The sequence below is a fragment of the Candidimonas sp. SYP-B2681 genome, from assembly GCF_003971065.1.
GTDB lineage: Bacteria > Pseudomonadota > Gammaproteobacteria > Burkholderiales > Burkholderiaceae_B > Pollutimonas.
Genome location: NZ_RYDV01000001.1, coordinates 741,463 through 799,133 on the forward strand (window position 1 = coordinate 741,463; position 57,671 = coordinate 799,133).

General features: G+C 54.7%; 53 protein-coding genes, 5 pseudogenes and 1 riboswitch (2 of these 59 only partly in view). Of the genes and pseudogenes, 31 read left to right on the forward strand and 27 right to left on the reverse strand.

Annotation, left to right across the window (positions count from 1 at the left end; genetic code table 11):
- On the reverse strand, nt 1-164 hold the 5' portion of the coding sequence (locus EKL30_RS03535) for an RraA family protein (protein ID WP_126705771.1). 466 nt of this gene lie to the left of the window's left edge; only the first 164 of its 630 coding nucleotides appear in the window; it begins with the start codon at nt 162-164; its stop codon lies off the left edge, out of view.
- Between the two features lie 2 nt (nt 165-166).
- Nucleotides 167-880: a PIG-L deacetylase family protein gene (locus EKL30_RS03540; protein WP_126705772.1), complete on the reverse strand. Its 714-nt coding sequence runs from the start codon at nt 878-880 to the stop codon at nt 167-169.
- A gap of 91 nt (nt 881-971) precedes the next feature.
- Between EKL30_RS03540 and EKL30_RS03545 the strand changes: the two genes are divergently transcribed.
- The 5 genes from EKL30_RS03545 to EKL30_RS03565 all read left to right on the forward strand — a co-directional run bounded on the left by EKL30_RS03545 (nt 972) and on the right by EKL30_RS03565 (nt 4,761).
- Entirely contained in the window at nt 972-1,679 is a 708-nt protein-coding gene (locus EKL30_RS03545; protein WP_126705773.1) for an IclR family transcriptional regulator, read from the forward strand.
- 508 nt (nt 1,680-2,187) lie between these two features.
- The gene (locus EKL30_RS03550; RefSeq protein WP_233582700.1) at nt 2,188-2,988 is read left to right on the forward strand and encodes an HNH endonuclease; all 801 of its coding nucleotides are present in this window, start codon (nt 2,188-2,190) and stop codon (nt 2,986-2,988) included.
- Nucleotides 2,989-3,009: 21 nt separating this feature from the next.
- Nucleotides 3,010-3,618 carry a uracil-DNA glycosylase gene (locus EKL30_RS03555; protein WP_126705774.1) on the forward strand — a complete coding sequence of 203 codons (609 nt, stop codon included), beginning with the start codon at nt 3,010-3,012 and terminating at the stop codon, nt 3,616-3,618.
- Nucleotides 3,619-3,621: 3 nt separating this feature from the next.
- Nucleotides 3,622-4,125 (forward strand): hypothetical protein, encoded by a 504-nt coding sequence (locus tag EKL30_RS03560; protein ID WP_126705775.1) that lies wholly within the window; start codon nt 3,622-3,624, stop codon nt 4,123-4,125.
- A 57-nt stretch (nt 4,126-4,182) separates the two neighbouring features.
- Nucleotides 4,183-4,761: a hypothetical protein gene (locus tag EKL30_RS03565; RefSeq protein WP_126705776.1), complete on the forward strand. Its 579-nt coding sequence runs from the start codon at nt 4,183-4,185 to the stop codon at nt 4,759-4,761.
- Here EKL30_RS03565 and EKL30_RS03570 read toward each other — a convergent pair.
- On the reverse strand, nt 4,758-5,654 hold the full coding sequence (locus EKL30_RS03570) for a LysR family transcriptional regulator (protein WP_126705777.1): 897 nt from the start codon (nt 5,652-5,654) through the stop codon (nt 4,758-4,760). The genes EKL30_RS03565 and EKL30_RS03570 overlap by 4 nt on opposite strands.
- Before the next feature lie 121 nt (nt 5,655-5,775).
- Here EKL30_RS03570 and EKL30_RS03575 point away from each other — a divergent pair, with 121 nt between their 5' ends.
- The 6 genes and pseudogenes from EKL30_RS03575 (at nt 5,776) to EKL30_RS03605 (ending at nt 12,114) form a co-directional block, all read left to right on the forward strand.
- Nucleotides 5,776-7,569, forward strand: a complete 1,794-nt coding sequence (locus EKL30_RS03575) for an acetolactate synthase catalytic subunit (RefSeq protein ID WP_126705778.1) — start codon at nt 5,776-5,778, stop codon at nt 7,567-7,569.
- Between the two features lie 43 nt (nt 7,570-7,612).
- Nucleotides 7,613-8,377, forward strand: coding sequence for an SDR family NAD(P)-dependent oxidoreductase (locus EKL30_RS03580; RefSeq protein ID WP_233582702.1), 765 nt, complete (start codon nt 7,613-7,615; stop codon nt 8,375-8,377).
- Between the two features lie 25 nt (nt 8,378-8,402).
- Nucleotides 8,403-9,377, forward strand: a complete 975-nt coding sequence (locus EKL30_RS03585) for a tripartite tricarboxylate transporter substrate binding protein (protein ID WP_126705780.1) — start codon at nt 8,403-8,405, stop codon at nt 9,375-9,377.
- Between the two features lie 349 nt (nt 9,378-9,726).
- Nucleotides 9,727-10,131, forward strand: a complete 405-nt coding sequence (locus tag EKL30_RS03590; RefSeq protein WP_158618383.1) for a transposase — start codon at nt 9,727-9,729, stop codon at nt 10,129-10,131.
- Nucleotides 10,128-10,460: pseudogene (gene tnpB, locus EKL30_RS19310) on the forward strand (IS66 family insertion sequence element accessory protein TnpB). Before EKL30_RS03590 ends, tnpB begins: the two are co-directional and overlap by 4 nt.
- Nucleotides 10,461-10,587: 127 nt before the next feature.
- On the forward strand, nt 10,588-12,114 hold the full coding sequence (locus EKL30_RS03605) for an IS66 family transposase (RefSeq protein WP_233582783.1): 1,527 nt from the start codon (nt 10,588-10,590) through the stop codon (nt 12,112-12,114).
- 134 nt (nt 12,115-12,248) lie between these two features.
- Here the strand turns inward: EKL30_RS03605 and EKL30_RS03610 are convergent, their stop codons facing one another.
- The 3 genes and pseudogenes from EKL30_RS03610 to EKL30_RS03615 form a co-directional block, all read right to left on the reverse strand.
- Nucleotides 12,249-13,394 (reverse strand): IS4 family transposase, encoded by a 1,146-nt coding sequence (locus tag EKL30_RS03610; protein WP_255414656.1) that lies wholly within the window; start codon nt 13,392-13,394, stop codon nt 12,249-12,251.
- Nucleotides 13,364-13,681 (reverse strand): transposase DNA-binding-containing protein, encoded by a 318-nt coding sequence (locus EKL30_RS19415; protein ID WP_199748468.1) that lies wholly within the window; start codon nt 13,679-13,681, stop codon nt 13,364-13,366. Before EKL30_RS19415 ends, EKL30_RS03610 begins: the two co-directional genes overlap by 31 nt.
- 90 nt (nt 13,682-13,771) lie before the next feature.
- A pseudogene (locus EKL30_RS03615) lies at nt 13,772-14,011 on the reverse strand (transposase domain-containing protein); the annotation flags it as partial.
- Between the two features lie 335 nt (nt 14,012-14,346).
- Between EKL30_RS03615 and EKL30_RS03620 the strand changes: the two are divergent.
- The 6 genes from EKL30_RS03620 to EKL30_RS03645 all read left to right on the forward strand — a co-directional run bounded on the left by EKL30_RS03620 (nt 14,347) and on the right by EKL30_RS03645 (nt 20,250).
- Complete coding sequence (locus tag EKL30_RS03620) at nt 14,347-15,303, forward strand: TRAP transporter substrate-binding protein (protein WP_158618384.1); 957 nt, start codon at nt 14,347-14,349, stop codon at nt 15,301-15,303.
- Nucleotides 15,300-15,854 carry a TRAP transporter small permease gene (locus tag EKL30_RS03625; RefSeq protein WP_126705784.1) on the forward strand — a complete coding sequence of 185 codons (555 nt, stop codon included), beginning with the start codon at nt 15,300-15,302 and terminating at the stop codon, nt 15,852-15,854. Before EKL30_RS03620 ends, EKL30_RS03625 begins: the two co-directional genes overlap by 4 nt.
- Before the next feature lie 45 nt (nt 15,855-15,899).
- Nucleotides 15,900-17,207, forward strand: coding sequence for a TRAP transporter large permease (locus EKL30_RS03630; RefSeq protein ID WP_126705785.1), 1,308 nt, complete (start codon nt 15,900-15,902; stop codon nt 17,205-17,207).
- A 119-nt stretch (nt 17,208-17,326) separates the two neighbouring features.
- Nucleotides 17,327-18,091: a peptidylglycine monooxygenase gene (locus tag EKL30_RS03635; protein WP_126705786.1), complete on the forward strand. Its 765-nt coding sequence runs from the start codon at nt 17,327-17,329 to the stop codon at nt 18,089-18,091.
- 50 nt (nt 18,092-18,141) lie between these two features.
- The gene (locus EKL30_RS03640; RefSeq protein WP_126705787.1) at nt 18,142-18,816 is read left to right on the forward strand and encodes a DUF4286 family protein; all 675 of its coding nucleotides are present in this window, start codon (nt 18,142-18,144) and stop codon (nt 18,814-18,816) included.
- An 18-nt stretch (nt 18,817-18,834) separates the two neighbouring features.
- Nucleotides 18,835-20,250, forward strand: coding sequence for an amidase (locus EKL30_RS03645; protein ID WP_126705788.1), 1,416 nt, complete (start codon nt 18,835-18,837; stop codon nt 20,248-20,250).
- 224 nt (nt 20,251-20,474) lie between these two features.
- Here the strand turns inward: EKL30_RS03645 and EKL30_RS03650 are convergent, their stop codons facing one another.
- Nucleotides 20,475-20,765, reverse strand: coding sequence for a hypothetical protein (locus tag EKL30_RS03650; RefSeq protein ID WP_126705789.1), 291 nt, complete (start codon nt 20,763-20,765; stop codon nt 20,475-20,477).
- A 418-nt stretch (nt 20,766-21,183) separates the two neighbouring features.
- Nucleotides 21,184-22,317, reverse strand: coding sequence for an ABC transporter substrate-binding protein (locus EKL30_RS03655; RefSeq protein ID WP_126705790.1), 1,134 nt, complete (start codon nt 22,315-22,317; stop codon nt 21,184-21,186).
- A gap of 598 nt (nt 22,318-22,915) precedes the next feature.
- Here EKL30_RS03655 and EKL30_RS03660 point away from each other — a divergent pair.
- Nucleotides 22,916-23,740, forward strand: a complete 825-nt coding sequence (locus EKL30_RS03660) for a TauD/TfdA family dioxygenase (protein ID WP_126705791.1) — start codon at nt 22,916-22,918, stop codon at nt 23,738-23,740.
- Between the two features lie 82 nt (nt 23,741-23,822).
- A pseudogene (locus EKL30_RS03665) lies at nt 23,823-24,604 on the forward strand (acyclic terpene utilization AtuA family protein); the annotation flags it as partial.
- A gap of 217 nt (nt 24,605-24,821) precedes the next feature.
- Here EKL30_RS03665 and EKL30_RS19085 read toward each other — a convergent pair.
- Nucleotides 24,822-25,088 (reverse strand): annotated as a pseudogene (locus EKL30_RS19085) (flavin reductase family protein); the annotation flags it as partial.
- Nucleotides 25,089-25,263: 175 nt separating this feature from the next.
- Here EKL30_RS19085 and EKL30_RS03675 point away from each other — a divergent pair.
- Genes EKL30_RS03675 through EKL30_RS03695 form a run of 5 tightly spaced genes read left to right on the forward strand, consistent with a single transcriptional unit; the run spans nt 25,264 to nt 29,735 of the window.
- Nucleotides 25,264-26,442 carry an amino acid ABC transporter substrate-binding protein gene (locus EKL30_RS03675; protein ID WP_126706028.1) on the forward strand — a complete coding sequence of 393 codons (1,179 nt, stop codon included), beginning with the start codon at nt 25,264-25,266 and terminating at the stop codon, nt 26,440-26,442.
- 29 nt (nt 26,443-26,471) lie between these two features.
- The gene (locus tag EKL30_RS03680; protein ID WP_126705792.1) at nt 26,472-27,335 is read left to right on the forward strand and encodes a branched-chain amino acid ABC transporter permease; all 864 of its coding nucleotides are present in this window, start codon (nt 26,472-26,474) and stop codon (nt 27,333-27,335) included.
- Nucleotides 27,332-28,279, forward strand: a complete 948-nt coding sequence (locus EKL30_RS03685; RefSeq protein WP_126705793.1) for a branched-chain amino acid ABC transporter permease — start codon at nt 27,332-27,334, stop codon at nt 28,277-28,279. The genes EKL30_RS03680 and EKL30_RS03685 overlap by 4 nt, the downstream gene beginning before the upstream one ends.
- Nucleotides 28,276-29,010: an ABC transporter ATP-binding protein gene (locus EKL30_RS03690; protein WP_126705794.1), complete on the forward strand. Its 735-nt coding sequence runs from the start codon at nt 28,276-28,278 to the stop codon at nt 29,008-29,010. The genes EKL30_RS03685 and EKL30_RS03690 overlap by 4 nt, the downstream gene beginning before the upstream one ends.
- Nucleotides 29,007-29,735: an ABC transporter ATP-binding protein gene (locus EKL30_RS03695; RefSeq protein ID WP_126705795.1), complete on the forward strand. Its 729-nt coding sequence runs from the start codon at nt 29,007-29,009 to the stop codon at nt 29,733-29,735. The genes EKL30_RS03690 and EKL30_RS03695 overlap by 4 nt, the downstream gene beginning before the upstream one ends.
- Before the next feature lie 631 nt (nt 29,736-30,366).
- Here EKL30_RS03695 and EKL30_RS03700 read toward each other — a convergent pair.
- Together EKL30_RS03700 and EKL30_RS03705 are read right to left on the reverse strand one after the other, a co-directional pair.
- Nucleotides 30,367-31,350: a D-2-hydroxyacid dehydrogenase gene (locus EKL30_RS03700; RefSeq protein WP_126705796.1), complete on the reverse strand. Its 984-nt coding sequence runs from the start codon at nt 31,348-31,350 to the stop codon at nt 30,367-30,369.
- A gap of 74 nt (nt 31,351-31,424) precedes the next feature.
- Nucleotides 31,425-32,417, reverse strand: a complete 993-nt coding sequence (locus EKL30_RS03705) for a tripartite tricarboxylate transporter substrate binding protein (protein ID WP_158618385.1) — start codon at nt 32,415-32,417, stop codon at nt 31,425-31,427.
- Nucleotides 32,418-33,244: 827 nt separating this feature from the next.
- Between EKL30_RS03705 and EKL30_RS03715 the strand changes: the two genes are divergently transcribed.
- Complete coding sequence (locus tag EKL30_RS03715) at nt 33,245-33,598, forward strand: hypothetical protein (RefSeq protein WP_126705799.1); 354 nt, start codon at nt 33,245-33,247, stop codon at nt 33,596-33,598.
- A gap of 331 nt (nt 33,599-33,929) precedes the next feature.
- Complete coding sequence (locus EKL30_RS03720; RefSeq protein ID WP_126705800.1) at nt 33,930-36,278, forward strand: heavy metal translocating P-type ATPase; 2,349 nt, start codon at nt 33,930-33,932, stop codon at nt 36,276-36,278.
- A 160-nt stretch (nt 36,279-36,438) separates the two neighbouring features.
- On the opposite strand, the gene EKL30_RS03725 is transcribed toward EKL30_RS03720, so the two are convergent.
- The 3 genes from EKL30_RS03725 to EKL30_RS03735 are packed head-to-tail and all read right to left on the reverse strand — an operon-like array spanning nt 36,439 to nt 38,939.
- Nucleotides 36,439-37,209 carry an SDR family oxidoreductase gene (locus EKL30_RS03725; protein ID WP_126705801.1) on the reverse strand — a complete coding sequence of 257 codons (771 nt, stop codon included), beginning with the start codon at nt 37,207-37,209 and terminating at the stop codon, nt 36,439-36,441.
- A 9-nt stretch (nt 37,210-37,218) separates the two neighbouring features.
- Nucleotides 37,219-37,965 carry a class II aldolase/adducin family protein gene (locus tag EKL30_RS03730; protein ID WP_126705802.1) on the reverse strand — a complete coding sequence of 249 codons (747 nt, stop codon included), beginning with the start codon at nt 37,963-37,965 and terminating at the stop codon, nt 37,219-37,221.
- A complete protein-coding gene (locus tag EKL30_RS03735; protein ID WP_126705803.1) occupies nt 37,962-38,939 on the reverse strand; it encodes a tripartite tricarboxylate transporter substrate binding protein in 978 nt (325 codons plus the stop codon). Before EKL30_RS03735 ends, EKL30_RS03730 begins: the two co-directional genes overlap by 4 nt.
- 426 nt (nt 38,940-39,365) lie before the next feature.
- Between EKL30_RS03735 and EKL30_RS03740 the strand changes: the two genes are divergently transcribed.
- The 3 genes from EKL30_RS03740 (at nt 39,366) to mntP (ending at nt 41,955) form a co-directional block, all read left to right on the forward strand.
- A complete protein-coding gene (locus EKL30_RS03740; protein WP_126705804.1) occupies nt 39,366-40,391 on the forward strand; it encodes a tripartite tricarboxylate transporter substrate binding protein in 1,026 nt (341 codons plus the stop codon).
- 238 nt (nt 40,392-40,629) lie between these two features.
- Nucleotides 40,630-41,073 (forward strand): CHRD domain-containing protein, encoded by a 444-nt coding sequence (locus EKL30_RS03745; RefSeq protein ID WP_126705805.1) that lies wholly within the window; start codon nt 40,630-40,632, stop codon nt 41,071-41,073.
- 142 nt (nt 41,074-41,215) lie between these two features.
- Nucleotides 41,216-41,383, forward strand: a riboswitch (yybP-ykoY riboswitch).
- 8 nt (nt 41,384-41,391) lie between these two features.
- Complete coding sequence (mntP, locus tag EKL30_RS03750) at nt 41,392-41,955, forward strand: manganese efflux pump MntP (RefSeq protein WP_126705806.1); 564 nt, start codon at nt 41,392-41,394, stop codon at nt 41,953-41,955.
- 123 nt (nt 41,956-42,078) lie between these two features.
- On the opposite strand, the gene EKL30_RS03755 is transcribed toward mntP, so the two are convergent.
- From EKL30_RS03755 to arsC, 13 genes and pseudogenes are all read right to left on the reverse strand, one after another.
- A complete protein-coding gene (locus EKL30_RS03755) occupies nt 42,079-43,101 on the reverse strand; it encodes a diguanylate cyclase domain-containing protein (RefSeq protein WP_126705807.1) in 1,023 nt (340 codons plus the stop codon).
- A 21-nt stretch (nt 43,102-43,122) separates the two neighbouring features.
- Entirely contained in the window at nt 43,123-44,133 is a 1,011-nt protein-coding gene (locus EKL30_RS03760) for a chemotaxis response regulator protein-glutamate methylesterase (RefSeq protein WP_126705808.1), read from the reverse strand.
- Nucleotides 44,130-46,442: a hybrid sensor histidine kinase/response regulator gene (locus EKL30_RS03765; RefSeq protein WP_126705809.1), complete on the reverse strand. Its 2,313-nt coding sequence runs from the start codon at nt 46,440-46,442 to the stop codon at nt 44,130-44,132. The genes EKL30_RS03760 and EKL30_RS03765 overlap by 4 nt, the downstream gene beginning before the upstream one ends.
- Complete coding sequence (locus tag EKL30_RS03770) at nt 46,439-47,101, reverse strand: chemotaxis protein CheW (protein WP_158618386.1); 663 nt, start codon at nt 47,099-47,101, stop codon at nt 46,439-46,441. Before EKL30_RS03770 ends, EKL30_RS03765 begins: the two co-directional genes overlap by 4 nt.
- Before the next feature lie 37 nt (nt 47,102-47,138).
- The gene (locus EKL30_RS03775; protein WP_126705811.1) at nt 47,139-48,470 is read right to left on the reverse strand and encodes a protein-glutamate O-methyltransferase CheR; all 1,332 of its coding nucleotides are present in this window, start codon (nt 48,468-48,470) and stop codon (nt 47,139-47,141) included.
- The gene (locus EKL30_RS03780) at nt 48,467-48,928 is read right to left on the reverse strand and encodes a chemotaxis protein CheW (protein ID WP_199748469.1); all 462 of its coding nucleotides are present in this window, start codon (nt 48,926-48,928) and stop codon (nt 48,467-48,469) included. The genes EKL30_RS03775 and EKL30_RS03780 overlap by 4 nt, the downstream gene beginning before the upstream one ends.
- Nucleotides 48,929-48,983: 55 nt before the next feature.
- Nucleotides 48,984-50,624, reverse strand: coding sequence for a methyl-accepting chemotaxis protein (locus EKL30_RS03785; protein WP_126705813.1), 1,641 nt, complete (start codon nt 50,622-50,624; stop codon nt 48,984-48,986).
- A gap of 618 nt (nt 50,625-51,242) precedes the next feature.
- A complete protein-coding gene (locus EKL30_RS03790; protein ID WP_126705814.1) occupies nt 51,243-51,908 on the reverse strand; it encodes a hypothetical protein in 666 nt (221 codons plus the stop codon).
- A 641-nt stretch (nt 51,909-52,549) separates the two neighbouring features.
- A complete protein-coding gene (locus EKL30_RS03795) occupies nt 52,550-53,122 on the reverse strand; it encodes a c-type cytochrome (RefSeq protein WP_126705815.1) in 573 nt (190 codons plus the stop codon).
- Complete coding sequence (soxC, locus tag EKL30_RS03800) at nt 53,109-54,362, reverse strand: sulfite dehydrogenase (protein ID WP_126706029.1); 1,254 nt, start codon at nt 54,360-54,362, stop codon at nt 53,109-53,111. The genes EKL30_RS03795 and soxC overlap by 14 nt, the downstream gene beginning before the upstream one ends.
- Before the next feature lie 321 nt (nt 54,363-54,683).
- On the reverse strand, nt 54,684-55,751 hold the full coding sequence (locus EKL30_RS03805; RefSeq protein ID WP_126705816.1) for an aromatic acid exporter family protein: 1,068 nt from the start codon (nt 55,749-55,751) through the stop codon (nt 54,684-54,686).
- A 256-nt stretch (nt 55,752-56,007) separates the two neighbouring features.
- A pseudogene (locus EKL30_RS03810) lies at nt 56,008-56,337 on the reverse strand (NAD(P)H-dependent oxidoreductase); the annotation flags it as partial.
- A gap of 96 nt (nt 56,338-56,433) precedes the next feature.
- Nucleotides 56,434-56,859, reverse strand: a complete 426-nt coding sequence (gene arsC / locus EKL30_RS03815) for an arsenate reductase (glutaredoxin) (protein WP_126705817.1) — start codon at nt 56,857-56,859, stop codon at nt 56,434-56,436.
- Nucleotides 56,860-56,955: 96 nt separating this feature from the next.
- On the opposite strand from arsC, the gene EKL30_RS03820 reads away from it, so the two are divergent.
- Nucleotides 56,956-57,297: a helix-turn-helix transcriptional regulator gene (locus tag EKL30_RS03820; protein ID WP_126705818.1), complete on the forward strand. Its 342-nt coding sequence runs from the start codon at nt 56,956-56,958 to the stop codon at nt 57,295-57,297.
- 155 nt (nt 57,298-57,452) lie between these two features.
- On the forward strand, nt 57,453-57,671 hold the 5' portion of the coding sequence (locus EKL30_RS03825) for an arsenic transporter (RefSeq protein WP_126705819.1). It continues 1,065 nt past the right edge of the window; 219 of the gene's 1,284 nt are visible here — the first part of the coding sequence; it begins with the start codon at nt 57,453-57,455; the stop codon falls past the right edge of the window.

Here is a 57,671-nt window from a genome sequence, read left to right on the forward strand (position 1 = left end):
GCAGCATGAATAGCCAGGTTGTCGCCAGGAGGCACTGATACCGTCAGCGCACGTGCAAATATGCGCCAGCCGGCCTGCAGTGGCTTGATGCGGCAGGCCAGAACCCGCGCACCTCGATCCGCGAGAAGCGTGGAGCTAAGCCAATCTAGATTTTCGTGTTCCATACTTACCCAACCAAGGAGGAGTGAACCGACGGGAAGATGCTCTGATACGCTTCCCCATAAAGGGTAGCGGTATTTGCCCGCCGCCCTGCCTGCGCGCCTCGCTGAAGCGCAACACGCTCGTAATAATCCCAAAGATTGCTTTGCGTGGGCATGGTCTGCATTGCCTGCTTTTTCTGTTCCCAGACGCTCGTGATATCGAGCAACATGTTCGGCTTGAACCCACATAGCTCTGTCTGATGCGGTTCAAAGCAAAGCACCTGGGGCGGACTGATGAAGTTTCCGCCATGGCCAGGGGCTATGGCTTTCATACGCGCCGAGAGCACGGCCTCGAATGTCAGGCAATGATCCAAATTTGAAGGATCTTTTTCTGGATGGGTAATCACAAGGCTGGGGGCATATTCGCGGAACGCTTCGGAGAGCCGGCCCACGATATCTCCAGTTACCGTCATGGGGTAATCGCCTACGTCATAGAATTCCACAGATCGAGCACCAAGCAACTCAGCAGCAGCCTCGGCTTCGGCATGGCGAATACGTTTCACACGTTCCTGATCGGCCGACGGATCCTTCCAGGCGATATTGGATTCGCCATTCTCACCGTAGCTAAGACAAACCAGATGCACCGGAACGCCCTTGGCGGCATGAAGTGCGATCGCGCCACCGCAACGCCAGACGAAATCCCCAACATGCGCCGTGACGACGACTATGGACCCTGCCATATATTTCTCCTAGTCATGAATGCCGCCATTGTATTGTAATAAAACGCTGTTGTACTATATACAACGATTTCATTTAACTATAGGAAGAGAGATGAGTAACGATGGCGTTGCCGCTGTAGAACGTGCGCTGACCGTGTTGGATTGCTTCAAGCCAGGATCAGAAAAACTGACCCTGGCTGAGCTAAGCAAAAGGCTGACGCTACACAAAACCACGATATTCCGGCTACTGAATTCGCTTATCCGATGCGGGTATGCCGTGCGCGATGCCGATGGCCGCTATTCACTTGGGCCTCGTGTTCTATACCTGGGACGCGTTTACGAGAGTGGATTCCGCCTTTCTGATGTCGTTATGCCTGTATTGGAAAAGCTATCTGGCCTGACAGGGGAAAGCGCCGCATACTATGTTGAGGGTGATCAACAGGGGGCCCGACTATGCCTTTTCCGCCACCAGCCTCATGAAGGACTACACAGCCAAGTGCTAGCAGGAAGCGTTATGCCTCCGGACGACTCCTCCACAGGAAGGGTCTTCAAGACATGGGCGCAGATTCTTGGCATACATGATGAACGCCTACCTTTTTTCTCCTGTGGTGTGCGCGATCCGTACACATCATCCTGGTCCGTGCCTGTCATTGGCGATGAAGACCGATTTGTTGGCGCGATCACAGTCGCGGGGCCTTCGGAGCGACTGCGGAATGTGGACGTGCCTTGCTTCGAACGGGCAATTATGCAGGCCGCAGCTGATCTTGCTGCGGGGTTGGGAGCGTCTACGAAGGTGCGGGAATTAATCTACGAGTGCTGAAACCGGTATGGATTTCAAGACAGGGCAGCACAGCCTTACCCTTTATCTTTATATAGGCTTTATATAAGTGCGGTATGGATGGCGTTCCAATGCCATCGCGCGCGTTACTAGCCAAAACGCCCAAAAGTCCTAATCCACGCCCTTCCACGTATTTCCTACCCGTCCTGTTCTGAGAACCATTTCAACCTCAGCCCCCTACTCCACCACCAGCATTCAAATCGCAACCTTAATCGGTTGGGATTTTTTTGGCCGGAGGGCCTGTGTTCGCGGGGGCTAGCGGGGGCTAGCGGTTCTGCCTCTTGAACGTCGCACACCGCATTTCCCGCTTTTCCCCGAATTCCTGCCAGTCTTCGCTCTCTGTTCTTTGTTGGTCTCTTGAGCGTTCAACACGCCGGCTCTCGGCTTTATGTGGGTTTCGGGATGTCGGGTTCAGTTTTTGGACTGATGTAGAGATAGCGACCGGATTAAAACTGCGGTGATATGATCGCTGCGTGCATTGATCCGGGGTTTGCAGTGGCAGTTAACAAAAAACCGATGGCGCTCAATTTGTAAGTTGGTTCCACCAACAAACGCCCATAGTTCGGGCGACACTTCAACAGAAAACATGAAATTCGACGACTGGATGCAGCTTCGCAATCTTTCGCACTCCTCCATTAAAAAATATGCGGGGGCCGTCAACGGTGCACTTTCGGACTGGGCCATGAGGGCTAGCTTGCTCGATGGGCCATTAACGGCCATCACCGATGTTTCCCATTTGGACGAGCTAACTAATCAAATTCGTAAATTACCCGTTTTCATCGAACGTAATAAAACTGGGAATAGCATGTATAGCGCAGCCCTGGCACAGTTCAGGGCATATACAGCTCAAGGGTATGGTGGAGGGCTTGAAAGCGATGTCGAGAATGTTCTAAACGACGCTTCCGTTGGGGAAACTGAACGCTTGAACCTTCTTAAAGCTCGCCTTGGTCAAGGCAAATTCCGCCAGCGCGTAATCGCTTACTGGACGTATTGTGCCGTTACGCGATATTCTGACCCGAATTTTTTGGTTGCATCGCATATCAAGCCCTGGCGAGCCGCGAGCAACACGGAGCGCCTATGTCAATTTAACGGCTTGCTACTCGTTCCCAGTCTCGATGCGGCTTTCGACAAAGGCTTTATAACCTTCGATACATCCGGCCTTATAGCCATTTCACCTCAGTTTTCAGAACCTGAAAAACTGGGAATTTGCGATGAGATGCGGGTCAACTTAACCGCCAGCCACCAGCCTTATATGGATTTCCACAGGGCCGAGGTATTTCGCGATGCCTAGAGGCACTATTGAATCAGTCTTATGAAAGCTGACACCGCTGATTGCGCTCGGTCCTTTCGTTTACCCGAGGTCGTCATGGCTCGTCGGCGAATGGTCCAAGACCCTCATATCGCCCCGCTCACGGCTTTTGTTGAGAACCTAAGGGCAAAACGTCCAACTTGGGAGTTTCCTGATTTCGATCCCCTTGACGGCGGCGTCGATGCCGATATCCTCTTCCTACTCGAAAAACCCGGCCCGATGACATCGTCGGGAGGAAAAGGGTCTGGCTTTATTTCACGAAACAACGATGACCCTTCGGCCGAGGCGACTTTTGTGTTCATGAATAAGGCGGGGCTGCCGCGTAAACGTACGGTTCTTTGGAATATCATCCCCGGTTGGAATGGCTCGCGCAAGGTGACCAGCGCAGAACTACGGCTCGGCGTGGAGGATCTTAATGTTCTTCTGCCGCTACTCCCTAAACTCCGGACAATTGTCCTTGTCGGGAAAAGAGCTCAGAGGGCAAGAGAGCTTTTCGTGAATCAAGACCTACGAATTTTCGACTCCGCGCACCCCTCTCCAATCGTACGAGCCTCGCGACCAGACGCTTGGCGCGCAATTCCATCGATATGGACTCACGCGGGATATGATTAATACATGGAGATCGAATACCTATCAGTGCAACAACTGCTGGAACTTCATTGTGATGCAATAGCCGAGCTCAGGCATCGTGGAGTGCTCAGGACAAAGAACAATCCAGTCGGCGACTACGCGGAATGGCTGGTCTCCGTAGCTTTTGGGCTGACGCTGGCAAATAATTCGTCGGCCGACTACGATGCGATTTCCAAATCAGGGAAGAAGATTCAAATCAAAGCCCGCCGAGTGACAGTAGACAACAAATCACGGCAATTAGGCGTACTACGCAATCTGGAAGCACAAGGCTTTGATGAATTGATCATCGTGATTTTTGATGGTCATTTTCAAATAACAAATGCATATTCATTGCCCCACAGCGTCGCTGTCCAATACTCGACCTATAAGCCGCACGTCAATGGTCATATCCTACATGCCCGTGGTGCGCTGCTCACTGACCCTCGCTTGCAGGACGTCTCTGCCGAGCTACGAGCGGTCGCCATTGCACACTCAATACAAACGCCATAAATTCGCTAATATGAGCCAAAGCAGGTTTGGCTCCTAGTTTTAATAAGGCCCAATAGCGTGACATCTGAATTACTAAGCTGGGCTGCAGTTCCGGTCGCGCTCTCTTCGGTGATCGTAAGCTATCACCTCCTACGACTTCAACGTGACCCAGAATTGGCCGTATATGCCACACCCGACCATCAACGCCCCTCAATAATCAATCTCGTGCTAGAGAATATTGGCAATGGAATAGCCCTCGATGTTACGTTCAAATCAAATCGGGACATACCGGTGCGCGCATTCGGATTTGAGGACGCACAAGAGCCAAGAACTATGGATAGCGGTGTACTGATCAATGGAATTGCATCATTTCTCCCCGGCGAAGAACGGATCATTCCATGGGGCCAATATGGGGGATTAAAAAAAGGATTAGGTAATGGATTGCTGGACATCACAGCAACCTACTATAGCAAGCGGCCACTTCGCATCTGGACGGCGAAACATAGGTCGGTTTCACAAATTGATAGCTATTCGCAAAAACCGAGGCGTCTACTGAAGCTAGGCACTAACCTCCCCGCTGAACAGCGAGTTGCCGCCATGCTTCGTAGTCTGCGCTTCAGCTTGATCTCAATCTCCTTGGCCTTTACCTACGGCTAGGAGCGAAGAGAATCTTCGACAAAATGCATGAAATGCTTCCCGGCTGGAGAAAGCGAGGCCATAGATCGATAAAGGAATCCCATGCGACGACGCACAACGGGTTTCTCGAGAGAAAGAACGCGAACATTATCCAGGTTACAAACTTTAGCCGCAGTGGAAGGAAGAACTGTGGCCCCCAAACCTACCTTGACCATGCCTACTGCTGTGGTAATCAAGCTCACCTCGGCATAAGGTCGCTTCGAAACCCCAATCGAGGCGAATCCTTGGTCTACAAGCTCCCTGACATAGCTTTGGTAGCTCATGCCAATTAAAGGCATCGTCGCCAATTCCGACCAATTTATCATGGCGGCCCGGGCCGCAGGATAAACTGCCGGAACTAGGGCGACCAGTTCGTCTTCGAACAATAAACGAAATAGCAGATCCGGGGCCTCGTCCGCAGGGCTGGCAATGCCATAGTCGATCTCGCCTGAACGAATCATATTAACAATGCCCCGATTCTCTGGCATAGCGTCTTTTAACACGACTCGAATATGCGGATGTGTGCGCTCAAACGAGGCGATAAGGGGCGGCATAACCAATGCTGCAACCGACGGTATACATCCAATCGAAACAGTGCCTCCACTTGGAGTCGTAGAGTTCAATACGTTAGCCACCGTTTCGTTCAGCTCGAGAACTAGCCGCTCGATTGCTGGAAAAAGCTCGCGTCCCGCTGTAGTAAGAACCGAACCACGTGAGTCTCGTTCGAACAATCTAACGGCAAGCTGCCGTTCAAGTTTTTGAATCGTCGACGTAAGAGCCGGTTGCGACACGTGCACAACCCGGGCTGCCGCTGAAAAGCTGCCAGTTTGCGATACGGCGATGAAAGCCTCAAGCTGTCTGAGTGTGACGGTCATAACGTCAGATTATAGCTCGATTGATTATTTCGAATTCACGTCGCTGGAAACCGCGGATAACATACTGCTACTTAAACGTGCGGATGTCTATTCCGCCATAGAAACAGCTTATGGATTCAAAATGAAGAAAGCCGCAGCCGAAGAAGCAAAACCAAACCGCGATATAACAGCTCCAAAGAATACTTGGGACTTCCAAGACATGGATGGATACCGAGCTGCCCACGCAATAGTGGACGTCTTACGGGCGGCTGAAGTTGCCCAAATCTTTGGCCAGAGTTGCCCCACCGCAATCTTCCTCGCGGCGGAGAAAGTTGGAATCCGACAAATCGGCTATCGAACCGAGAATGCGGGGGTGGCGATGGCCGATGGATCAGCTCGAACTAGTAACAAGATAGCGGTCGTGACCGCTCAGAACGGTCCTGCAGCTGCCTTGTTGGTAGCCGGGCTCGCCGAGGCTTTGAAGGCCTCCGTGCCAATATTAGCCATCGTTCAAGAAGTGCCCCAAACGACTGCAGACAAAAACGCATTCCAGGAGCTCGATCATGAGAAAATCTTCAGTGGATGCACAAAATGGGTGAGACGTATCAATCTAGCCAGTCGCGCCGCGGAATACACCTCTCGTGCTATTCGGATAGCGACCAGCGGTCGGCCAGGCCCGGTAGTGTTACTCGTCTCCCCAGATGTGCTCACCCAACCCGCCCCAACTTTCGAATCATACTTTCCAGATGGTGGCGAAGCCTTCGGTGTGTTCCCCGCTGACCGATTTTCACCAGCCCCGGCACTGATCGAAAAGTTAGCTGCGCTTCTGGCGTCTGCGAAACGACCGCTCATTGTTGCTGGGGGAGGAGTACATCACTCCGGCGCATGTGAGGTGTTAACCAAACTGCAGGACCTGGCTGGAGTGCCGGTTGCCACTACCAATATGGGCAAAGGCGCAATTAATGAAGATCATCCTTTATCAATTGGGGTGATCGGCAACACAATGGGCACACGAGCTCCAACAAAATTCTTTTTGCCGTACATCCAAAGCGTCGACCTAGTTATTTTTGTCGGTACACGTACCAACGAGAACGGCACGGCAGGTTGGACATTATTCCCATCTGACGCTACGTATGTACAGATTGATATCGATCCCGAAGAACTTGGAAGAAACTATCCAGCATTAAGGCTTCAAGGCGATGCACGAGAAGCGCTCACAAGTCTATATACAATGCTATTACAACAAGACGCCACAGCGGCGAATAACCGAGCTCGAAGCCTAGCAAAATCGTTCGAGGACGCTCGTAGTCGTCATCGGGAGGAGATCAAACCCTACACCGAGGTCGACCGTAGTCCGCTGCGTCCGGAGCAAATTATGTCCGAGCTTGCGGCGCAGAGTGGCGATATCACCTGGGTCGCCGATGCCAGCTACGCGTCGATCTGGCTGGTTCAATACATTAAGTGCATTGCGCCGGGCACGCGTTTCATTACGCCACGAGGCATTGCCGGCCTCGGCTGGGGTTTCCCGATGGCGATCGGCGCGAAACTATCCAGCCCCGCCTCACGTGTTATTTGTTTAACCGGAGATGGTGGATTCGCGCATTGCTGGGCGGAGCTCGAAACAGCGCGGCGACATAACGTTCCAGTCACGATTATCGTTCTCAACAATGGTGTGCTCGGCTTCCAAATCAATGCCGAAGAAAGTCGGTTCAATACGCACACGGACGTCTGTCATTTTGGTCCGATTGACCACGTTGCTATTGCCAAGGCCTGCAGCTGTGATGGGCAATCGGTCAATACCGTTACTGAATTGAAAGAAGCTTTGGCAAAAGCAGCGAAAAGCGACATACCCTTCGTCATCGACGTAAATACGGATCCCAGTGCATTTCCTCCGCTCACAGCGTTCGAGCGGCAACACCGTGCGTTGGATACTTAATACCATCTCGCCATAAACGAATTAAACAGAGGTAACTATGAGCATGACTTTGCAAGGACGCAAAGCGCTGGTCACTGGAGGTGGTAGCGGCATCGGACGTACTATCGCCCTGGACCTAGCAGCTGAAGGCGCTGACGTTTGCATTTTGGACATGAACGAGGCAGAGAGTATATCAACCGCAAATGCAATAGCCGCACTAGGTCGTCAGTCCGAGGTTTTGGTCTGCGATACGGGGGACGAGTCAGTCGTTTCTGCCATTGAGGCGCTTCAAACTTCTGGTCGCTTTGGCCCGATTGACCTGCTGGTGAACAATGCGGGCACTTCGCCGAAGAAGAACGATGGCCTCAAGCATATGGTGTGGGAAATATCGCCCGCCGAATGGCGACAGGTAATGAATATTAATCTAAATGGCTATTTCTACACCATGCGGGCAATCCTGCCCGTCATGATCGAACGGAAAAAAGGGGCCATAGTAAACATCAGTTCCTTAGCAGGGCGTCGGTACTCTAGTATCGCAGGTGGCGCTTACGCCACATCAAAGAGTGCAATAGAAGGACTGACTCGTCAGGTTGCAGGCGAGGTTGCGCATTTCGGTATTCGGGTCAATGGAGTCGCACCGGGACGTATTGAAACGCTGATGGCCGCGAAGGCGGGCGCGGCTTTTAATGAGCAAATCAGGGTAGCCACACCACTAGGGAGGCTCGGTGTGCCGACGGATATCGCAAACGCTGTATCTTTTTTGCTCTCGGACAAAGCAAGTTTTATCACCGGCGAAACATTGATTGTTTCGGGCGGGCGCGGGCTTTAATAACCATTCTCAGGAGACAAACTATATGAAAAAAGCTTTAAAAATATTTGCAGGACTTGCGACGATTACTATGGCATCGTTGAGCTACGCAGCGCCCGGATCCTATCCCACGAGGCCCATCAAATTGATCGTGCCTTACCCTCCTGGGGGTATCACCGACATCGTAGGGCGAACGATTGCCCAACGCATTTCCGAATCGCTGAATCAGCCGGTAGTAGTGGATAACAGGTCGGGAGCGGGAGGGACTATTGGTGCTGAACAAGCTGCCCGTTCGGTAGCCGATGGCTACACGCTTTTTCTAGGAACTAGCGCCACTCATGGCACGAATCCCAGCACCTTCGCGAAACTGGGATATCAACCCGCCACAGACTTTGCACCGGTTGCTCTCCTCGCTTCCGCACCTCTAATGATCATTATCAATCCGAGCGTGCCAGCGAAAACACTACCGGAGTTCATAAATTATCTTAAGGCCAATCCTCAGAAAGTTAATTATGCTACCACTGGCACTGGCGGCTCCGTTCATCTAACGACCGAACAGTTTTCGTTGATGACGGAAACCAAAATGGTTCACGTTCCCTACAAAGGCAGCTCTCCAGCCCTTACGGACCTTATAGGCGGACACGTTCAGGTGATGTTTGACAACGTGCCGTCTGCTGTCCCCCTAGCAGCTTCAGGAAAAGTCAGGGCCCTAGCGGTCACTAGCGCTAACAGATCCGGACTCGCGCCTGACGTGCCAACCGTTTCCGAGACCTCGGTACCTGGATTCGACTCCGCATCGTGGATCGCGATCTATGCGCCCGCAGGTACTCCTGCTGACGTCATCGCTAAGCTGAACGAAGCGGTGAACGTCGGTTTACAGCATCCCGCCTTGCTTGAAACATTTAAGAAAGCTGGACTGGAAGCGCAAGGCGATACCCCCGCTCACCTAGCGGCTCACCAAGCGAAAGAAATTGAGAAGTGGGCGCAGGTCGTTAAAAGCATCGGTTACGTACCTCAATAAGCCTCCGTGACAGGGGCTTCGGGCCTCCTCGGACAGCTTCCCACCGACGGATGAGCAGGTCTAGAAAGCCAAAAACCACGACCCATGCCTTTCTATCCATTTCTGCCCATCATGTTGGGAGAACCATTTCATCATCAATACCACACTCAATCACCAATATTTTCAATAAGATCAAAGGCCTAACTAATAGCCTACCTAACAAGTGGGCTATTTTTTTTGGGCTGTTCTGGGCCGCTTGGTATGCGTTCGGGGAACACACATTGAACGCGGCTCCGTAATTTGTCAGTATGCATTTCTCCACTAGTCGATGGTGGAGTAGTTCAACCTAACAGGTGGAGAAATGCGCACCATGGAACGTGCAGAGATTGAGGGCCGACGCCGCCGGCGCAACTACACGGCGCAGTTCAAGGATGAAGTGATCGAGTGCTGCGAGCAGTTGGGGGTATCCATTGCCGCCGTGGCCCGTGCTTATGATCTGCATCCGAATCTGCTGCGACGATGGGTCGCCGAGCATGAGCGAGGAGGCCGACATACGTTGCCCGGACCGGTATCAGAACCTGCATTACAGGTTGGCGCGCCAAACCACGGCGGCGCTTTTATCCCGATCACCATGCCACAGCGCGTTGCTGTCGAACCCGTGAAGAAGGGCTGCATCAACATTGAATTGAGCAGCGGCAATCTCGTTGCGAGGGTGAGCTGGCCCATCCATGCGTCGGCTGAATGCGCGTCGTGGCTACGCCAGTTGATGAAATGATCCGCGTTGACCAAATCTGGCTGGCCGTCGAACCCATGGATATGCGCGCCGGCACGGAAACCGCCTTGGCGCGAGTCGTCACCGTCTTCGGTGCGGCACAACCCCACCATGCCTATCTCTTTGCTAACCGGCGTGCCAATCGGATGAAGGTACTGGTGCACGACGGCATTGGGATCTAGCTGGCCGCCAGGCGCCTGCATAAAGGGCGTTTTACCTGGCCGCGCTCCGGCGCGCCTGACGTGGGATTAACCGATGAGCAGCTGCAAGCGCTAGTCGTTGGCCTGCCATGGCAGCGCGTCGGCCCGGGCGGGATCATCGACATCCTGTAACGCAATCGGGGCATCCGCCAATGGTACGACCCCGACGTGTCATGGCACACTACTGGCTATGATTGCTTCTGCCCCAAACCTTGATGAACTTGACGCGCATGCCTTGCGCGAGAAGGTTCGCGGCCTGATGGCGGCGCTGGGCGAGAAGGAACAGACGCTGGCTGAGCACCAAAGACTTCTGGCGCAGCACGAACAAGTGCTGGCCACCAGACGGGAAGAAATCCGCTACAAAGACGCCAAGATCGCGCAGCTCACGCATGAGATTGCGGGCCTACGCCGTTACCGCTTTGGCAAAAGCGGCGAACAACTCTCGGGCGTGCAAGGTAGCTTGTTGGAAGAAGCGGTCGATGCCGATATCGCTGCCATCGAAGCCGAGCTTGACTTGCTACGCGGCCAACCTGCGGCCCGGCCAGTCCAGCAGCCCAAGCGCGCCGCACTGCCTGATCACCTGCCACGGGTTGAGCATCGTCACGAACACGAGAACACCACGTGCCCATGTGGTTGCCAGTTGCAGCGCATCGGTGAGGATGTGGCTGAAAAGCTCGACTACACCCCAGGTCTCTTTACCGTAGAGCGCCATATCCGCGGCAAATGGATCTGCAAAAAATGCGAGACGCTGACCCAGGCGCCGGTTCCGGCCCACGTCATCGACAAGGGGCTGCCTACCACCGGCCTGCTGGCTCAAGTGCTCGTGGCCAAATATGCGGATCACCTGCCGCTATACCGTCAGGAAAAGATCTTCGAGCGTGCCGGCATGAAGCTTGCGCGCTCGACAATGGCCGAATGGGTCGGCGTGTGCGGCGTACGGTTGCAGCCGCTGGCCGATGCGCTTCGCGAAGCGATCCTTGCGCACCGCGTGATCCATGCCGATGAAACGCCCGTGCAAATGCTTCAGCCTGGCACGAAGAAAACGCACCGGGCCTACCTCTGGGCCTATGCGCCAGGCGCCTTCGAAGACCTGCGGGCCGTCGTCTACGATTTTACCGATGGCCGGGCCGGCGCGCATGCCCGAATCTTCCTGGCGGATTGGCAAGGAAGTTTGCTGTGCGACGACTACGTGGGCTACAAAGCCTGTTTTACGCAAGGCATCACCGAAATTGGTTGCATGGCACACGCCCGGCGCAAGTTCTTCGACTTGCACGTGGCCGCCAAAAGCCAGTTGGCCGAGCAAGCCCTGCGATATATGGGCCAACTTTACGAGATCGAACGCCAGGTGAAAGACCTGACCGCCGATGCGCGACGGCAAAGACGACAGGAGCACGCCAAGCCCGTGGCCGATGCCTTACATGCCTGGATGCGGGCCCAGCGCGAGCGGGTACCGGACGGTTCGGCCACGGCCAAAGCCCTGGACTACAACCTTAAACGCTGGGTGGCGCTCACGCGTTACCTGGACGATGGATCATTGCCGATCGATAACAATTGGATCGAGAACCAAATTAGGCCAATTGCCATCGGCAGATCAAACTGGCTATTCGCGGGTTCCCTGCGTGCGGGGAAGCGGGCCGCAGCCGTCATGACCTTGATCCAGTCGGCCAAGCTTAATGGTCTCGATCCGTATGCCTACTTGAAGGACGTCCTGACTCGCCTGCCAACGCAGCCGGCCAGTCGGATCGACGAGCTGCTGCCGCATAACTGGCAAGCGCTGGAGCACTGACGACGACGCTTTATTCGGGCGTGTCAACATGGGATAGCCGAACGCTTACGCCGCTTGGTCAGTATTTGCACATAGGCGGCCAATTAAGCAATATCGATCGGCAGAGCAACGTAAGCGTTCGGGGAACCTTCCAATTACCCACAATTCTTGGCGAGCTGCGCTCCTAGCAGCAGATCGCTAAGCCGACGCATGCCTCTCCAGATAACCAAGTTGCCCGGAGGTGGATCATGCGCTCTCGCCAAATAGCCGCCAAATCGGGCTAGGCAAATTAGATAATCTGCCAGACGGGACTGCTGCGATAAGGGCTTGCGCCACTGTTGGAATAGCTTGATGAGCACGAATCTTCCGTCGTCGGTAAATGCCACCTCTGGTGGCGCTCGGGGTGCCGAGCGATGAATCATGGTGAGCCAGAAGATTCGCCAACTTATAATGCAGCACAGGGCGATTACGCGTCGTTGCACCGTGCGAAGCTTGGACTTTTCGATTAGGCAGCCTGATTTCAGAATGTAGTGGAACACCTCGATTTTCCAGCGCATTGCGTACCAGCGTAACTTCTCAAAGGCCTCGGTTCGAGTGCGCACCGGCATGTCAGTGACCAACTTCCAGTCGATGGGATCTCGCCCTTTGGGCTTATCCTTTTCTCGTGCATGGATAACAGTAACCATCAATTCAGGATATCGGCTACGCTTGGCGCGCGACGGCAGAGGTCGCAAACACCGAAACATCAATGCCAACTCTGCCTGGCACATCCGCCCGTTCTTATCTCTGAACTCTACCTTGTGCATCCCCCCGTTGCGCACGGTGCCCATCTCCTGGGCCACCGTGCGCGTGCCATCGCCGCAGAGCCGATCAGCGCAGGTGCGCACCAGAAAGTGTGTGCCCAACTCTTGGGCGGCGCAGAATAATTCATAGATGTCGCATTCACGATCACCGATATGAATGCATTGATCCAAACAGCCTAGCAAGGCTGTTGATTGCTGGACGTTCTGCAACCAGCGAATACTTTCCTTCTGCTCAATCGGTACACGGGTCGGAATGATCTTACGTTTGAGAGCATTAGTCCCCTTGAATTTATTGCGCGTCCAAAACTTGACAACGGCGATCCCCAAAAGGCAATCCCTCAGGGGTGACGGCCAGGCTCGAATGCATATCGTTTTACGCCCAACCCTACTGAGCAGTCCTATGCCCCCCTCGTTACCACCATACGAAATTTCCGTCGTATCGTGCAGCACGAGCATTGGTCCTGGCATTAATTGGGCACGATCGCGTGTGCAGTGCATATGCCCGGACAAATCGCCGATTCATCAACACGCGGATTCGAAAAGAATCGATAGGCCGCCTTCGATTGTGCTGCGTCCTGGCAGGCAAAAGGAATGCTCGGCTCGCCAGCCGCCGTGATCTGTTTGGGAACTTGGCGAAAGCGTCGGGCTAAACACGCATCACAAAACTTGCACTTGCTGTCGCGCCTTCCTGTTCCGCCCAAGCATCCGCACTGAGCTCCACTCTTGGTATCTTCGCCATCCGAATTGCCTCCGGGATCGCCCGCATGGCAACAGAATACAGCCAAGTTAATTTAAACTATCAAGAAGATTTCCCAACCATATGATGTTTATCGGAATTGCAAGGATAGCCGAACGCTTACGTTGGTAGCCGACGATTAAAGCTTCACATCTCCAGGCAGCAGTTCGTCGACGCGGTTTACCGGATGGTCGGCGATGGCGATCAGGACATGGCGCAGATACGCCTCGGGATTGATGCGGTTCAATTTAGCCGTACCGAGCAAGCCATACATGGTGGCCGCACGCTCGCCGCCGGCATCCGAACCCAGAAACAAGTAATTCTTGCCGCCCAGGCTGATCCCGCGTAGCGCCCATTCGGCTGCATTATTGTCGATCTCGCAGCGCCGAAGGTGTCATATTCAGCCGGCAAGATGCGTCGGCGACAGATCCTCACACTGCCACCACTGCGAACGAGTCGATGAAGCGTGTATTCATATATACACCACACCAAGGAATAACTTAATTCTAAAGGGGAAAAAGTAAATTGTAGTAGCTTGTAACGCTACGCATCATGGTATTAACTGTGTATAGCTATTTGGGGGAGTCGCCAGCACGAGTATTTACGCATTAATCTTCGCTTATCACGCGCCTAAAGCTGGCGGACTAAATTTCAATAATTTATTTCAAAAAAAAAAGGATGACAATGCCTACTCCGTTGCATAAGCGAGTTTTGATGGGTGCACTGGCTGCGGCGCTTAGCGTGCCGGCAGGAGCATGGGCGGCGAAATGGGACATGCCAGTGCGTTCGAATGAGCGCAATCATTTCACGCAGAACGTCGCCATCTTCGCCAAAGATATCGACGCGGCAACTCAGGGTGAGCTCAAGCTGACCATTCATCCAGAAGATTCGCTGATCAAACAGCAGGATCTGAAACGCGCCATTCAGACAGGCCAAGTCCCTATCGGCGAGTTTCTGATGTCGCTGCACAGCAATGAAAATCCCATTTTTGGTATTGATTCCTTGCCGTTTCTCGCAACGAATTTGGATGAAAACGCGAAGTTGTTGGGGGTGGTACGCCCGTATCTAGTAGAGCGTTTGAGCAAGCAAGGGCTGCGTTTGCTATTTGCAGCACCGTGGCCTGGCAATTCTCTTTACAGTCAAAAGGAACTCAACAGCCTGTATGACCTGAAGGGAACAAAATTCCGGGCTTTCAATCCCGTGACCGGCCGCTTGGCCGAACTGGTTGGCGCAACACCAGTGACGGTGCAGCAGTCGGAAATCTCGCAGGCCTTCTCCACGGGCGTGATTGATGCCATGATCACATCACCTGCCACCGGAATTGATATGCATGTGTGGGATTATGTGAAGCATTACACCGATGTCGCTGCCATGTCCCCCTGGAATCTGGTTGTCGTCAATGAACGCATTTTCTCGAAACTGAGCGACACGCAGAAAAGCGCTGTACAAGCGGCAGCGTTGGCTGCCGAAGAGCGCGCCTGGAAAAATGCCGGGGCCATTTCAGTGAACCTGACCAAGGTGCTGCAGACCAATGGAATCATTGTGAAGGAACCCAACGACAAGATGCGGAAGGAGATAACAGCACTGCGCGAGGTGTTTATCAAGGAGTGGTTGCAAAAAGCAGGTGACGAAGGCACGAAGATCGTCGAGGCTTACCGGAGCGCAAAGTGAGCGTGCTCGAGTCCGAGCTACGGCGGCAGGTACCCGCGGGGGCCGTTTCGCGGTTCCTTGCTGCCGTATATAGGCTGAGTGGTATTCTCGCTGGCGTGAGCCTGGTTGCCATTGCCGTACTAACACTGGCACAAATCGTGGGCCGCAATCTCGGGCTACAGATCCGGGATGCCGACGTGTTTGCAGGAATCGCCATGGCGGCAAGTGCCTTCCTTGCCATGCCCTCGACCCTACGCAGTGGCAAATACATTCGAATTACCTTGCTGCTCTCACAGATGGACCGGAAAAGCCAGCGCTTGGCAGAAGGTTGGTGCCTGCTGTTTGGCTTGGTTCTGGTCGGCGCGTTTGCTTATTTTTCCGTGATTTTGGTTGTGCAGTCCTATCAGTTTGGTGATGTATCGGCGGGGCTACTAGGCATACCGCTCTGGATACCGCAGAGCTTGATGGCGACCGGAGCCATTCTTCTGGAAATTGCATTTCTGGAAGAGGCTGTCAATTACGTTCGCGGTAGACCGCTGAGTTATCAGGTCGCCGAGAGCGGTGAACTTTGAATGACGTTGTCAGACAGCACAAACTCTACACGGGCGTGAACCATTATGGATATTACGATTTACGGGCCTTTGCTTGGCTTGTTGCTACTGTTGTTCCTTGGGTCGGGTATCTGGGTGGCGTTGTCCCTGCTGGGGATTGCTGCCATTGGCATGTTGATGTTCTCCAACGCACCCGTAGAAGCCGTGATGCCCAGCACGGTATGGAGTGCGCTGAGTACCTGGACATTGACTGCCTTGCCCCTTTTTATCTGGATGGGGGAAATCCTGTTTCGAACACGGCTTGCCAGTGACCTGTTTCACGGTTTATCCCCGTGGCTTGGGCGTTTGCCGGGACGTTTGTTGCACGTGAACGTGTTGGGTTGCGGCATTTTTTCTGCGGTTTCCGGATCGTCCGCCGCCACAGCGGCGACCGTAGGACAGATGTCGATACCTGAACTGAAAAAGCGCGGCTATGACGAGCCGATCTCCCTTGGGTCGCTGGCCGCCTCCGGCACCCTTGGGTTGCTGATTCCACCGTCCATTATCTTGATCGTTTACGGTGTGTCGGTGAATTTATCCATCGGCAAATTGTTTCTGGCGGGGGTATTTCCAGGCTTATTGATCATCGCGCTGTTCAGTAGCTATATCATCGTTTGGGCCATGCTGAACGCCAATAAAATGCCTCCCGCTGAAGCTCGTTTGGGATGGGGTGAATCGTTAAAGCGTTTGCGACTGCTCTTGCCCATTGTGTTATTGATTATTGGGGTGATTGGTTCCATTTACGCAGGCTTTGCCACGGCGACGGAAGCCGCCACCATCGGGGTGGTGGGATCAATGCTGATTGCTTATTTCAGTGGTGGCCTAACCTGGAAGAGCTTCCTGGAAAGTGTGAAGGGCGCCATGCACACCTCCTGCATGATTGCCTTGATTATCGCCGGTGCCGCGTTCTTGACCGTTTCGATGGGGTTCTCGGGCATTCCGCGGGCGTTGGCCGAATGGATCGCGACGATGGAGCTGTCACCGTATGCCCTTTTATTTGCTTTGACGTTGTTATATCTCGTGTTGGGCTGCTTTTTGGATGGAATATCGTTGGTGTTATTGAGTACGGCAGTGGTGATACCCATGGTGGAAGCCGCAGGAATCGACCTGATCTGGTTTGGGATTTTCCTTGTACTTCTGGTGGAAATTGCGCAGTTGACGCCTCCGGTTGGTATGAATCTGTTTGTTGTACAAGGCATCACCGGCCGCGATATTGTTTATCTGACGAAAGCGGTGGCGCCTTTCTTCGTGTTGTTGATTTTCGCCATCGTGTTATTGACCATTTTTCCAGAAATTGCCATCTGGCTGCCTGAAACCATGAAAACGGCGCGGTAAACGCCAAGCGCATTGAGAGGAGACAAAAAACCGTGCATGAGACAGCGTTGGATCAGTATGTTTGCTTGGGCGATTTACAGTATCGCGTAACGCGACCTTGGCCAAGCACAGAAAACAATATGGAAGGGCTATGTGATGTGTTCACGCTGCCTGACGGCCGTATCGGCGCTTTGCGACGCAAGGCGCCACATATTCTTGTCTTTTCTCCGCAAGGGGAGCTGCAGGCGCAATGGGTGCTGCCCGGGGTTCGCTGCCCCCACTACGCAACGGCCGGCCATGATGGGCAGGTGTATGTAGTCGATCTGGACGGGCACCAGATCCTTGTGCTGGACGGCGATGGCACGGTGCAGCGCGTGCTGGGTCAACCTGACAAACCTTCCTGGGGCAAGCCGTTCAATCATCCTACCTCTGCGCATCTTGCGCCGGACGGCACACTATATGTGACCGATGGATATGGGAATTCTCAGGTACACCGATTCGATCAGGCATTTAATTGGTTGCACACTCTGGGTGAGCCAGGGCGTGGACCGACTCAGTTTTCCACGCCCCATGCCGTGCGAGTCCTCGCGGACCAGCGCGTACTGGTCGTGGACCGCGAAAATAATCGGGTACAGATCCTGACCCCGGATGGCGGGTATTTGGGAGAGCTTGGCGACCTGCACAAACCGATGGCGTTGGCCGTATTGCAGGATGGTTCTATTCTGGTGACGGATCACACGCCACGGTTATCACGGTTTCGTGCAGATGGTCTGCTATTGGGACGTGCGCGCACGTTCAGTACGGTCGCGCACGGCGTGGCTGTCGGGCATGACGGTAGTATTTTTCTCGCGGAAATGGTGCCGACGATGCTGACGCGTCTGGAGCGGGTTTCCGCTACGGTTTAGTGCCTTAGCCTCAAGGCATCTTGGTTTGTATTACTTTTAGGAGTTGGATTATGCCGCTTTCCGGGACCGGAATGTTGATCACATTGATGGATGTATTGCCCCACGAAGAGGCAGACTTCAATGATTGGTATGACAAAGAGCATTTGGCAGAGCGAGTGCAGATCGAGGGCTTTCTTGAAGCCAGGCGATATGTAGCGGTAGATGAATCTGAATCGCCCAAGGCCAAGTATTTGAATCTGTACACCACGAGGGACTTTGCTGTGCTCGACAGTGAGGAGTACAAGCGCGTGTTGCAGAGTCAAACACCGCGCTCGGTTCATCATATTCCCAAATTCCTAAACGGCACACGCGCCTTAGCACGAGTGTCGACCAGTATTGGGCAGGGTCGAGGTGGCTATGTGGCAAGCCTGCATCTACGCCCCAGCAGTGTCGAGCAACAGGAATCATTGCGTGAGGTCTTGGTGCCTATTATGCGCGATGCGGTGGCGGCGGAGCTAATTTCTGCCCACATACTCGAGGGTGATCCCGAATTGTCTCGGCCCTTGATGACCGATGCTGAGGTAGCGTCTGTCACGGATTGGTTCGTCATTTTGGATGCCACCCAATTGGAAGTCGCGCAGCAAGGGCTGCAGAACCTGTTGGCGCAAGCAGGATTGCAGGACGAAATCATCGTTTCGCAGGGACTGTACCGTCTGCTGTGGGACCTGTCCAAGAACGAACTTTAATCGGTGGGTGATCCTGCTATGTTGAATCTTGATCCAACCCGCTGGTCGGTGCACACCATCTCTCAAGCCGTTTCCAGTCGGGAGCTCTCGCCGGGGGATGTGATGGAAACCTATCTTGCTCGTATCGAGCAAATGGATGGGAAGCTACACGCATTCATCGAGGTATATGGAGAGCATGCCAGACTGGCGGCACAGGCGGCGGAAAATGCGATTCGTGCCGGCTATTATCTCGGCCCATTGCACGGCGTGCCCATTGCCATAAAAGATTTGCTTGAGATGGAGGGCCGCGTTGTCACCGCAGGCTCAGCCGTATGGGCGAAGCGGAAGTCTACTTGCACCGCCACGATCGTGCGCCGTCTGGTTGCGGCGGGCGCCATCATTCTGGGTAAAACCCATACGGTTGAATTCGCGTTCGGGGGCTGGGGTACGAACCAACACTTCGGTACGCCATGGAATCCGTGGGACATGGCAACAGCACGTACGCCTGGTGGTTCAAGCAGTGGATCGGCGGTTGCCGTCGCAGCATCGTTGGCGCCCTGGGCAATTGGCACGGATACCGGTGGATCCATTCGTACGCCAGCATCATGGTGTGGCCTGACCGGTTTGAAGACGACAGCGGGACGCATCAGCAATTATGGTGTTTTGCCTCTCAGCACAACCTTGGATACACCCGGAATTCTGGCCTATAACGTAGCGGATACGGCGTTACTGTATCGGGCGCTGGCAGGCGAGGACAGCTTGGATGAGCGCACGCTTGGCTTACCCCAACCGCATTGGCCTAATAGTCTGGGCGGGGGGATTAAAGGCAGGAAACTGGTGCTCATGCCGGAGAGCGAACGAGCCATCGCGTGCAAGCATACACTGGCGGCGTATGACAGCGCCTTGCAAGAGCTGGAACGCATGGGGGCGGAAATCCATACGCTGGCGTTGCCTTTTCCGTTGGCGGAGGTGGCTCAGCTAAACGGAATCATCATGATCTCCGAAGGGTACGCCCAATTGGGTGATCTGGTGCAGGATGATAGCCAGCTATTGGACGCGGATGTGCGGTTCCGAGTCATGGCAGGCAAAGACATGCCAGCCAAGACCTACATTTCTGCCTTGCAGCGACGACGCGAAATGATTGCGCAGTTTGATCAAGCAATGCAAGGCTACGATGCATTGCTATTGCCATCGACCCCCGGGACCGCATTGCGATTGGAGGATGTGGACCAAAAAATGGCGCCCTCGCATTACTCGCGCTTCGCCAATTTCCTGGATTTGCCCGCGCTTTCTGTTCCCAACGGTATGGATGATCAGGGTTTGCCGACTTCGCTACAGATTGTCGGGCGTCGATTTGATGAGATAGGTGTTTTGCGGATTGGCCAGGCGTATCAAGAAGCCACGATCTGGCATGAGCGCCGGCCGGTCATGGAAATGAGTGCGTTGGAGAATTGATCGGAGAGCATGTCGTTCATTTCTTATCGATTGGGAATGGCGCTGCTCATCACATCAGGACGTTCGTGGCTTCATAAGCAAGGTACGCCGAAGCACCGTTCGTGTTTTAGGAGCGAAGGCGGAGCTCGCCACCGAACAGATCACTCAACGTTGTACGCTCTTCGCACCGAGTACGAGGAACGTACAGCCTGTAGTGCAGAGTTAACGCCAGGACCCCACACCTTCTACGGTTGAACCACTCCACCGAGGGTGGTGCGGTTGATATCGACATTAATATTGGGCCCCGTCCTTGCCCCTTCTACGGTTTTTATCTCCCAGTAGTAGACGAGGTAATACACGCCATCATGTCCACGAAACTCGATCGTTGTCTCCGGTGACATTTTCGAGCCGTCGCCCCACTTAAAATCGTCGGATGTGATCTCAAGAGTGGCCACTTGCGCAGGAAACACCTCGTCGTTCAAGCCTTGTGAAATTAAGTCCTTAATGTATTTGTACGCCACATCTTTAGCTATCACTACTGCAACGTCCCAAAAACCGGGAGGAGGTAACCGTTAATGTCCAGCGTTTTTTAGCGCAAGTCGCCTATCCCTTATCTACCATAGTGATTGTCAGCTGGCCGATGCGAGTAAGCCAGTAAAGTTATGACAGAGCAATAATTTAAAGTTTTAGCTGCCCTGCTTGGGCTAACCAACCCTGACCGAGACGCGGCGCATGCTGTTATATAGCGCCAAAGTAGCCACCACCGCGAGACGCACCGGGCGCCAGGCGCTGTCACATTAAACATCGGCGATCCTGTGCTATTTGAAACCAACGAGCAAACTGGTGACGCAATGGTGGCGTGGATACGCACCAAACAGCTGCGCGCCGACGGAGTAGTCGTGTGCAACAAACCGCCGGCGAGTATGTTTTTTAATATTGTCATTTCGAAGAAAGTCACTTCAGTAGGACGATTTTTCCGCCGGAAAAAGTCCCAAGCCGGACGCCGCCATTATTCTGATTTTTGGAATCGAAGTTAATCGGGCCTAGCATGGTCTTGAAACCCCTCAACCTCTTCAGACCCTCCTGAATCTGTGTGGAACTCGTGCCGCCCCCCAACTTGGCTGCTTCAACGACGGTATAAACCGCCTCGTAAGCGCCTGCCTCGTTTTGACCGGGCTCCGCGCCATATTTGGCCTCGAACGTAGATTCAAATTTCCTGGGACGGTCCTCGGCCAAGCCTGGCCTCCACATGGTCGGAAATACGGTCCCTTCGGAAGCATCTCCGGCGAGCTCCGTAAACTTTTTCACGCCTTGGCCGGCGTTTACAATAAGCTGCGCTTTGATGCCGAGCTCTTTCAATTGACGCGCAATAATCGAGCCTTCTGGGTAATGACCGTGTACAAAGATCACGTCGGGCTCCGACTTCTTGATGTTGGCCAGCTGTGCCTCAAAGTCCGTTTCATCAACGTTATATTCTTCATAAGCCGTAACTGACCCGCCAAGCTCTTTGATTTTTTCAGCCGCGGCTTTTGTTGGCAGTCTGCCGTAATCGGAATTCTCAACCAGAAAAGCGATTTTTTTCATACCCAATACGGTCAGGTAGTATTCAATGATCTTCGTATCAAGCTGCGCGTCGGTGAGATTGATACGCCAGGTATATTTGTAGCCTTGCTCCGTAATAGTTGGCGACCCTGCCTGGCCTATTACCACAGGGACCTTGAGTTTTTCACTTTCCTTTGAAAGAGCGAGCGTAACCGCGCTGGCGTTCGACCCTACGATGACATCTACCTTGCGCTGTGTAACCAGCTTCTTGACGGCATCAATTCCCACAACAGGGTCGGTGCGATCGTCTTCGGTATAAAACACGATTGGCTTGCCATCGAACCCGCCGGCCTTATTGATTTCTTCACGTGCCAGCTGTGTTCCCTTGTGATGCCCTTCCCCATAGGCGGCTCCCGCTCCCGAGATCGACTCGATGATGCCGATAGTCAGCGCTTTTTTTGAATCGACTTGCGCATTGCCTGCACCGACCATCGTGCCGAATGTCACCGCGCAAAACGTCGTAACAACAATGTTTCTCTTAAGCATCGTTGCCACTCCTTCCAGTTATCACCGTGACGCCCGTGTTGATATCCTTTATTACCTGGACGTACCTTGGGAAAGCACGAAAAATGCGCCTACGCTATCTCGGCGTGATCGGTTTGGCTAAGCTCCAGCGCCAGTGACCATCGGTATCGGAACTCCCCCACCACCAAAAGCAGACCCTGCCGTTAGTCTATCATCAGCGTATCAGCGCCTCATTTACGATTTTATGCACTGCTTTGAGCACTAAATCGGACGTATGGCGATGATTCGTTACTAAATAATCCGCGAACTACCGCCTCAATCGCTTGTTTGCAAATACCACTCGAGAGCTCCTCCGCTCTGCCGCAGCATCCATACCGAGATTGTGGCGATATCGCTGACAGATAGCTATTCGCAAAAACTGAGGCATCTACTGAAGCTCCGCACTAACCTTCCCGCTGAACAGCGAGTTGTCGCCATGCCTACTTCCTCTGCCAGAACTGCCATAACCAGAGCGACTGCTGCCAATAAACTGTACCTGGACGGCTTCTTTTCTGATTGTTGAAATGGAAAGATACTGGAAGAGATACTAAGCCCTATTTCTTTTCTGCAACGTAACGTCATGGAAATAAGAAAGCTGACCGGAACCATTGGCGCGGAAATTTCGGGTATAGACGTGTCCAAACCCCTATCTGCCGCTACCCTTGCTGACGTTCGTCAGTGCCTGCTGGATCATTGTGTCATTTTCTTTCGCGACCAGGAATTAACGAAGGAAGAGCACATCGCATTCGTACGTCAGTTTGGCGAAATCAGCACAAGTCCGGTATACAAGACGCTGGAGTCACATCCACAAATAATGCCTGTCATCAAGGAGCCCACGGACACCGGGATTATTGGAGACACGTGGCATACAGACGAAACCTATCAGGAAACCCCGCCGCTGGGCTCGGTGCTGTATGCTAGGCAAGTCCCCTCGACCGGTGGAGACACCTTGTGGTGCAATCTTCACCGCGCCTATGACACGCTGTCGGACAGCATGAAGGAGATGCTTGAAGGCATGCAGGCGATCCATACGAACGAGTATCTGACTGGCAACATCGCCGCGCGCAACGCGGGACGATCCACCAAATTGCTGGAAACCGTCAGCGTTAACCATGTTGTGCACCCAGTCGTGCGCACGCACGAAGAGACGGGACGCAAAGGCCTGTTCGTCAATCGTCCCTTCACCCTTGCGTTTGAGGGGATGTCGCGTGAAGAAACCCTTCCCTTGCTAAATTATCTCTACGAGCATACCGCCAAACCCGAAAACACCTGCCGGTTCCGCTGGAAGAAAGGCTCGATCGCTTTTTGGGACAATCGCAGCACCATGCACTACGCGATCAACGATTACCCGGGCGAACGGCGGGAAATGCACCGCATCACCATACAGGGCAGCAAGCCCAGGTAGCCCTCGGCGCGTTTGCATCCCTCTCACCATCCTCGGGTTGGCAGCCTCTGCCTCACTTGTCTAGCCCCCGGGGTTTGGTGAAATGGTGCCCAAGACACTGACCCGCCTCCAACCAGAACGGTTGTTGGTAGGCTGTGCGGCCGGGTTTTCGGGAGATCGACTGGATGCCGCGACACCCGTCGTCGACACTATGATCGAACACGGCGGGCCTGCCTTTCTGATTTTCGAATCCCTCGCGGAACGCACGCTGGCGTTTGCACAATTAGCCAGGCGCGAAAGCCCAGATGCGGGGTACGAACCGCTCCTTGACCAGATGCTGCGCCCGGTGCTGGCTAATTGCTTAAAGCATGGGATACGCATCGTGGGCAATTTCGGCGCAGCGAATCCGCGCGCTGCGGGCTTACTGATACGAAAATTGCCCAAGAGGAAGGTGTACCCGTACCGCGAATCGCGGTAGTGACAGGAGACGATGTGTCCGGCGCATCGTGTCGCGCGGCGCTAGACCGGGCGCTCAAAGAGAACGCAGCCATCGAATCCCCATTCGATCCCGTGATCGGCGAGATCGTGAGCGCCAATGCGTATCAAGGCGCTGAGGGCATCGTCACCGCGTTGCGTGATGGCGCGCAAGTGGTCGTCACGGGTCGCGTAGCTGATCCGTCTCTCACAGTCGGGCCCGCCATGGCACATTACGGATGGCGCGACGACGATTGGGCGCGTCTGGGACCTGCCGTGATGGCGGGTCACTTGCTTGAATGTGGAGCGCAGGTCACCGGCGGCTATTTTGCAGATCCCGGCTACAAAGATGTGCCCGATTTGTTTAACGTTGGCTACCCCGTTGCGAAAATCGACATGGAAGGCGGCTGCGTGTTTTATTTTATGACCTTAAATATAGGCTTCGCAGTTCATGACAGCATCGTAGACCCTGTCAATCGCAACCGGCAGTTTTCTGTGCCGGACACTATAGGCTTCGCATCCCAGAGCGCATCTTTGCCTCAACACCCATTCTTGTGCGCTCAAGATTAAATTCGCGCGACCAGTCTGGACTCTCCTTTTCTTTTCGTAGCACATACGCCTCTTGGCCTTCGGCAGCACTAGCGACATTCGAATTCGTTTCGCGGGACAAGCTTCGGGTGCCTGCCTGGTGCGTCAGGGTCAGTTGGGCCACAGTCGGCACCTGAAGGACAAAGGTGCCGGTTTGTTCGACCGGCCCGCAAGTCTGAGCTGCTTTGTCCAGCACGACTGTAAGCTTCGGAGGCGAAAAATCCAGTGCGCATGCCCAGTCAGCAGCCATAACATTTTGAACGCCGCCATGGCGCGCTGACACCAGGATCGTCGGACCATGGTTAATGAGTCGGCTCGCTTTCTTCGAGGGAGTTGAACCTGATTTTGTTTAGTCTATCTACCGGAGGGCGGACACGCTATAAAAGACTATCATTGCTGCAGGGAGACTTTGGGTAATAGAGGGAGTTCTTTTAGGAGACGACGTTATGTTACGGAACACATCCCTGCTTCTATCCAGCCTGATGCTTGCTCTTTTTACCGCCTTGCCGATCGGGGCTGTACATGCCCAAGACATTGTGTTGGGCGCATCAATACAGTTGACCGGGCCGGTGGCCAACACCGGACGATACTACCGTGACGCCTACCAGATAGCGGTCGATAAAATAAACGCCGCCGGAGGCGTAAAAATCGGAGACCAGACTCATAAGTTGGCTCTCAAGCTTTATGACAACCAGTCGGACGTTAATCTTAGCGTGCGGCAATACACTCAATTAGTTTCCCAAGACAAAGTCAATTTATTGCTCGGCCCATTTGCCAGCAATTTTGCCCTTGCCGACTCTGCCGTATCTGAAAAATACAAGGTGCCCATGGTTCAGGGCGGCGGCGCGTCCGATCAAATTTTTGCGCGTAACTTCAAATATATATTTGGAACCCTGGCGCCTGCCAGCAACTACTTTGGCAGTACCATCGACATGCTTAAAGAGCTCAAGCCAGCGGCAAAAACCGTCGCCTTGCTATACGCCGACGACGCGTTCGACGTGTCGGTGGCACAGGGTACGCGCCCCATGCTGAAAGAGGCAGGCTTGGACATTGCGATGGACGAGCGCTACAGCACCAATAACAGCGACTTCAACACCCTGCTCTCACAAATCAAAAGCAAGCAGATTGACGTTGTACTGGTGGCCGGGCATGAAACCGAGATCTTGAACTTCGTGCGGCAGGCCAAGAGCCTGGCGGTTGCGCCCAAGCTGTATTCCTTTACCGTGGGTGTGCCCAGCGAGGACTTTCGCAAGGCATTGGGCAGGGATGCCGATTATGCATTTGGTATGACGCCCTGGTTGCCTTCGCCTGAACTTAAGGATCGCTGGTTCGGCGACGCCCAGAAGTTTGCGACAGAATACAAGGCAAAGTACGGCTATAACCCTGATTACCATGCTGCGTCGGGTGTAGCCGATGTCGAGGTGCTGGTACAGGCCATGGAGAACGTCGGATCCACCGACCCACAGAAGGTGCGCGATGAGTTGACAAAGATCAAGCTCGACACGCTCTACGGGCCTGTCGCCTTCTCCAAGAACGGGCAAATAAATCTTCCGCAGGTTGTGGTGCAGGTTCAGGGCGATAAGCTTGTGGAAATCTATGGCGCCAAAGGCTTGATCAACCAACCTAAATACCCCATGCCTGCCTGGAGCGCACGCCACTAGCCGCTACCTATTTTCATGGAGAAGAATCCGTGGACTTGCTCGCACAAATACTGGTTAACGGCATACTTTTGGGTGGACTGTATGCCGTGATGGCGCTGGGCCTCGCACTGGTGTGGGGCGTGCTGAATATTGTGAACCTGGCCCACGGCGCGTTCATCATGGTCGGTGCTTATGTGTCGTGGCTGTTGTATATGAATGTCGGTATCGACCCTTTTCTTGGTTTGCCGGTCACGGCCGCGATGATGTTCGCACTGGGCTATGCAATACAGCGCGGGCTGCTGAATTTGATTGTGCGTGCGCCCATGTTCAATACGCTGCTCATCACTTTCGGCTTGGAAGTGGTGTTGACTTATCTGGCGCAGCTTATATTTTCAGCCGATTTTCGCACCATTAATCCGGTTTATGCGGGCACCAATTTCACACTGGGGCCCGTAACTTTGCCTATCGTTCGGCTCGCCGCCTTTGCCGTAGCCGTGGCACTTACAGTTGGAATGTGGCTTTTCTTGCTGCATAGCCGACTTGGCCGGGCCATTCGCGCCACGGCGCAAAATCTGGTTGCTGCACGCCTGTATGGGGTCGAGCCGCGTCATCTGTATGCCATGACATTCGGACTGGGCCTGGCGTTGGCAGGCGCGGCTGGCGGATTATATGGCACCGTGTCACAGATCAATCCCTATATCGGTGCCACGCTCACCGCAAAATGTTTTGCCATCGCCATTATTGGCGGCCTTGAAAACCCGCTGGGCGTGATTGTGGGCGGCTTGTTTCTGGGCATAGTGGAATCTTTGACTGCCCTGTATGTTGGCCCGACCTTTTCCGATGTGGCCAGCTTCGGTATCTTGGTATTGGTGCTTATCGTGCGCCCTAGCGGCTTGCTTGGGAAAACGACATGAAGGTCTTGCGCATTGCCGGGTTGCTCGTCTTGCTCGCCGTACTGGCTGGTGTGCCGTGGTTTGCTTCCGACGTGCTGATTCAGTTCGGCATCAACGCCCTGCTGCTGGCTGTGCTGGCTCAGGGCTGGAATATCATCGGTGGTTACACCGGTTATGCATCGTTTGGTAATTCAGTATTCTATGGCCTCGGAAGCTATGGTGTGGGCATCGCAATGGTGCAGTGGCAGTTGCCTTTTGGCGTCGGTTTAGCCTTTGGCGCTGTCATGGCAGTGACTTTTGCAGTGCTGCTTGGGTTGCCCGTGCTGCGACTAAGGGGACACTATTTCGCCATCGCCACCCTGGCGCTGGCACAGGTCATGACAGCCATCGTCTCTAATGTAGAGCTGGCTGGTCGCAACATTGGTCTGGTGCTGCCGCCGCTCAATAATGACCCTTTGTTTTATGAATTGTCGTTGGGCTTGTTGGTGCTGGCCACTCTGACGATAGCCTGGTTGACGCGTAGCCGCCTGGGTTTCGGTTTGATCGCCATTCGTGAAAACGAAGAAGCGGCAGCGGTCATGGGCGTCAACACGACGCTGTATAAGGTGCTGGCGTTTGTGCTTTCCGCACTCTTTACCGCACTGGCCGGAGGCATCCATACTTACTGGATCACCTTTCTGGACCCCGGAAGCGCGTTTGACATCAGCCTTAATGTGAAGATGATCATTATGGCCGTGTTTGGCGGAGCGGGAACTATCTTCGGCCCTGTCGTGGGCGCATTTGCCTTGTCAGGCATTTCTGAAATTCTGTCCAGTGAAGTTACCAGCATCGCGGGCCTGTTCTTTGGCGTGGTGATTGTCGCCGCGGTAGTGTTCATGCCACGTGGATTGGCCGATATATTTCATCGTTTTCACAAGACGGGCTGGCGTTATTTTATTGAAAACGTACGGACCCATCGCTTATGAGCGCTATCCTCGAGGTACGTCATGTCACACGCCGGTTTGCCGGCCTGATCGCCGTCAACGACGTCAGTTTCGTGCTCACGCCGGGAGAAATCCTGGGATTGATCGGGCCGAACGGTGCTGGCAAAACAACGCTGGTCAGTTTGATCAGCGGCACACTGGACCCAAGCTCCGGAGCGATCTGGTTCCAGGATAAGGACATCACGTCGGTGGCCGCCTACCGTCGCGCCCGCCTGGGTATTGGCCGCACATTTCAGATCATGCGCCCCTTTCCGGGTCTGTCAGTGCTGGATAACGTCGCGGTGGGCGCCCTTTTTGGACACGGTGGCCAGCATACGAAATTGCCTGTGGCCCGGGAACAGGCCCGGGCTTGCCTTGAATTTGTCGGGCTGGGTAAGGCTGTCGATCAACGTGCCGATGCGCTGGGCGGCCCTGGACGAAAGCGCCTGGAATTTGCCAAGGCCCTGGCCATGCAACCCAAGGTTCTATTATGCGACGAGGTCATGTCGGGTTTGAATTTGGTGGAGATTGATGAGTTGATTGACATTATCCGCAAGGTGCGGGACCAGGGCATTAGCATTTTGGTCATTGAACATGTTATTAAAGCGATCAAAAGCCTGTCGGATCGCCTGCTCGTGCTGCATCATGGAGAAAAAATCGCAGAGGGAACACCCGACACGGTATTGTCTGATCCGGCTGTGATCCAGGCTTATCTGGGAAAGAAGCGCGCATGAACGATACAACAACGCCACTTCCTTTATTAGAGGTCCAGAACCTGACTGCAGGCTATGGGCAGCTGCCTGTGCTGAGCAATATCAGTCTGGAGATTTATCGCGCCGAGATCGTCGCGCTGGTCGGCAGTAACGGTGCCGGTAAAACGACGTTGCTGCGCGCCCTGTCTCGTGTTCTGCCCTGCTCGGGCAGCATTATCCTGAATGGCGATCAACTATCTGGCGCCACCTCTGATGAGGCCTTTAGCCTTGGCATGGTACAGATCCCCGAGGGGCGGCAACTCTTCGACCGCATGACAGTACAAGACAATTTGCTAATGGGCGCTTATCGTCGCCGCGACAAGGGCGCCGTAGCGCGCGACCTTGAGAAAACCTATGCTCTGTTTCCGCGACTTTCCGAGCGGCGGCGTCAATTGGCAGGCAGTATGTCGGGTGGCGAGCAGCAGCTCTGTGCGATGGCCCGCGCGCTGATGGCTGCACCTGTCCTGTTGATGGTCGATGAAATGAGTCTTGGACTGGCTCCGGTCATCGTAGAACAGTTAGTCGAGATTCTGGTCAATATTCAACGCGAAGGCATGACCGTGCTCTTGGTGGAGCAGGACATCCATCTCGCGTTGTCGGTGGCGGACCGCGGATACGTCATGGAAACCGGACATATCGTGCAAAGTGGGCTCGCCAAGGCGTTGATCGATGATCCTAACGTGCGGCAGGCTTATCTGGGTATCTAATATCCAGATAAGCATTTTGCTTAATTCACTTTCTCAAGCCTTCTCTCGGCTTTCCGATATCCGATTGTCTACCGTTCGCGCTCTAGAGTTCAATCACCCTTTTACTCGCCTCGTGCAGGCAACATGCGCTGCAGTATGTGATCGTGCAGTAAGAAGTAATGATAAAACGCGCCGCCACGTGTAGCCCGATGAGGGCAAGTAGAGTCCACATGAACAGGCTATGAACATCTCCTGCAACAAGCGCCCAACTGGCCTTGGGCTTTGCGATATTGGGCAAAACAAATAGGCCAAATACATTTACGGGGAGTTTGTGCGCTGAAGCCGATGCCCAACCAAGAAAGGGCCCAACTAACAAAATGAAATAAAAGGCCCTGTGCGTAGCGATAGCAATCCAGCGCTCCCACACTGGCGTATCCGGCATGTCCAGGGACACTGGATTCAGCACGCGCAAAAGCGCTCGAAGTGCCATCAGGACGAGAATAAGCACGCCCAGTTAAACACAAAGATGCGATCGGCATACTTGCCCCTACCGGCGATACTGATACCTTCCTCGGTCCGCCATAAGCCCTAATGACGACCATGCGTCCCTTGGCTGGCCACGCGGCGGGCGGGACACGTCATGACCGGCGAATCAACACACCAAATTGATGAGATCCTCACGCTCCTCGTAAATCCGATCAAGGTTCTCTATAAACAAGTCAAGCAATGCGTCCTCAAAGCGGGCGGTCTCACCCCCCACGTGTGGAGTGATCAGGAGGTTGTCCATCTCCCACATCGGGCTAACGGCGGATAAGGGTTCATCCCATACACAGTCTACTGCGGCACCCGCGATGCGTCCGTCGCGCAGAGCCTCCAGCAAAGCAGGCTCATGCACCACCTTGCCACGCGCCACGTTGATCAAGAAGGCGCTGCTACGCATGGACCGCAGTACGCGCTCGTCGATAAGGTTCTCCGTCTCGGGAGTCAGCGGACAGGTGAGGACGATGAAATCGGCCCTAGCGGCGGCCTCCTCTATGCAATCTTGTGTCAGCACCTCATCGGCCATTTGCGTACCCCGCGTCAGATCGCGCTTGATGGCAATTACAGACATGTCGAACGCCTTCGCAAGCGAAGCTACACGCTGGCCTATACGACCGAAGCCGACAATAAGCACCGTCTTGCCTCTTAATTCGTTTTCGCGCAGAGTTAAGGGGGATATAGGATCACGCCAATGCCGAGCGCGCTGATTGTCGCGTGCAAGATGAAGTTTGCGATTCATTGCCAACATCAATGCCAACGCATGTTCGGCCACAGAATTTGCATTTGTGCCTTGGGCGCTGGTCAGCGTTATGTCGCGAAGGTTGAACGCGGCTTTGTCGTATTGATCCATCCCCGCGCTGATCGACTGCAGAAAGAATAGCCGGTCGGCCAGTTCTAAATACTCTTTGCGCCAGAGCATGCCCGAGATCAGCAACACATCGACCTCGCCTATGACCGCTTCCAGTTCATCATGCGAACGCACCTCAAAGGCATGCATCCTTGTTTCGCGCAACGAGAAGCGTTCCAGCAGCCGATAGGACGGGTGGGCAAAACAGACGTTGAGTTTGTCCCGCGGCGGCAATTTCTGAACGGCCATGAAGCATCTCCAAAGTTATTATCGGGGTTTCCCACGCCACTTCAAACGTGAGCGCCCGGTATAAGATCTGTGATTTACTGCAGCTTTATTTCAAGCGCCTTGACCATCTGGCTCATTCTCTTGATGTCGTTTTGCACGAAAGTTTCGGCCTCGGCAGCGCCGCCCGGCATCACTGTTGCGCCTAATTTTTTCACTTGATCAATGAAAGATGGATCTTGCTTCATGTTGATGATCTCCCGACTGAATATCTGTACCGTCGTGTCCGGTGTGTTTGTCGGTGTCAAGGCGCCGAACCAACCTACAATGTCAAAATCAGGGAAGCCGCTCTCTGCCATGGTCGGGATGTCTGGATACATTGGCGAGCGATCTTTAGAGGTAACCGCCAACGGCTTAAGCGTTTTGGCCTCAAGGTGCGGCCCCATCAGCGCAATATTGTCGAAGGCAATAGGTACCCTACCAGAGATCACATCGGCCACCTGCGCGGAGCTGCCCTTGTAGGGCACTAGCTCCATATTAATGCCCGACTTTTGCCGAAACAACGCGCCCGCAATATGCGGGCTGGAACCGATGCTGGTGACAGCAACCGTGGCTTGGTCCGGATGTTGCTTTAAATAGGCGAGCAACTCAGCCACCGTAGATACGGGCATCGACGGCGTAGTCAACAAGAGGTATGGCGTAGACGCCACCAATCCAATGGCTTTGAAGTCCTTTGCCGTATCAAACGTGAGATTCGGGATAAGAGAGGCGTTGACTGAGTGTCCGCTTCCCGTGAATAGCAAGGTCTGTCCATCTGCCGGCGCGCGCGCGACCGTAGCAGCGGCAATCGTGGTGCCCGCTCCGGGTCGAGTCTCAACGACTACGTCCAGTCCCAGGCGCGCGGCCAATTCATTACTCAATAACCTTGCCATTGCGTCGGTCGTCCCACCCGGAGCTTGCCCATGTATTAGTCGGATCGGACTTTTCAGTTCGTGGGTTCGCGAAGACTGAGCGTAAGCCAGATCAATGGGTAATATCGCCAGCGACAGCGACAGCGACGCGAAGATGAACAACTTCCTGACAGATTGCATGAAGGCTCCTCCTTGAAAGAATGCGATATGTGCGTCGCCGCTACTGAGACCGAATATCGTTTTATTTAGAATCGGTCGTCTTGTCATACTATCTTGGCATCGTGATCACCTGCCAGTTGGCTGATTTCCTGAGTGATGGGCCTCGGATTATGCTGTTCGTCATATGAGATGATGTACACATATCCCATGCGCCGACCGAAACGTCCTGCACAACGGCATTGTGATCTTCACCCAGGTTTTTTTCCCGCGGTTTCCTATCAGTTCAAACCTGCTCTAGCGTTGAGTGGCAACTCGAGCGACCGACATTTGGTGCGCGAACGACAGTAATCGCGCTTCGGATACGGGGCGACCGACTCTCCGCACTCCCACAGGCATGCCGTTCTCATCAAGGCCAATTGGCATGATCACGACGGGCACGCCCAGATAGCAAAAGGGCCGCGTCAGGCCTTTCCAGCGACGCATGTGCTCATGGTCGAGTTCGCCCGTTGTCCTCGTGAAAGGCTATGCACCCTTCCCTGCACCGGACGAAAGGACTCCCCTTCTTTTACCCATCGGCCAGCAAACACGCACCCTCAGCTCGATAGTGCTGAAACCAATAATTGGTGCTATAAAATTTGTAAACCACCGTAGCACCACGTCAGTCGATAACCTACACTATTTAACTATGAGGGTTGCTCCATACTGCCTTCTTCTCGCTCAATTCTTTAATCCGACCAGGCTCGACATGACCGCTCCGCCTCCGCGCATAAGCTAAACGCCTCATTCGCCCGCCCATGCGAATACCCTCCTTGCACCGCCAAGGCGTATTTTTTTATTCGGAGATGCTCATGAAGACTGCAACGTTATTCACAACCTCGCTTACCGCCCTCTTGTTGAACCTGAATGGCACAGCGATGGCCGCTAATCCTAGCGGCGAAATGCCCATGCCGATGCGAGGGGCCGCGTCCTCTATGGGCGCAGAGGCGCCCGCGAAATCCTATTCTGAAAAAGAACACATGAAGCAAGGCGGGATGATGGAAGGCGGCATGATGGGAATGATGGGTAGCTGCCCAATGATGGGTCCCTCAAGTGGGCCTAATGGTAAAGTCATGATGCAAATGCATGGCGAAATGATGCGTGCCATGGCCGATATTATGATGAAGTATGCCGATAGATTTGAGACGCCTCCCGCTACTCAATAATCGCAGCGTTTCTTAGTGGGCCGTTCGGACGGCACTGCCGGAGTGCATCGTCTGACACGGGCTTGCGTGATTCCGCCGGGTCTCAGTCCCTCACCTATTTTCCAGCGTAAGGGCAAAGTGCCGCCGACAAGGCTCCGCCAATATCGTGACCAGACGGCGGCACTGGGTCGCGCGCTACATGACAAAAATGTAATGCACGCGAAGGTTAATTGGCGTTTAGAAATGCGCGCCTCTATGGCATGATGGACCTATCGCCGGTCGCGCTCCCTACGGCCATCTCCCGGTAGAGGGGCTGCACCGGAAACTTACTCGCGGAAAAATCGTTCTGGTTATGACGCCGAAAAACTCTGAGCAACATCCTCCCCGTCACCACCACCCCAATGTACAGGTGCCCGTTATCGGGCCCAACCTCACGGATCCGGTTTGCGGTATGCGCGTAAAGGAAAGCTCGCCGCACCATGTTGAGCGCGACAGACAGCGCTTCTATTTTTGCAGTGCAAAGTGCATGGGGACGTTCAATAGCGACCCGGACAAATTCCTCACACAAAAAAATAAAAGTGAAATAGGGCTGCAGCACCCGGCGCCGGGCACAGTCTATACCTGCCCCATGCACCCCGAGATTCGACAGGACCACCCGGGAAGCTGTCCAAAATGCGGCATGGCGCTGGAACCACTGATGCCTAGCCTGGAAGAGGACAATCCCGAACTGGATGATTTCACCCGTCGTTTTTGGTGGACGCTGCCATTTACCGTTGTTATCACAGTCCTTGCCATGTTCGGCCACCAATTGGGCTGGTTCAGCATGGCGACGCAAACATGGATAGAGCTGATATTGTCGCTGCCGGTGGTGTTATGGGCCGGGCAGCCATTCTTTGCTCGCGGCTGGCAATCGGTCGTCAACCGCAGTCCAAATATGTGGACACTCATTGGTCTTGGCACGGCAGCCGCTTTCATCTATAGCGTTGTCGCGACACTGGCGCCCGGCGTCTTCCCGGAAACCTTTATGTCCATGGGTCGTGTGGCCGTGTACTTTGAAGCCGCTGTGGTCATTATCTCCTTGACCCTGTTTGGCCAAATTCTCGAACTGCGGGCGCGCTCACAGACGTCGGCTGCCATCAAATCGCTGCTTGGGCTCGCGCCCAAAACGGCCCGTCGGATCAATCCGGATGGAACCGAGGAGGATGTGCCCCTGACTCACGTTCATAAGGGCGATCGCTTGCGGGTACGCCCCGGCGAAAAAGTCCCCGTAGACGGCGTGGTCGAAGACGGCGCTAGTTCCCTGGATGAGTCCATGCTCACGGGGGAATCTCTGCCGGTCAGCAAGCGCCCGGGCGACAAGGTGATTGGTGCGACGATGAATACCTCAGGGGCTCTGATCATACGGGCCGAAAAGGTCGGCTCCGCCACGGTGCTCTCGCAAATCGTCCAACTGGTAGCGCAAGCGCAACGCTCGCGCGCACCCATGCAACGCATGGCAGATTTCGTCGCGGGCTATTTTGTGATGGCCGTCGTCGCGATTGCGATGATTACCCTGGTGGTCTGGGGGCTTTTTGGACCCCAACCGAGCTGGGTCTATGGACTAATCAACGCGGTGGCCGTGTTGATCATCGCCTGCCCCTGCGCACTGGGATTGGCTACCCCCATGTCGATCATGGTGGCGACCGGACGAGGCGCCACCCAAGGCGTCCTATTTCGCGATGCGGCGGCTATTGAGAATTTCCGCAAAGTCGATACCTTGATCGTCGATAAAACCGGGACGTTGACAGAGGGCCGGCCTGCGTTTGAGCAAGCCGTTGCCGCCGGCGACATGCACGCCGACGAAGTGCTGCGGCTGGCGGCAAGCCTGGATCAGGGTAGCGAACACCCCTTGGCGGATGCCATTGTCTACGCGGCGCGTGAGCGCGGTTTGAGCCTGAGTGCAGTGAACGAGTTCGAATCGGGTAGCGGTATTGGCGTGCGCGGTAATGTCGAGGGCAAAACCCTTGCCCTGGGCAATACCACCCTCATGGATCAAGAAGGCGTGGACGTCACGATCATGGCCAGTACCGCCGAATCGCTACGAAAAACCGGTGCAAGCGTTATGTATCTGGCCATGGACGGTCAATTAGCAGGCTTGCTGGCCGTCTCGGATCCTATCAAGAAGAGCACACCGGAAGCCATGCAGGAGCTTAAGGCGGCAGGAATTCGCGTCATCATGGCGACCGGAGACGGCGTATCAACGGCTAGGGCCGTAGCGCAACGGCTGGGAATTGACGAAGTCCATGGTGAGGTGAAACCCGCTGACAAGCTCGACCTAGTCAGCAAGCTACAAGCGCAAGGGCGGATTGTTGCGATGGCGGGCGACGGCATCAACGACGCGCCAGCCCTGGCCAAAGCGAATGTCGGCATTGCAATGGGCACGGGAACCGACGTCGCGATGAACAGTGCGCAGGTCACACTGGTCAAGGGAGACTTGCGCGGTATTTCGATAGCACGTCATTTGTCTGATCTTACGGTGGCGAATATGAAGCAAAATCTGGGTTTTGCCTTCGTCTACAACGCGCTCGGCGTTCCCCTAGCTGCTGGGGTCTTGTACCCGCTTACCGGCCTCTTGCTGTCTCCGATGTTCGCAGCCCTGGCCATGAGCTTAAGTTCGGCTTCAGTCGTATTCAACGCCCTGCGATTGCGGAAATCTGTATAAGACCAAGTTGCCCGTGGTGCTCCTTACCTCGAATAGTAGTTGAGCAGGCAAAGGTCATGGCTAGTACGAAACAGTGAGCCATGATATCGCCAGCGAATGCGGTTCGCTTAGTGCTACCCTCTCTACGCGCGGCTTTACGTAATGCTAGCTAAAAATAGTGTTAGAACGCGATCGAAAAACCACCATCGGCCACGATGGTGTGCCCGTTCACATACGATGCAGCAGGAGAACATAAGAAAACCGCTGGCCCGACGATTTCATCGGGCTCACCCCAGCGCTGCAAAGGATTACGGTCCTGCATCTTGGCAATGTTAGAGGGCGTCGATACCAATTGTTGGTTGAACTCTGTCGCGAAGGTACCCGGCGCAATCGCGTTGCACACAATACCATCCCGACCAAATTCCACGGCGGCCGAGCGAGTCATAGCGTCCAGCGCCTGTTTTGTAATCGGGTACGCAAAATCCCCAAATCGAACTACACGCCCTGAAATCGAAGTGATTGTCAGTACTCGGCCATAGCGGCGTGGACGCATAAGGTTTATCGCCAGGCGCGTCACTTCAATAGTGGACAGCAGATTAGTATTAACAATCCCTGCGACCTCGTCGGACGATAGGCCGGCCAGAGTCTTGCGCGCCCGGATGCTGGCATTATTGACCAGCACATGCAAACCGCCATGCCGCTCCTGTATATCGGTAAATGCGCGATCCCTACCCGCTTTATCGTTGATGTCGAACGCGATCCAATCTGCTTTTAGGCCTTGCGCTTGAAGGCGGGTGCTTACCAGCTTGGCTTTAGCCTCTTCCCGGCCATGGATCAGCACCGTTGCCTTATGTTCGGCTAGTCCCCTCGCAATTTCAAGCCCAAGACCTTGACAGGATCCAGTCACAAGAGCCACCTGCCCTTCCAACGAAAAAATACCTTTGTTGCTCATACGCCTACCTTAGCTTTTGTAGCTGGAATCGCGGCGATCAAGGTATCGCAACATGGCCGGCCATTCCATCAATCCAAAAGGCCGGCGCACGTCTGGCTGATAGAGACGATGCGTTTTTGTCACCACCTCGTCCGAGGGAATGATCAAGGTGGCGCCCGAAGACATCGCATCAACCTGGGCGCGACACGCCATCTCTAGCCAATACATGGCGTTGAATGCTTCCGCAATACTGGGCGAGGCCACGAGAAGGCCGTGATTACGCAACACCATTGCGTCCTGCATGCCTAAGTCCGCTACTAATCTGGATTGCTCATCCATGTTAATGGCAACACTTTCGTAGTCGTGATACGCAATATTCTTGAAACGCATGGCCGTTTGAGTTAACGGCAAAAGCCCTTCTTTCATCACCGACACAGCCATTCCTGCCCGCGAATGCGTATGGATGACACAGCCCACATCGTGGCGGGCACCGTGCACGGCGCTATGTATGACATAGCCTGCCTCATTCAAGCTGTAATCCTTATTGGGGTTTTCAAGAACTTCGCCCTTAAGGTTAATCTTGATCAGGCTGGATGCTGTGATTTCTTCATACATGAACCCATATGGGTTGATCAACAGCTCATCGTCCGTTCCGGGAATGCGGACGGTGATGTGGTTATAGATCAAGTCGCTCATGCCGAAAAGCGGCATGAGTCGATAGCATGCGGCAAGATTGACCCGCGCTTCCTGTTCTTCGATGCTGTATTTATTCGTCATTTCTGTGATACCCCTGCTTCTTTTACTAACTCGCCCCAAATCTGGAAGTTCTCTTCTACCATTTGCTGAAAGGCTTTAGGCGAATCGCTCATGACAACCTCTGATCCCAGCGCCGAAAGTTTCTTGTTGACATCGGGATTGGCTAGCGTGCGGTTCAATTGAGTATGCAATTTTTGCACGACTTCTTTGGGAGTTCCTTTGGGTGCAAAAAAACCCAACCATGCGCCCATGTTGAAGCCTTTGACACCCTCTTCAGCGATTGTCGGAATCGACGGATCCAATTTCGCGCGTCCTTCAGTGCTGACAGCGATCGCCTGGAGTCTGCCGGACTTTACATGAGGCAAGGTCGACACCAGAGTATCAAACGTCATGTCGACGTTTCCGCCAATAATGTCCGTTTGAGCTTGGCTACTGCCCGTATAGGGAACGTGAATCATCTTCGTTCCTGTTTGCTTCATCAACATTTCCATCAATAGATGGCTAGTGGTTCCCATTCCGATGGACGCAAAGGTAAGGTCTTCTGGATTCTTGCGAGCGTAGTCCATGATTTTCTGAAAGCTGTCCAGCCCTTTCTGCTTATTCGTCACCAGCAAGTAAGGCAACCATGTGCTTTGGCCGATGGCTTCAAAGTCTGTCAGTGCGTTGTAGTTAAGTTTCTTGTAGACGTGCGGATTGATGTTCATGGGTGCAGTTGCAGACAGCACTAACGTGTATCCGTCCGGAGCCGCCTTGGCCACTTGGGCTACCGCCAAGCTTCCGCCCACACCTGGCTTATTGTCGACGATGACGGGCTGCCCCCAATCCTTACTGAACTGTTCGCCGATGATGCGGGCTATGGCGTCGGTCGATGTTCCAGGCGGAAATCCGACCATAATCGTAATTGGCCGAACAGGATATTCCGCCGCATGGAGCGGAGCTGTCGCACACATCGTGGCAGCCAATGCCATCGCACTCATCAAGGTTTTTACAAGCATCTATGTCTCCCTAATTCATTGGAACTTAAGCTTTTTAGCTGGCCATTCTGTCATGCACGCCTACACCAATCAATTCGCCAATATGAAACCAGGGGTTCGTATTTTTAGAACAACCGTTTCGTTTAAATTGCCTGCGATCCACAATACTGACCTAAAGTAGGAAGTCTGACAGCCGATGAGTGCGTCAATGTCAGTACGTGTCGGTGCTAAGGCCTTTGGAAGATTTACCGAAGCCGGCTAGCCGATGGTTCTTGAGCCAGCTCGCGGCGGTTATTCAAATCGGGTATTTTCTCATTATCATTCTGTATTACAGAATCGACTTTATCGGTTTCAGAACCCATAGAATGGTGTCCCAACTCGAATTTTTCGAGAGCATAAAAAGCGGACGCTTTCCGTGTCCGTTCATCATAAGAAAAAGGACGCACCATGATTATCGCCACACGCAATGCTGACCTAAACGGCCGCTCTGTGCTTAGCCGTGCGACACGGCGTATGGTTCTTGCTGGAGTCGTGGGATGCTTCGCCATGTCTCCAGCGCTGGCTGCGGGCGCCGCAGAAGCCTATCCTGAAAAGCCGATAAACTTGATCGTCTCGTATCCAGCTGGCGGTAGCGTTGATGTGGCGGCGCGAATTTTGCAAGACCCTTTGTCCAAAATCCTTGGACAGCCGGTGGTTGTGGAAAACAAGGGAGGCGCGGGCGGTACCATTGGTACGGCAGCGGTAGCCAAGGCGGCGCCTAATGGCTATACGTTGCTGATCACCTTGTCTTCCCACACGATCAATCCTGCGATCTACACCACCCTGCCGTTTGATACCGAAAATGATTTCACCCCAATATCGATGGTCGCCTCGGCGCCGCAAATTCTGGTAGCCCACCCGACATTCCCTCCATCGTCTTTAGCGGAGCTGATCGAGTACGCCAAGAAGCGACCCGATGCCATTCCATATGGTTCGGCCGGAACAGGGTCTCCCAGCCATATTGCGGGAGAACTCTTCAAATTGAAAACCGGGTTAACGCTTACGCACATTCCGTATCGGGGTGGCGGCCCAGCAACGATCGATGTATTGGGCGGAACAATACCCTTATTATGGGTTTCCTTGCCATCGGTCACGCAGCACGTCAAAAGCGGTCGCCTGAAAGCATTGGCTGTTTCGACCAAAGACCGTACCCCAGTCCTTCCGGACGTTCCGTCCGTTTCTGAAACCATCAAAGAATTCAACGTCGACTCGTGGTATGCAATGTTCGCACCCGCCAATACACCTCCAGCGATCGTCGATAAAATCCAGGCCGCCATTTCGACTGCGGCCAAAGACACAAAAGTACAGGCCGCTTTTCTTGCGCAGGGAGCCGTCGCTATCGGAGGTACCTCTGCTGAACTGGACCAGGTGGTAAAGACGGAAGTGCCTATGTGGAAAGCGCTCGCCAAACAGGCAGATATCAAGATCAACTAAATTCGCGGGCGACAAACAAGTATGTTCGGCGAGCCGAGTACGCCCTGCCCTGCAAAAGACGCAGGGTATACCAAATCCACCATAGACGCGGGTCGAAGTCTGGTAGTTCACGGAGCTTGTGCCTCGCCCAGCGACACGTCAGAAGTGGCAGGCATCAAATATGCTTCTTTGAGGTTTGGTCGACGCGCGATCAGGCCCGTTAATCCTAGCCGGTGCCTTTCCATTAAGGAGTGATCACATGAGTACAGATTCAATTTTTTCTCAACCTCGCCTCGCGGTCCTTGTAAGCACAGCAATCGTTGGCGGTCTGATTGCCATCTATAGCGTGGCCATGGCTGCCGAGAGCAAAGTAATGTTGAGCGGCGCCCAAGAGGTTCCTGCCGTCACCACGGCGGCCAAGGGCAACGGCACCATCACCATTGGCGACGATAAAACAGTGAGCGGCAGCGTCACCACTTCAGGCGTAGTTGGTACCGTGGCGCACATCCACGAGGGGCTCGCCGGCAAGAACGGTCCTCCCATCATCACCTTGGAAAAGAAAGGAGAAAACCAATGGATGGTGCCGGCGAATGCAAAACTGACCGACGCGCAATACCAGGCATATAAAGCGGGCAATCTTTACGTCAACGTGCATAGCGCTGCGCACAAAGGCGGTGAAATCCGGGATCAGTTGAAGCCCTGATCTTTAAGCCCCTTATTGTTTTAAGCCTGCCTAATTGGCGATACTTATTCTCGCGAACGCTCTTTTCCGTTGAGATTGGCAAGGTGGCCTGCCACTCACGGCTTGGGCCACCGAAGATAAGTGGTCGCCCAGGGTACAATGTAGCCATCTCTTTGGGGAGTAGCCTACTTTCGTCGCGTACGAAAGGGTTGCGTCAACATTCTTGGCTTCTCAGCCATGGCGCAAGCGGCCGAAAGGCATGGCGAGACCATAGACATCTGCGTGGGCCGCCGGGCCGCATGCATATGTCCATGTGTCGCCCGGCTGGAATGACCGCAAATGAATTTTGTATCTACGATGATTCTAGCGTTGGCTATGTCTACCGACGCGTTCGCCGCTGCCATCAGTAAAGGCACCGCGCTTCACAAACCTCACATATCAGAAGCACTACGAACTGGTCTTATTTTCGGCGTGATCGAAGCCATTACGCCATTGGTGGGCTGGGCGCTGGGCTCTATCGCCGCTGGGTTCGTGTCAGACTGGGATCATTGGATCGCATTCGGTTTGCTTTTAATCCTGGGCACCTTGATGATACGAAATGGCCTGAGGAATGAAAAATCCCAGACCGCCCCTGTGATCCGCCACTCATTCTGGCTACTCGCAGCGACCGGCTTTGCCACCAGCATCGATGCTATGGCTGTTGGCGTAAGCCTTGCGTTTATCGATAACAATATCTTGATAACGGCAGCAGCCATCGGACTGGCCACGCTGGTAATGGTCACGCTCGGCGTTATGGTCGGCCGGCTAATTGGAGTGGTGGCTGGAAAGCGAGCCGAAATACTCGGTGGAGTGGCGCTGATCGGTATCGGATCCGCCATCCTATATGAGCACACCGCCATATAAAGGTATATGGCTCATAGTAGCCGGCGCATGGATCGCCACGATTGCACGCGGCGTCGGCTATATGGGGAACTTACGATATCAGTCGATGAATGCCAGTTGCCCATCCAAGGTCTACCTCAGACCTCAGTCCACCATAACCATACGGTTTTTACCTTGATTCTTGGCTCGATATAATCTGCTGTCGGCAAGTTCAATCAGGCGAGCTGGAACTTCGCCTTCGATGGGGATCAGGGTGGCTCCGCCACCACTGACGGTCACCCGGTCGCTCGTGGAAGCCGCAGCGTGCGAAATCGCCAGTTCCGCTACTGAGTGCCGTACGATTTCCCCAAGCAGCGCGACGCCACCCGCAGTGGTTCTAGGCAGTATCAACGCGAACTCCTCCCCACCGAAACGTGCGGCAAGATCGGCAGGCCGCTTACAAACAGCCTGAATCGCGGCGGCGATTCGCCGCAACAACTCGTCCCCTGCGACGTGACCATAGGTATCGTTGTAGCCTTTGAAGTTGTCGACGTCGATCAACAACATCGAAATCTCGGCCCGCTCGCGTTTGGCGCGCCGCCACTCGGCTTCCAGGTAATCATCGAAATACCGGCGGTTAGCGATGCCGGTTAATCCGTCGGTATTGGTTAGCCGCAGCAGCTCCAGATTGATTTCCTGCAGCTTTTGTTGGCTCTCTTGCAGCGCTTGGAACGCCGCGTCGCGCTGCTGCAGGCTGATATAGAAACGGGAGTGGTATTCGATTCGGGCCACCAGTTCAATCGTATCTGGCACTTTCACCATATAGTCGTTCACGCCTGCGGCGAACGCGGCTCTTTTGATGGCGGGATCTTCTGTGCTCGACAATACGACGATCGGGATGTCGGCTGTGGCTGGATTGGTGCGATACTGGTGTACCAAAGCGAGCCCGTCCACACCGGGCATCACCAGGTCCTGCAGGATCACGGTGGGCTTGGTTAGCTCCGCGACAGCGAGTGCTTCCTCGGCCCGCGAGCAGTAATGGAAGTTGATGTGCGGCTGCGACGCCAATGCGAGACGTATTGCCTGCCCAACCAAGGGCTGATCGTCCACCAGCAGCACCATTATCTTGTAGTTGTCCCGAGCTGCGGGCCATCCCGCATTAAGGCGGTGCAACGCATCTAAATCCATTCTTGCTTCATCCTGCGCGTTTCATGCGAACGCAATAATTAGTTTCGATGCGATGAGTTCGGAGGGTACAACAGCTACTGCCGCCCCCTGTTCAGCTGCGGCCTTAGGCATGCCGTACACGGCGCTGGAAGAACGATCTTGCGCGATCGTATAGTACCCCTTGTCACGCATGGCCTTCAAACCGCTTGCGCCGTCGCGCCCCATGCCCGAAAGAAGAACCCCGACGGCGTCTCCGCGCCACATACTAACGACGCTGTGGAAAAACACGTCAATTGACGGGTGGTACGGACTGCCGGCCGGGTCCGGAGTATAGCCTAGCCGTTCGGCGCCTTTAAGCCTAAGATGCTGGTCGGTACCTGCCACCAGTACCGTTCCGGAGACCGCTCGATCGCCCTCGCTGGCTATGCGGACCGGCAGCGAGCACTGCTGGCCAAGCCACTCCGCCATGCCGTGCGCAAACGCAGCATCGATATGCTGGATGACGACCACCGCCGCCGGAAAGTTAGCAGGAAGCTTGCGCAGGACCGTGGCGAGCGCGCCGGGCCCTCCTGCTGAGGCCCCAATCGCGACAAGGCGAGTCGATCCCTTGCCCGTCGACACCGGTACGGAAGCGGTGCCATCGCCCTGACTCTGCCGCTCGGCGATCAACCGCTTAACCATTTCTATTTTCGACAACAGGGGCGCGGCGCCCCGCGCGAAGTCTTCGCGCATCAGGCCGGACGTGTCAACCGCGTCCACCGCGCCACACCCCAACGCCTCGTAGACTTTCCTTGCTTGGGCACCCACATCCAGCGTCACGATCAGGATGGCACAAGGGCTTTGCTTCATGATCCGCCGGGTGACCTCGCCTCCGTCCAAGTGCGGCATCACCACATCCATCAATACCAAGTCCGGTCTTTGCGCTTTGCATAGCTGGACAGCCTGTTCGCCATCATGCGCGACCCAGATCACTTCATGATCCGGTCGCAGCGCGAGCGCCCGACGCAACGTCTCGACCGCAAGCGGCAAATCATTGACGATGCCAATCTTCATGCGTCCGCCGCTCCAATCAAATCTCTTACTACTCGTAGGAGGGTTCCGCCATCAAATGCGCCCTTCGCAAGATAATAGTCGGCACCGGCATCGAGCCCGCGGCGCCGGTCTTCCTCGCGCTCTTTGTACGACACAATCATTACAGAGGTCGACGCCAGGCTCGGGGTCTTTCTGATCAAGGTAACCAACTCGATGCCGTCCATCCGCGGCATATCGATATCGGTAACCACCAGATCGAATCGCTCGCTACGAACAGCATTCCAACCATCCATGCCGTCCACTGCAATGGTGACGTCATAGCCTTGACTGGTTAGGAGTTTTCGCTCGAGTTCACGCACCGTCAAGGAATCGTCCACCACCAGCACACGCTTGCGCCGAGGCGCACTGCCAGAGCCGGAATGATTTTGCACATTTTCGATTTCACCGGCACTGATCAGCTTTTCCACTGACCGAATCATGTCGTCGACATCAACGATCAGTACAGGGGAGCCATCTTCGAGAATAGCGCAGGCCGCGATATCCTTCACCTTTCCAAGGCGCTGGTCAAGCGGCTGTGCCACCAACATGCGTTCACCAAGGAATCGGTCGACCACCAGGCCGTACTCACTGTGCTGCTCGCCTACCACCACCACCGGAACGGTGGCGCCGGGCTGCGCCATTACGCCGCTTTGCATGATCTGGTGTGCAGTGACCAGTCCGATCCGCCGCCCCTGGAACGCGAAGTGCTGCTTGCCCTGCACACAGTCGATTTTCTCTTGGGCAAGCTCGAGCGTGCAATTGACATAGGCGAGCGGAAACGCATATGGCTCTCCACCGATGTCTACCAGGAGACTGCGCACTATTGACTGCGTGAGCGGCAGTTGCAACTGGAATCGGGTTCCCCGCCCCTTGGTGGTAAATATCCGGATCGTGCCGCGCAGCTGTTTGATTATGTTTGAGACCGCGTCCAAACCGACGCCGCGCCCGGAAATCTCAGTCACCCTATCCCGCGTTGTAAAGTTCGGGAGCATCAAGAATTCGAGTAGCTCAGGTTCGCTCATCTGTGCGACGGTGTCGTGACTTCCCAAATTGCGCTGAATAATGGCGGCGCGTAGCGCGTCCAGGTCGATGCCACCGCCATCGTCGGCAACATTGATTTGAAGCATTCCGCCAGAGTGCCGTGCCTCCATGGTCACTACCCCTTCAGCTTGCTTGCCGCTGCTAAGCCGTTGGCCCGGGGATTCGATCCCATGGTCGACCGCGTTGCGCAACAGATGCCCCAAGGGCGTGTCAAGGCGCTCCAGGATATCGCGGTCGATCGCGGTGTGGTTACCGACGATGTCCAGCCGGACCAGCTTGCCGAGCGAGCGGCTTAAGTCCCGCACCATGCGCGGGTAGGTGCCGGTGGTGTCCGCAAAGGGCCGCATCCGGCAAGCAAGTGCCTCATCGTACAAGCGCTGCGACAGGTTAACGGACCGCCGGTCGAACGTTTCCAATTCCACTAACTGGTTGGACAACATCTGCTGACATTTGGCGAGAAGGCGGCGTACCTCGGCAAGGCTGGTTTGCGCGCGGTCACTGAGCCGTAAATCGGCCAGTTCCTCATGGACGCCCTCCAGAGAGCGCATGGTGTTGCGCTGCAGGCGCTGCAGGCGCAGCATGGACTCTGCGAACGGCTTCAGACGACGCGATTCCACCAGCGACTCACCCGACAAGCTGAGCAAACGATTAAGATTTTCGGCCGTGACGCGCAGCGCCCGGTCCGTGTGCTCGCGTGACGCTGAGGCCCGCAGTGCGTCGCGATCCGGCTCTTGTAATAAGGCGTTAACGGGCGTAGTAAGGACGTGCTCCACCGGCGTGGCCGTTCCTTCCAGCAGAATTGATGGCGATGCAGCCTGCGGCTGCGCGAGGACGGCATTGGCCCCATGAAGGCTGATGCCGAGCATATCCAGAAAGCCGTTGATCTCGCTCCTGCCTTCGCTGTCAGCCCAAGCAATGTCGTTTGTCGGCGGATTGGCAATCCGATGCACAAGATCCGAGCCACGCAACAAAGCGTCAATTTGAGCAGCGCCTAGGACTAGCCTGCCCTGTTGTGCCGACACGAAGCACTCTTCCATCGCATGAGCGACATCCACCCCGGCAGCAAGCCCAATAATGCGTGCGGCACCCTTGAGAGAGTGCGCGGCACGCATGCATTCTTCGAGATATTTGGCCGAAGCAGGCACTCGTTCCAGCGCAAGCAAACCGGCGCTCAGCGATCGCACGTGCGTTTCCACCTCCAGCCGGAACAAGTCCAGCAGCGACAGTGAATCCGAATCGTTTGCACTCATACGATGCTCCGATTTAGCGCATAAAACAACGAATCGCCGTCGAGAACCCCGACCGTCCTGTCCCGCCACGGAAGAATGCCCTTGGTGTAAATCGCGGCCGTATGGTCGACGGTAGAAGGGATGGCTGCCAATGCCGACGGCGAAAAGCGATGTACGCCATCCACTTCATCAACAGGAAATACGATCGCGTGTTCCCCGTGGTTCGTTACCAGCATGGGTTTAAACAAGTTACGATTCTGAATCTGCTCTTCCCCGGTGGCCTTTTCAACATTCAACAGCCGTGTCAGCGACATGCACAGCAGCAGCGCACCGCGAATGTTGACAATCCCGAGCACAGCGGCGTTGCGCTGGTGTGGCAGTGAATGGATCTTGCGCTCCTCCGCAATTTCCTTGATGAATGCGCTTTGAAGTCCGAGCCATTCGCCCCCGACCCGGAAAATTAGAACTGATTCCGTGCCGTCCATTGGCAGCCGCTCCGGGCTGGCAGACTCGCTACGCCAGATCGCTGCCTCGCCGATAGGGGCCGCCCGATCGAGCAGCTTGGCGGCCGCCTCACTGTAAGTGGGACAGTTGCGACAATGCACATGACGTTGCAGTTCCGGGCACGAACCGTCGCCGCGGATACCGATCCGGTTCCAGCAATCGTTAAAGCGCGGCATCGGCGGCATTCCTAAGCTATCAGACGTTTTACCCATGTCAATTAAGGTGTCTTGTGGTTGAGCGCCGTGCGCGATCGTTCATCTGCCTGGCACCGGCTGTGTCGCCATGCATTTCGAGGAGCGCAGCAAGGTGCACTAATGCTTCCGTATGGTCCGGATCGAGGTAAAGTGTTTTGCGGTAATGTTCACGCGCTTCCCGATGATGGCCGGCCGCGTCACTGACCAGCCCCAACAAATAAAACGCGGCTGCAGTAGGCCCATGGTCTTGCACATGCCGTTTGCATAGTTGAGCTGCCTCCCGCAATTGTCCCTGATCCGCCAGTCGCGCAGCGACCGCAATGGGATCGTTGTCGGAACTCTCCCGAGAAACGGGCGCAGAGGCTGGCACCACATCCGATCGGCGGGGCGCTAGTGACGCACGACCTTGCGCCTGGCCTTGCCCCTGGCCGTACACCGGTCGGGCCGGTGCCGCCCCGGGCCTTGGCGTCCATGCACTGCGTGCCCTCGCCGGCACATCCGGCTTTGATTCCGCGGATCGACTGACCGGCAATGCGCTGTTCGTCTGTGAGGGCGGCGCAGCCGCCGTCTTCCGAAATGCAAACGCCAGCGGCAGGTTCGCCGAAACCATTTTTTCGCGGAACAGCACACCACCTTCTGAAGGTCCAACGAAGAGCATGCCGGTTTCACTCAAAAGTCGGTTGAGCACGCTTACTGCCTGCGCTTGCTCGGCGTCGCCGAAGTAGATCAGTACATTGCGGCAAAAAATGAAATCGTAGCCGCTTTCATCCGCGAGCAATGCCGGCTCAAACAGATTGCCGCGACGGAACCGCACTTTAGACCGTACCGTCTCGGCCAACGCATAACGTTCCCCAACCGCCACAAAATGGCGGTCGCGAAACTCGAGATCCTTACCGCGAAATGAATTCATGCCGTATGTCGCGCGCTGCGCCATAGCAATGCAACACGCACTAATGTCCAGTGCATCGATGTGAAACCTGGTCGAAGACACGCCAGCGTCGAGAAGCGCCATAGCCATTGAGTATGGCTCCTCGCCGGTTGAGCAAGGGAGGCTCAGAATCCGTAACCGGCGGTCCGAGCGAAGCGTATGTGATAGTGCCAGCCGTGCCAGCGCCTTGAACGCTTCGCCGTTCCGAAAGAACCAGGTTTCAGGCACAACCACCAGCTCAATCAGCTCTTGCAATTCAGCCGGCGACTCCTTCACCTGGCGCCAATAGGCAGCGATATCGAGGGCACCATTAACGGCGCACCGGTCGCGCACGGCACGTTCAATCATGGCGAGGCCCACCGATTTTGCGTTCAGCCCCATCGTCTGCTTAAGCAACGTCTCGAATTGCGCCAATTCGCTCATATCGCTTCCTGTACCGGAAACAGTAGCGCTTGCACTGGCTTCGGCAGCAAATCCGTTACCTTGATCCATTGGATCAGCCCGCGCGGGTCGGCGAGCACCGGGCCGAGATAGCGTGCATCGTTGTTGTCGACGCCGTAGGCGACGAACGTGTCCGGATCGCACTGCAAGGTTTCGGTCGCTCTCTCGACAACTAATCCGAGCAAGTGGCCTTGCACGCCAGAATGCGGATAGTGCACCAATACCGTCCTGGTTGACAAGCGTCGTTGTGCCGCCCGGCCAAGGGCCAGCATGCTCAAGTCGATGACCGGGACAGGCGCACCCTGGTAGCTGAAAACCCCCGCCACCCACGCCGGCGCGTTGGGAATGTGCTTCAGTTCAATGAGGGGCAACACTTCCGCAACCTGCGTGGCCGGGAGCGCATATCGGTCATTGTCGAGTTGGAATAAGAGAAAAAGCATGTTTTTATGGGGATTGGATGCCCGGCTTACCGGGACACCGCCGTGCCCGCTATCGTTACGCCGAAATCTTAAAGCGCGCAACGCCGTTGCGCAGGCCATTAGCTACCTGGTTCAACTCGTCGATCGCCTGGTTGGACTGTTGTAGTGACTCGACGGTTTGCTGGGCCGCTTCGCTCAACTGGCCCAGTGCCTGGTTAATTTGCTCGGCGCCGTTTTCCTGTACCTGCATGCCCTCATTGACCATATTGAAACGGGGTGCCAGCGCCTGCACCTGCTGGATGATTTGCCCGAGCTGATGGCCCACCTGTCGCATGTCGGTCATGCCGCGACGGACCTGGTCGGAGAATTTGTCCATCCCCATTACTCCGGCAGCCACCGCTGACTGAATTTCCTTGACCATTTGCTCGATATCGTAGGTCGCAACGGCGGTCTGGTCAGCCAGCCGGCGGATTTCGGTGGCAACCACAGAAAAGCCTCGTCCGTATTCGCCTGCCTTTTCCGCCTCAATCGCAGCGTTGAGCGACAGCAGGTTGGTTTGCGCGGCGACATTGGTGATGGTCGTGACCACTTGGTTGATGTTGCTCGCTTTCTCATTCAAGATTGCCAGCTTGTTGTTGACCGATCCGGCCGCTTCCGTCACATGTAGCATGGTCTCTTCCATGCTAGTCAAGCTTTCCTGGCTTACGCCGGCCAGCGACGCGGTTTGTTCGGACATAACCGATACTTCGCTCATCGTGCGGACCAGGTCGCGCGAAGTCGCGAAAATTTGGCGCGACGTGGCGCCGATTTCGCTCGTGGTAGCGGCAGTTTCGGTCGCGGTAGCCTGCTGTTGCTTGGCGGTGGCAGCGATCTCGGTCACCGACGTGGCCATTTGGACAGCGGAGTCCTGAGCCTGCCCGACCAACGCGGTCAATTCGTCAGTCATGCGGTTGAACCCGGACTCCATCGCACCGAATTCGTCGCGCCGTCTTAGGTTGAGCCGCTGCGAGAAGTCGCCGGAGCGCATGACCCCCAGGAGACCGAGAAGCTGTTGCATCGGTATGTTGATCGCGCGTAGAAGGAAATAGCCGCATACAGACGCAGCCGCTACCGCTGCGAGCAAGGCTGTCATCATGATGATCATGCTGGATGTCACGGAACTGACGATGTTGTTCACCGCTTCATCTGCGGTCGCCTTGTTCAGCGTTACCATTTCCTCGGCCACCGCTTCGAGCTCTTCCCAGGCGGGAAGAACCTGTGCAGTTACCAGGGTCTGTGCAGCAATATTTTGGGACTCATCCATTTTCAGCAGGTCTGTCAACGACTGTTCGTATTTGGCGCGTGCACGCGTGAATTCAACAAACATGGCGCGCTCGATGTCCCCCAGAACCGCCGCCTCATAGCCATGCGTCATCTGGCTCAATCGGACCAGGCTTTTCCGCAGGCTATCCTGCTCACCCTTCAGGACGTCTCCGGCTGCGACGTCTCCAGATGCGTGGATCCTCGCAAGACGCTGAATAAGCAAGCGTTGTTCGAGCATGACGGAGTCAATCCGCATGCTGTAATACAGCCCTGGGATCCCGTCCTCTTGTATGGAGGCCGATTCCTTGACGATTTGCGACAGTTGCACGTAAGCCACTCCCGCCATCAAGGCCATCATGCCCAGAATGATGGCGAAGCTGCCGAGGATGCGTTGTTTAATGGTCCAATTTTTCATGCTGCTTAAGTTCCAAAATGATTGTCGTACGTCCGAGTCGGGTTCCCCCGAGGTAGCGTCTGGATGATTATGGCGCACGGTGCACGACCTGCGATCCCTTGAGTATGTCTTATCCACCCGCCGGGCGCTCAGGTATGGCCCTCGCCCGGGATCGGTACGGAAGACATGGACGCGTGGCGTCTCAGACGCATGGGAAACGATACGGGCCTTGAATCGTTAATCGCCTTCTGCGACCAACGATTCAAGAGTGACGAGCGCGCCCAGAAGTTCGGGGATGCGCATAATGATCCTGTCGAGGGCCGGATCGTACAACTCATTCTGACCGCCGGTTCTTATTGGGATAAAAGCGCAGTGCTACCGTCGCACTGTCGGCGCTTATTAAAACACAAACGCTGCCCAATTTAACAGGCTGTAATATATTCGTTGCCGGCTGGAAACGGCAGGAGGACCTGGTTCGCGCTAGCTCTTATGTTGTCTTGGATAGCCGCCAAATGGATAGAGGCGATTACACAACGCGTACCTAGCGGCAATCGTTGTGCAATCGTTTACATACCCGTCACGAGCAAGTGTCCGACTCACCCGCAACGCTTGAAGTGCTACGCCTATATGTCGTTTTAGTTAGCGCTGCATAATAGACGCAACGTTGTGGTACCCGCCGAGCTGAGTGATGGTCGCGGTCTTGTTAGCGCCGAGTTGATTAATAACAGCATCGTGCCGTGCTCCCGTCTGACTAATCGTCGCGATCAGATTTGTGCCGGACTGGGTAATATTGCCCTCGTTATACATACCGTTCTGTCTAATGGTTGCGCGGTCAAACGCATTGCCGGTGCCGTGTTGAAGAATGCCTGCTGTATTTCCAACACCAGCCTGGGTAATGCCCGCATCGACGCTGCTGCCGGTTTGTGTTACCAATGCATCATTATTCCAACCGCGGGTCTGATTGATGGACGCGGTCTGATAGCTGCTGTGCTCGCGCATTCCATTGCTATTCCCAGTGCCATTAACCGCGAATCGACTGCTTTGATTGATCGTGGCCGTTCCGAAATTACCATTTTGGGTTATCTCGGCATGACCCACAGCCACAAAGTCTTGCACTACGACGGCATTGTTGCCAATTCCGCCTTGCGAGATGCTGGCAAACGATAAGTCACCGTCGATTTGCTGAATGGATGCATTGTTATACCAGCCGCTTTGGAAAATCGTGGCCTCGTCCGCGGCTATGGCAGCCGTGGCACCATAGGCCAACGTAATGCCCAGGACAATTGCAGACAGTTTTTTACTCATTGTGTTTCTCCTCAAATTAAAGACCACACCTTGCGAACTTAACCCGGCGGTCTTCAGAACCGGATTTCTGTACACCGCCAGTTATTGCTCGGCGGTATTCATTTGAAATAGCAATAGCGACGGTTTCTTGGTTTCAAGCGTTGCATCAGTAATCGGGCTTTCTTTACCGACGAAACGATATGCATGGGAATATCTTAAGGTCCTACTCTGAGTGAGACATGCGGAATACCGCTTACGACGTGCTCCACTTTCGTCGGGCTAGTAGTCCGTATTGACCCAAATGAAGGTAGCCAATCGCGCGGCCTGGCCATTCGCTGAGGCGTGTCTGAATGGTTTAGCTGCTTTGGCCCCGGTTCTCAGGCGGACCCTTGTCAATCTTTTTTAATAGCTGCTACGTCAATCAGCGCCAGACCTCAGATAGTCGCAATGCCTGTAGAAACAAAAAAGCCCCGCCGATTTCTCATGCGGAGCTTTTGATGGAAAGGCCCAAACTTACACTTGGATCACTGCCATTTGTTAACTGGGCGCTACATTGAAGCGACCTTGGTTCAGCCGCGGCCACCGCCGGCATTGCCCTGTCGTGACGCGTGGTGTCGATCTTGAGTGCCGGCTTGCGCCGGCCCTAAACTAGAGCATCGCCACTAGGGTTTCTTCAAGCAGTCAGACATGCACCGCTTGTTCTTCGCATCCGGACGGTCGTCCTGATAGAAGCCGTCCTTGTTGGGCATGTTAACGGCCCTGATGACATCGGCATTTACGACGGTATCAGCTTTGATCAAGTCGTATTCATGCAGCAAATAGCCTGTAACCGCGTAAACTTCATCGTTGGTCAAACTTTGCGGGGCGTGGAAAGGCATGGCACGGCGAATGTAGTCAAATGCCGTCGTCGCATAGGGCCAGTAACTTTGCACTGTCTTCAATGGCTTATCGGTAGCCAGTGACCCCACGCCGCCGCCCAAGGCTGGCCCTATCCCACCTTCCAGTTTTGCGCCATGGCAGGCCAGGCACTGTGTGTCGTAAACCTTCTTGCCCATTTCAATGGTGCCGCTACCCGGTGGAAGGTTCTTGCCGTCCGGCGCGATTTCGATGTTCCAGCCTGCGATCTGTTCGGGCGTAGCCGGTGTGCCGAGCCCCGAGTTCTGGGCAGCAACGGGCGAACAGGCCAAAGCGAGCATGATTGCCGCCATCGAGGGATAGTGTTTAAGCGCGTCCATTCGTCACCTCTCCGGTTGTGCTGATCTTCCATGGCTGGATGGCATTATTGTGATAGAAGGACACTTTGCCGCGTGCTTCGATTAGCTGCTCGATCGTAGGTTGTACATAGCCCGTTTCGTCGACGGCGCGGCTCATGATCACCATTTCTTCTCCGTTCCAATCGAAAGGCGCACGAAATGCCGTCAGGGCTTTGCTAAGCACGGGCTTTTGAAGGGCGGCTTCAAGCCAGGTATTGCCCCCATCGATGGACACATCCACATGGGTGATCTTGCCATGGCCACTCCAGGCAATGCCGCGGATTTCGTGCCGGCCTTTCCGCGACAGCTGCTGCGTGCCCGAGGGGTATGTGATAAGTGACTTGCACTCCATGACAAATGAAAATTTGCGCGCCCGTCCGTCTTTCATCAGGTCGGTATACTTGCCGGTTTCCTCGCGAGAGTAGACGGGTGCGTCTGTGAAATGCAGCCGCCTGAGCCATTTGATGTGGGTGTTGCCTTCATAGCCAGGCACGAACAGGCGCACCGGGTAGCCTTGCTCGGGCCGCAGGCGTTCGCCATTCTGGCTGTACACCACCATGACGTCATCCATGCACTTTTCCATAGGGATGCTTCGGTTCATGGCCGCTCCGTCGGCGCCTTCGGCAGTCACCCACGTGGCTTTGGGATCGACACCCACTTCCTTTAGCAGCGTCTTCAACGGGACGCCTGTCCATTCCGCGCAGCTAACCAGGCCGGCCACTTCACCCGCTGTCTTGCCATAGGGAGGCAGGAAAGATGGATTGCCCGAACATTCCATGAAATAGATATGCGATTCGGCGGGGAACTGCCGCAATTCTTCCATCGTGAAGATGAGTGGGCGCTCGACCATGCCATGCAACATCAAACGGTGCTGAGTCGGGTCGATTTCGGGCACGCCGGCGTGATGGCGCTCGTAGAATAATCCGTTGGGCGTGATCGTGCCATCCAGGTCTTGCAAGGGCGAGGTACTGTAGGCCGACATCGGTTCTTTCAGGCCGGGATACAGGTGGCGGATAACCTCTGATTCATATTTGGACGGTTTGCCATACGGTACGGCCGTCGGGCCGCCCAAGGACCGGGTCCAAGGCGGAATATTAGGAGGCAGATTCGCATCACCAGAGGCCTGACTGGCAGACTGTGCGACGGCATTTCCGGCAACGCCCGCCACCGCTACGCCACCAGCAAAGAGGCCGCCCTTGGCGAGAAACTCGCGGCGATTCAGTGGACGCTTTTCTGTGAAAGCGGGTTCGGTCTCGTGACTTGCTGCAGGCTGTAGAGGTTTGTTGTCCAAAATCTAATTCTCCTACGTTACGGATTGATTACGACAGCATTGCCAAACTTCCTTGTAACCCAATGGAATCAAGCTCGCAAATCAGAAGTTTGGCGTTTCGACTCTGCCACTGGTGTGAATGATCCACCAAGCAATTAATGTACAAATGATGGACCTCGACGCCGTAACGCATCCGGTTATCGCTACGTCTATCCGCTACTTCCCTAGGTGCCTGCGAGAAATCATTCCGGTGTCAAGACGGTAGACTTAGATTCAAGCACTTTTCCCCTGCATCTGCCGAAGCAATTCAGTCATATTTGAAAGTACAGATCCGTATGCCCCCTTTATGGACATCATGCGCTCTTTATCTTCAATAGGAATGCGTTCATGTTCGATAGAACGATCCACGCGTTCGGAAAACGATCTAAAGGCCTGCCATGCGTCGTCAATTTCTTCGCAGCCTTCGCCAGCTCCCACGGCATCGGCGATTTTCTCCAAACAGGCGTTAATTGCACTGGCGAGCGTCAGCAGCGCTTCCTTGTGGACGCGGCACAGTCCTTCCGAAATCGGCTCGTCACTGAAACGATCAATCAAAATAAGCGTATAGCTGAAGCGCTCAATCTCGGGAAGCAGGGTTTTCGAAAACGGACTGAAACCCATGGCCGGCGTTTTATCTTCGATGCGGGCTTCGCGCTCCATGAGACGAGCCCGTTCAATTGACCGTTGTATGACGTTTTGCGCCTCTCTATCTTTATCCGGTTTGTCTCCGACCAGGCATGCCGTACATTCAAGCGTGTAGGCGCCGCAACTGCGCAGTGCCGCTGCCAAATACTCTTGCTCGGTCCGCCTGGCGAGAACCGGGAATACAGCGAAGGCGGCCACCATCCCACAGATCGACCCTGTTGCGATTGCCAGAACTTTTTTAAATGCGCCTTCCACGACATAAAAATCAGGCGCAACGGCAATAATCGTGACAGTGACCAGCCCGTATGCCAAAAGTGGCCATTTTGCACTAAGAAAGCTCATCAAACCGACGCCTGCCAGCAGCGCGATAAGCGTGCCCCAACCGCCGGTGCCGAATAGCTTGACCAATGCAACGGCAATGATGGCCCCCAAAATAGCACCTGCAATACGCCCTAAAGCCGCACTGATGGTCCCGCCTATACTGGCTTGAACGACAAAAAGAGCTGAAAACACACCCCACGAAACGTTCTCCCGATCCATGAAACTAGTCGCAAAGTAAGCCATAAGCACTGCAGAGGCGGTCTGAATCGGGATTCGAACTTCGTCTTGTTGAAGACTGGCGCGTATCCGCCTCAATAACCAAGTGGGGGCTTGCATGTATCTACATCTCCGTTATCGTGCATAACGATACTCTGGTGCAAACGCCATGCCGAAGTCCTCGGACGCCGACATACCGATGATGAAATCGGTACGACGGCTACCTAGCCGCTCGACATAAGCCTCGTAGCGCACTTCAAGCCACCGCTTGCGTGAGCCGGAAGACTTAGCGGTTTATGGAGGTTTCGGGGTTGACATTTTCTGCCATCCGGGCTGCCTCTGCAGCCACACCCTTTCGCTTGCTATACCGATCAGTTACGCCCGTTAGGGTGCCATGGCGTTCGGGACTACACCACACCTGCCCTTCGGACCAGTTTGATAACGCACGCAGTTCTGCGACTTTGGGATGGTCCGCGGGAACACTGTCGGGCATCGGTAACCCATGCGGGTCGAAAATTTTGGTTTCGGCACCTAAGTGGATCAGGATGCGGGCGGCTTCTTCAGTAAGAAGCCGACTGTACGAGCGGTCACGCAACGAACCGTACAGTAAAAGAATTCTTGGCGGGTGAGTCGCCCCGCCCTGCAATGAAAGCTTGTCATGAGTCGGCGCATCCAACAGCACTTCGTCGATCACCGGTAAGGTCAAATCATGGGATCATGGGGTGGCAAATAGGTGCTCATCAATATTCTCGAACTGAATGGTAAACCGGACATACCAAATAACGTTGAACGCTGGGCATAGTTAGCGTATTCGCTGCCCGCGCTCATCAATAACCACTTCGCCGTCCTCTTTGATGAAAGCACTTTGTTTGACTTGTGGAAGAATATCCAAAACGATTTCCGACGGTCGGCATAGGCGTACGCCCAACGCTGTAATGACGAAGGGCCGGTTCATCAAAATAGGGGATTTTTGTATCGCGTCGAGCAATTGCGCATCCGTAAGCGCCGTGTTATCCAAACCTAAATCCAGAAAAGGTGTGCCTTTTTCGCGCAGCGCTTGGCGCACCGTTAACCCGGCGCGCTGAATCAACTCTATAAGTGTTTCGCGCGATGGTGGCGTTTTTAAATATTCAATTACGGTGGGTTCTATGCCCGCATTGCGGATCAAGCCCAACGTGTTGCGTGAAGTCCCGCAATCGGGATTATGGTAAATCGTGACGTTATTCAAGAGAATCCTTTTTAAACTCTACCCTTCTGCCATAAATACATCGATCACATAGGCAATGGGGCACCGTCGTTTTGACATTTCGAGTATTATTGATCAATGGAAACAAAGATTATAGTCCGCGCGCTAGCCGCCATCGCCCACGAATCTCGCTTGGAAGCATACCGCTACCTAGTACAAGCAGGTCCTGCCGGCTTGCCCGCCGGGCGCCTATCGGAGCTGTTGAAAGTCCCGCCCTCTTCTCTTTCGTTTCATCTAAAGGAATTGGTCAATGCCGGGTTGTTATCGTCACGCCAGGAAGGACGCTTCGTCTATTATGCAGCCGAATATAAGGCTATGAATTCACTTCTGGCATACCTTACCGAGAACTGCTGCGGTGGTAATCCATGCTCGCCCGTAAACGTCGATGCGTGTGCTGGCACCGATAAAACCGGTGGCTAGCCAATGACTTATGCACCCAGCGCTGCAATCGACTCGTCTATATCCCGATAAGTGACATTAACGCGGTCACTACCGGCGTTTCTCAAATTAATGCCTCCATCTTTGACACCCTCTGACCGGGGTGCCTTCCCGCTTACCGTAAAGAAGGATCTTACGTGCTTGCTGCGCTACTGATTTTTATTTTCACCATTGTCTTGGTTATTTGGCAGCCGCGCGGCTTGAACATTGGCTGGAGCGCCCTGATCGGGGCAGCGCTTGCATTGGCTTTCGGCGTGGTCACCTTGGGCGACATACCCGTTGTCTGGCAGATCGTCTGGAACGCAACCGCTACGTTCGTGGCGATAATCATCATCAGCCTGTTGTTGGATGAAGCG

Coding starts and splice junctions, on each gene's coding strand:
- EKL30_RS03540 (WP_126705772.1), bottom strand. CDS start 880: ATGGCAGGGTCCATAGTCGTCGTCACGGCGCATGTTGGGGATTTCGTC.
- EKL30_RS03545 (WP_126705773.1), top strand. CDS start 972: ATGAGTAACGATGGCGTTGCCGCTGTAGAACGTGCGCTGACCGTGTTG.
- EKL30_RS03555 (WP_126705774.1), top strand. CDS start 3,010: ATGAAAGCTGACACCGCTGATTGCGCTCGGTCCTTTCGTTTACCCGAG.
- EKL30_RS03560 (WP_126705775.1), top strand. CDS start 3,622: ATGGAGATCGAATACCTATCAGTGCAACAACTGCTGGAACTTCATTGT.
- EKL30_RS03570 (WP_126705777.1), bottom strand. CDS start 5,654: ATGACCGTCACACTCAGACAGCTTGAGGCTTTCATCGCCGTATCGCAA.
- EKL30_RS03575 (WP_126705778.1), top strand. CDS start 5,776: ATGAAGAAAGCCGCAGCCGAAGAAGCAAAACCAAACCGCGATATAACA.
- EKL30_RS03580 (WP_233582702.1), top strand. CDS start 7,613: ATGACTTTGCAAGGACGCAAAGCGCTGGTCACTGGAGGTGGTAGCGGC.
- EKL30_RS03585 (WP_126705780.1), top strand. CDS start 8,403: ATGAAAAAAGCTTTAAAAATATTTGCAGGACTTGCGACGATTACTATG.
- EKL30_RS03590 (WP_158618383.1), top strand. CDS start 9,727: ATGGAACGTGCAGAGATTGAGGGCCGACGCCGCCGGCGCAACTACACG.
- EKL30_RS03605 (WP_233582783.1), top strand. CDS start 10,588: ATGGCGGCGCTGGGCGAGAAGGAACAGACGCTGGCTGAGCACCAAAGA.
- EKL30_RS03610 (WP_255414656.1), bottom strand. CDS start 13,394: ATGCACTGCACACGCGATCGTGCCCAATTAATGCCAGGACCAATGCTC.
- EKL30_RS03620 (WP_158618384.1), top strand. CDS start 14,347: ATGGGTGCACTGGCTGCGGCGCTTAGCGTGCCGGCAGGAGCATGGGCG.
- EKL30_RS03630 (WP_126705785.1), top strand. CDS start 15,900: ATGGATATTACGATTTACGGGCCTTTGCTTGGCTTGTTGCTACTGTTG.
- EKL30_RS03635 (WP_126705786.1), top strand. CDS start 17,327: ATGGAAGGGCTATGTGATGTGTTCACGCTGCCTGACGGCCGTATCGGC.
- EKL30_RS03640 (WP_126705787.1), top strand. CDS start 18,142: ATGCCGCTTTCCGGGACCGGAATGTTGATCACATTGATGGATGTATTG.
- EKL30_RS03645 (WP_126705788.1), top strand. CDS start 18,835: ATGTTGAATCTTGATCCAACCCGCTGGTCGGTGCACACCATCTCTCAA.
- EKL30_RS03655 (WP_126705790.1), bottom strand. CDS start 22,317: ATGCTTAAGAGAAACATTGTTGTTACGACGTTTTGCGCGGTGACATTC.
- EKL30_RS03660 (WP_126705791.1), top strand. CDS start 22,916: ATGGAAATAAGAAAGCTGACCGGAACCATTGGCGCGGAAATTTCGGGT.
- EKL30_RS03675 (WP_126706028.1), top strand. CDS start 25,264: ATGCTTGCTCTTTTTACCGCCTTGCCGATCGGGGCTGTACATGCCCAA.
- EKL30_RS03685 (WP_126705793.1), top strand. CDS start 27,332: ATGAAGGTCTTGCGCATTGCCGGGTTGCTCGTCTTGCTCGCCGTACTG.
- EKL30_RS03690 (WP_126705794.1), top strand. CDS start 28,276: ATGAGCGCTATCCTCGAGGTACGTCATGTCACACGCCGGTTTGCCGGC.
- EKL30_RS03695 (WP_126705795.1), top strand. CDS start 29,007: ATGAACGATACAACAACGCCACTTCCTTTATTAGAGGTCCAGAACCTG.
- EKL30_RS03700 (WP_126705796.1), bottom strand. CDS start 31,350: ATGGCCGTTCAGAAATTGCCGCCGCGGGACAAACTCAACGTCTGTTTT.
- EKL30_RS03705 (WP_158618385.1), bottom strand. CDS start 32,417: ATGCAATCTGTCAGGAAGTTGTTCATCTTCGCGTCGCTGTCGCTGTCG.
- EKL30_RS03715 (WP_126705799.1), top strand. CDS start 33,245: ATGAAGACTGCAACGTTATTCACAACCTCGCTTACCGCCCTCTTGTTG.
- EKL30_RS03720 (WP_126705800.1), top strand. CDS start 33,930: ATGACGCCGAAAAACTCTGAGCAACATCCTCCCCGTCACCACCACCCC.
- EKL30_RS03725 (WP_126705801.1), bottom strand. CDS start 37,209: ATGAGCAACAAAGGTATTTTTTCGTTGGAAGGGCAGGTGGCTCTTGTG.
- EKL30_RS03730 (WP_126705802.1), bottom strand. CDS start 37,965: ATGACGAATAAATACAGCATCGAAGAACAGGAAGCGCGGGTCAATCTT.
- EKL30_RS03735 (WP_126705803.1), bottom strand. CDS start 38,939: ATGCTTGTAAAAACCTTGATGAGTGCGATGGCATTGGCTGCCACGATG.
- EKL30_RS03740 (WP_126705804.1), top strand. CDS start 39,366: ATGATTATCGCCACACGCAATGCTGACCTAAACGGCCGCTCTGTGCTT.
- EKL30_RS03745 (WP_126705805.1), top strand. CDS start 40,630: ATGAGTACAGATTCAATTTTTTCTCAACCTCGCCTCGCGGTCCTTGTA.
- mntP (WP_126705806.1), top strand. CDS start 41,392: ATGAATTTTGTATCTACGATGATTCTAGCGTTGGCTATGTCTACCGAC.
- EKL30_RS03755 (WP_126705807.1), bottom strand. CDS start 43,101: ATGGATTTAGATGCGTTGCACCGCCTTAATGCGGGATGGCCCGCAGCT.
- EKL30_RS03760 (WP_126705808.1), bottom strand. CDS start 44,133: ATGAAGATTGGCATCGTCAATGATTTGCCGCTTGCGGTCGAGACGTTG.
- EKL30_RS03765 (WP_126705809.1), bottom strand. CDS start 46,442: ATGAGTGCAAACGATTCGGATTCACTGTCGCTGCTGGACTTGTTCCGG.
- EKL30_RS03770 (WP_158618386.1), bottom strand. CDS start 47,101: ATGCCGCGCTTTAACGATTGCTGGAACCGGATCGGTATCCGCGGCGAC.
- EKL30_RS03775 (WP_126705811.1), bottom strand. CDS start 48,470: ATGAGCGAATTGGCGCAATTCGAGACGTTGCTTAAGCAGACGATGGGG.
- EKL30_RS03780 (WP_199748469.1), bottom strand. CDS start 48,928: ATGCTTTTTCTCTTATTCCAACTCGACAATGACCGATATGCGCTCCCG.
- EKL30_RS03785 (WP_126705813.1), bottom strand. CDS start 50,624: ATGAAAAATTGGACCATTAAACAACGCATCCTCGGCAGCTTCGCCATC.
- EKL30_RS03790 (WP_126705814.1), bottom strand. CDS start 51,908: ATGAGTAAAAAACTGTCTGCAATTGTCCTGGGCATTACGTTGGCCTAT.
- EKL30_RS03795 (WP_126705815.1), bottom strand. CDS start 53,122: ATGGACGCGCTTAAACACTATCCCTCGATGGCGGCAATCATGCTCGCT.
- EKL30_RS03805 (WP_126705816.1), bottom strand. CDS start 55,751: ATGCAAGCCCCCACTTGGTTATTGAGGCGGATACGCGCCAGTCTTCAA.
- EKL30_RS03820 (WP_126705818.1), top strand. CDS start 56,956: ATGGAAACAAAGATTATAGTCCGCGCGCTAGCCGCCATCGCCCACGAA.